This window comes from Pseudomonas sp. FFUP_PS_473, from assembly GCF_002858665.1.
Lineage (GTDB): Bacteria > Pseudomonadota > Gammaproteobacteria > Pseudomonadales > Pseudomonadaceae > Aquipseudomonas > Aquipseudomonas defluvii.
Genome location: NZ_PJQQ01000009.1, coordinates 114,880 through 158,542, shown reverse-complemented (window position 1 = coordinate 158,542; position 43,663 = coordinate 114,880). Strand labels below are relative to the sequence as shown.

The window sequence follows — 43,663 nt, the reverse complement described above, 5'->3', positions numbered from 1 at the left end:
CTGAACCGCCGTGTACGGAACCGTACGCACGGTGGTGTGAGAGGACGGCGGGTGTGAACTCGCCTCCTACTCGATTTATAGGGGACTCACGTACGCGGCGCCTGCATCCTTGGCATTTCAATGCCATGTTCATGCACCCGTCGGTACAACGTCGCCCGCGAGATTCCCAGCGCGCGCGCAGCATCACCCGGTTTCCAACGATGACGCACCAGCGCGTCAAGCAGCACTTGCCGCTGCGGGCTGACCCGCTGCTGCTCGGGTGCCGGGCACTGCGCACCGCGCACGTCCAGCGGCAGGTCCTCCACCTGCAAGGTGCCGGCACTGCATACGGCACAGGCATACCGCAACACCTGCCGCAGTTGACGCAGATTACCCGGCCAGCGGTAGCTCAACAGGCACTCCAGCGCCGCCGCCCCAAGCCCCACCTGCACACCACAGGCTTTCGCCTCTTCTTCCAGCACCTGATTGATCAATACCAACAAGTCACTACGCTCGCGCAACGGCGGCAGTTCAAAACGGGCGTTGGCCAACCGATAGTACAGGTCCTCTCGAAAACTGCCCGCAGCCACCATTGCAACCAGGTCGCGGTGCGTGGCGCAGATCACCTGAATATCCACCCGCTCACGCCGTGAAGCCCCAAGAGGGGCCACTTCACCCTCAGCCAGCACCCGCAGCAAACGCGTTTGCAGACCTAGCGGCATGTCACCGATCTCGTCGAGAAACAGCGTACCGCCATCAGCCTGCTGCAGCAGCCCACGCATCCCTTTGGTCGAGGCCCCCGTGAAGGCTCCGGCGACGTAGCCGAACAACTCACTCTCGATCAGGCTCTCGGGGATTGCCGCACAGTTGAGCGCCACAAAAGGCCCTTCCGCTCGCGCACTGCGCTGATGCAACTGGCGGGCAAAAACCTCCTTGCCCGAGCCTGTCTCACCCTGGACCAGCACCGCCAGGTTGCAGTCCTTGACCCGCGTCGCCAGGCGCAAGGCTTCCGTCACTCGCGGATCGACCGCAAGCTGTCCAATTCGGGTCGCCCGCCGCACTGGCTGGCGTCGTGGCGAACTGACCCGGGCGTGTACTTCGCCACCGGCGGCAGTCCAGTTCAAACGCTGGGCCGCCTCGTCGGTCGCGGCCCGCAGGGTCTCCAGGTCGAACAACTGGCCAATGTGCTCCGGCACCTGCCCGCACTGCTCAAGCACCACCCGCCGGGCCACACTGTTGAGCGCCTGCAAGCGCCCGTCGGCATCCCAGGCCAGGAGAAAATCTGGCTGGCTGTCGACGTAGCCAGGCGCACTGTGAGCGCGCAACACCCAATGCTGTTCGGCGTTGTGCATGAAAAAGGCGTTCTCGATCTCACGCGCACTCTGGACGACCATCTGCCGGATCAAGTGCTGGCTGCGACGGTCGTCCGGCGATTGCAGCGCCGAGACATCGAGCACGCCCAACAGGGCGCCCTGAGGGTCAAATACCGGGGCAGCCGAGCAGGTCAGGCCGATGAAGGCTGCTCGAAAGTGATCGCGCTTGTGCACAGTGACCGGTGCATGACTGGTCAGTACCCCAGCCACGCCACAGGTGCCCTCCTCGCCTTCCGACCAACAGGTACCCAGGTACAGGCCCGCCTTGCGGCAGTCGTTGCGAATCGTCGACTCGACGCGGTAGTCGATGGTGCGCCCCTGGGCATCGGTCAACAGCACACAGTAGTCGGCATCACGCACCCGACCGTGCAGGCGTGCCACAGCATCACTGGCGATGCGCAGGAACAGCTCGGCGCGCTCGCGGCATTCATTCAGCGAGCTTTGCGAGAGGATACGTGGCCCTTGCAGCGAGGCCGGGTCAAGACGGTGCTGCTCCATGGAGCGGCGCCAGGAGTCGAGGATAGGCGCCGGGACCGGCGCTTGAGGCAGACGATCGGCGTTCTTCAGCACACGGCTGACGCAATCGACGTGGGCCTTGGAGTTCGCGGCAAGCATGGGGCCTCCGGTTCTCGTGTTCTTGTCGTTATGCGGCCCATTAAGCGCCCATTGCCGGCCCTCGACAAGCACTGCCTGCGCCATGGCCTCTGTGAGACGCAGCGTCTCGTCGTCTCAGCAAACAGCCCCTGCGACTGACACCCAGCGTCTTGCCGCACCGTGCCACGCGCGCGCCCAACCTCACTACAAAACCGCTCTGGAACGGCCCTTTGCGCATCGCTCAAGGCACCTTGGCACCGCGCTTGCTCTAGCCCTGACAAACAAAACCAAAGGTGTGCCCATGAGCCATCCCGTTCTCACCGTAGGCATCATCGCCAACCCGGCTTCGGGTCGCGATCTGCGCCGACTGACCGCCAACGCTGGGCTCTATTCCAGCACCGACAAGGCCTCGGCCGTGCAACGCCTGTTGGCGGCCTTTGCCGCGACAGGGGTTGACCAGGTGCTGCTGCCGCCGGACATGACCGGCATCGCCGCTGCCGTACTCAAGGCGGGCCTCGGGCCACAGGCTGCCCAGCAGCGTTGGCCACAGCTGCGCATCCTCGACATGCCGCTGCGCCAGACCGTCGAGGATACCCGCCTGGCCGCCCGCCTGATGGTCGAGCAGGGCGCCACACTCATTGCAGTGCTGGGTGGCGACGGTACCCACAAGGCAGTGGCTGCCGAGGTAGGTGACATCCCACTGCTGACGCTCTCCACCGGCACCAACAATGCTTTTCCTGAACTGCGCGAAGCCACCAGCGCAGGCCTGGCCGGTGGCCTCTATGCCAGTGGCCGGGTGCCAGCACCGGTCAGCCTGCGGCGCAACAAACGCCTGCTGGTGCGCGAACCCAACCGAGGTATCTGTGAATGGGCGCTGGTGGACGTCGCGGTGTCGCCACAACGTTTTGTCGGTGCCCGCGCCATCAGCCGCACGGAAGACCTTGCGGAAGTCTTCGTGACCTTCGCCGAACCTCATGCCATCGGCCTCTCGGCACTGTGCGGGCTGTGGTGTCCGGTACCTCGAAATGCCCCCGAGGGCGCCTGGGTACGCCTGCACCCCCACGCCGACCAGGCCCTGCTGGCACCGCTGGCACCCGGCCTGCTGCTGGGCTGCGGAGTCACCGCCGCCGGCACCCTGACACCTGGCGTGGCCCATTCACTGAGCCTTGCCAGCGGCACCCTGGCCCTGGACGGTGAACGCGAAATCGAGTTCAGCGAGCAGGACCGCCCCACCATCACCCTCGACGGCCATGGCCCGTTGAGCATCGATGTCGAAGCGGTGCTCGCCTACGCCGCCCGCCATCGCCTGTTGGCCGTTGGCCGTGAACACCCGCAACACCCTGCGAATCAACCGTGCTGAGACAACCCTGGAGAACAACAAGATGTCCACTCACCTGTCCACCGAACAACTGCTGCATGCCTATCAGGTCATGCGCACCATCCGCGCCTTTGAAGAACGCCTGCACGTGGAGTTCGCCACCGGCGAGATTCCCGGTTTCGTCCACTTGTATGCCGGCGAGGAAGCATCCGCTGCCGGAGTGATGGCGCACCTGCGCGACAGCGACTGCATCGCCTCCAACCACCGTGGTCACGGCCACTGCATTGCCAAGGGCGTCGATGTGTACGGGATGATGGCCGAGATCTACGGCAAGAAAACCGGCGTCTGCGGCGGCAAGGGCGGCTCGATGCACATCGCCGACCTGGAGAAAGGCATGCTCGGAGCAAACGGTATCGTCGGTGCAGGTGCGCCGCTGGTAGCAGGCGCGGCACTGGCGGCCAAACTCAAGGGCACCGATGACGTTGCCGTGGTGTTCTTCGGCGATGGCGGCTCCAACGAAGGCGCAGTGTTCGAGGCCATGAACCTGGCGTCGATCATGAACCTGCCCTGCATCTTCGTCGCCGAGAACAACGGTTATGCCGAAGCCACTGCGTCGAACTGGTCGGTGGCCTGCGATCACATCGCCGACCGCGCTGCCGGTTTCGGCATGCCGGGGGTGACCATCGATGGCTACGACTTCTTTGCCGTACATGAAGCTGCCGGTGCCGCCATTGCCCGCGCCCGCGCCGGGCAAGGCCCCTCACTGGTAGAGGTCAAGCTGACCCGCTACTACGGCCACTTCGAAGGTGACGCCCAGACCTACCGGGCCCCGGACGAGGTGAAAAACCTGCGAGAAACCCGCGACTGCCTCATGCAATTCCGTGAACGCACCGTGCGCGCCGGCCTGCTCAGCACCGAGCAACTGGACCAGATCGATGGCCAGGTCGAGGACCTGATCGAAGACTCGGTACGCCGCGCCAAGTCCGACCCCAAACCCGAAGCCGCCGACCTGCTCAGCGACGTGTACGTGTCCTACCCCTGAGCCACCCCAACAACAAAAATACGTGGAGAATCATCATGGCGAGAAAGATCACTTACCAGCAGGCCATCAATGAAGCACTGGCCCAGGAAATGCGTCGCGACACCAGCGTTTTCATCATTGGCGAAGACGTCGCAGGCGGTGCCGGCGCACCCGGCGCCGAGGATGCCTGGGGTGGCGTACTGGGCGTAACCAAAGGCCTGTACCCGCAATTTCCGGGGCGCGTGCTGGACGCCCCGCTGTCGGAGATCGGCTATGTCGGCGCCGCTGTCGGGGCTGCCACCCAAGGCCTGCGCCCGGTGTGCGAGTTGATGTTCGTCGATTTTGCCGGCTGCTGCCTCGACCAGATCCTCAACCAGGCGGCCAAGTTCCGCTACATGTTCGGTGGCAAGGCGGTCACCCCGCTGGTCATGCGAACCATGGTGGGTGCGGGCCTGCGCGCAGCCGCCCAGCACTCGCAAATGCTCACCTCGCTGTGGACACATATCCCCGGCCTTAAAGTGGTCTGCCCATCGTCGCCCTATGACGCCAAGGGCCTGCTGATCCAGGCGATCCGCGACAACGATCCGGTGATCTTCTGTGAACACAAACTGCTCTACAGCATGCAGGGCGAGGTGCCGGAAGAGCTCTACACCATCCCGTTCGGTGAGGCCAACTACCTGCGTGACGGCGACGACATCACCCTGGTGACCTACGGGCGCATGGTTCATCTGGCCATGGATGCCGCCGCCAGCCTGGCCCGCCAGGGCATCGATTGCGAAGTACTCGACCTGCGCACCACCAGCCCGCTGGACGAAGACAGCATTCTGGAAAGCGTGGAAAAAACCGGTCGCCTGGTAGTGATCGACGAAGCCAACCCGCGCTGTTCCATGGCCACCGACATCAGCGCGCTGGTCGCGCAAAAAGCCTTCGCCGCATTGAAAGGACCGATTGAAATGGTCACCGCACCACATACACCGGTGCCATTCTCCGATGCCCTTGAGGACCTCTATATCCCGACAGCCGCGAAGATCGAAGCCGCGGTGCACAAGGTCATGGCCGGGAGGAAGGCGGCATGAGCCAGATCCACACCCTGACCATGCCCAAATGGGGCCTGTCGATGACCGAAGGCCGGGTCGATGCCTGGCTGGTGGAAGAAGGCGCGCAAATCAACAAGGGCGACGAAGTGCTGGATGTCGAGACCGACAAGATCTCCAGCAGCGTCGAAGCCCCGTTCAGCGGGGTGTTGCGCCGACAGATCGCCCGGCCCGACGAAACCTTGCCGGTCGGTGCCCTGCTCGCGGTGGTGGTCGAAGGCGAGGCCAGCGACGCAGACATCGATCAGGTTGTGCAGCGCTTCCAGGAGGCGTTCGTCCCCGGCGGCGATAGCGAACAGGACAGCGGCCCGGCACCGCAGAAAATCGATCTGGACGGGCGCACCCTGCGCTATTTCGAACTCGGCCAGGGTGGCACGCCCCTGGTGCTGGTGCATGGCTTTGGCGGCGACCTGAACAACTGGCTGTTCAATCACCCGAGCCTGGCCGCCGAACGCCGCGTCATTGCCCTCGACCTGCCCGGTCATGGCGAGTCCGGCAAGACCTTGCAACGGGGCGATCTGGATGAGTTGAGCCAAACCGTACTGGCCCTGCTCGACCATCTGGACATCGAACGGGTGCATCTGGCCGGGCACTCCATGGGCGGCGCGGTAGCACTGAACCTGGCACGCCTGGCGCCATCCCGGGTGCACTCGTTGAGCCTGCTGGCCAGCGCAGGCCTGGGCCGGGAAATCAATGCTGATTACCTGCAAGGCTTTGTCGAGGCCAGCAACCGCAACGCACTCAAACCGCAACTGGTGCAGTTGTTCTCCGACCCCGGGCTGGTCACCCGGCAAATGCTCGAAGACATGCTCAAGTTCAAGCGCCTTGAAGGCGTAGACAGCGCGCTGCGACAACTGGCCCAAATGATCTGCGAGAACGGCCAACAACGGCATGACCTGCGTGCGGTGGTCGAGCAGCAGCCGAGCCTGCTGCTCTGGGGCGCCGAAGACGCAATCATCCCGGCCACCCATGTGGACGGTCTACCGGCACAGATCAAGATTCTCCCCGGCCAGGGGCATATGCTGCAGATGGAAGCCGCCGAAGAGGTCAACCAGTGCCTGCTGGCATTCCTTCAGGCCGTCGAGCAATCAGGGAGATAACGTCATGAACGACCTTTCCAACACCGCTAGCATGCGTGCCGCCGTCTGGCATGGCCGCCACGATATCCGCGTCGAAGACGTACCACTGCCCGCCGACCCACCGCCGGGCTGGGTTCAGATCAAAGTGGACTGGTGCGGCATCTGCGGTTCCGACCTGCACGAATACGTGGCCGGCCCGGTATTCATTCCGGTCGAAGCCCCGCACCCACTGACCGGCATCCAGGGCCAATGCATCCTGGGCCACGAGTTCTGTGGCGAAATCCTCAAGCTCGGCGACGGCGTCGAAGGCTATGCAGTCGGCGACCCGGTCGCCGCCGATGCCTGCCAGCACTGTGGCACCTGCTACTACTGCACCCACGGCCTGTACAACATCTGCGAGCGCCTGGCCTTTACCGGGCTGATGAACAACGGTGCATTCGCCGAGCGCGTCAACGTACCGGCCAACCTGCTGTACAAACTACCGGCCGGTTTCCCTCGGGAGGCCGGCGCACTGATCGAGCCCCTGGCGGTGGGCATGCATGCGGTCAAGAAAGCCGGCAACCTGCTTGGCCAGACTGTCGTCGTGGTTGGCGCCGGCACCATCGGCCTGTGCACCATCATGTGTGCCAAAGCGGCAGGCGCAGCCAAGGTGATTGCCCTGGAAATGTCGTCCGCACGCAAGGCCAAGGCCCTGGAGGTGGGCGCCAGCGTGGTGCTCGATCCGAAGGAATGCGATGCCCTGGCCGAGATCCGTGCCCTGACCAACGGCTTGGGTGCCGATGTCAGCTTCGAGTGCATCGGCAACAAGCACACCGCCAAACTGGCCATCGACACCCTCCGCAAGGCAGGCAAGTGCGTACTGGTGGGGATCTTCGAAGAACCGAGCGAGTTCAATTTCTTTGAGCTGGTCTCGACCGAGAAACAGGTCCTCGGCGCCCTGGCGTACAACGGTGAGTTTGCTGACGTCATCGCGTTCATCGCCGACGGGCGGCTGGACATTACCCCGCTGGTGACAGGGCGCATCGACCTGGAACAGATCGTCGGGCGCGGCTTTGACGAGCTGGTGAACAATAAAGAGGAAAACGTGAAGATCATCGTCTCGCCATCAAAACGCTGAATCACGCCAGCAATGTCGGTGCCTGCGCGTCTGCAGGCACCGGCCTTGCCGGTGATGCATCCCCTCTACGCCAAACCCTTCGCACTCATGTAAACTGGCGCGCTTGACGCAGCCGTTGGCTGCCCCTGTAGATTTCCCAAAGGTAAACGCCATGCCCTGGCTGCAAGTACGTCTGGCTATCAGCCCGGAACAAGCCGAAACCTATGAAGACGCCCTGCTCGAAGTCGGCGCCGTCTCCGTCACCTTCATGGATGCCGAAGACCAGCCAATTTTCGAACCGGACCTCAACACCACCCCACTGTGGTCGCACACCCACCTGCTGGCCCTGTTCGAAGCCGATGCCGAGCCCGACGCGGTGTTTGCCCACCTGCGCCTGCTGACCGGCGCCGAGCTGCCGGAGCACCACGCCGAGGTGATCGAGGATCAGGACTGGGAACGTAGCTGGATGGACAACTTCCAGCCAATGCGCTTCGGCAAGCGCCTGTGGATCGTGCCAAGCTGGCATGCCGCACCAGAGCCCGAAGCGGTCAACCTGCTGCTCGACCCGGGCCTGGCCTTCGGCACCGGTACCCACCCGACCACCGCGCTGTGCCTGGAATGGCTGGACGGCCAGGACCTGCAAGGCCGTGAAGTCCTCGACTTCGGCTGCGGCTCGGGCATCCTCGCCATCGCCGCACTGTTGCTCGGTGCGCGCCAGGCCGTCGGTACCGATATCGACGTGCAGGCCCTCGAGGCCTCCCGCGACAACGCCGGGCGCAACGGCATCGCCGATGAACGCTTCCCGCTCTACCTGCCAGAGCAGATGCCCGCCATGCAGGCCGAGGTACTGGTCGCCAATATCCTCGCCGGCCCACTGGTTTCGCTGGCGCCGCAACTCTCCAGCCTGGTTCGCCCTGGTGGTTTGCTGGCACTGTCCGGCATTCTCGCCGAGCAAGGCGCAGAAGTCGCAGCCGCCTATGCCAATGACTTCGAGCTGGACCCAATCGTCGAACGCGATGGCTGGGTGCGTATCAGTGGTCGCCGTCGCTAAGAGCACCTAGAATGGACGCTTGCACAATTCGGATCGCCGCATGACCGACAGTTTCGTCACCCAGTGCCCCCATTGCCAGACCAGTTTCCGCGTCAGCCACACTCAACTGAGTGTGGCGCGCGGTGTGGTGCGCTGCGGCAACTGTCTGCAAGTGTTCAACGCTGCCCGCCAACTGCTTGAGCAGCAGGCTGCGAACAAGGCCGCCGAAACCGAGCAGCCACCTGCGCCGCTCAGCGCGCCGGCGGCAAATCCGCCAGCCCCGGCGATCAGCCAACGGGAATGGCGCGCGGCCGAACTGGACCTCGACCACCTTGACCTCGATGAAGAGCTGGCGCGCCTGGAACAGCGCGAAATCCAGCCCATCACCGAGCTCAAGGGGCCAGCACGACGTGATACCGGCCTCAGCGCCAGCCGCGACGGTGATGAACCGCCACTGGCCGACGACCTGTTCGGCAACCCGGCAGACGAGCCACCCGTAGCCGCGGAGGAAGCGTCTCATCCCCCCGTGATAGACAATGAGCCGGTAGACCACGAACCGGCTCAGGGGGAACGCACAGAACCCTCCCTGTCGCTCGACTCAAACGACTTCGATGACGAGCCACGCCGCGCGCATGGCGCCGACGACGATGAGCCCGACCTGCCGGGTGACCGTCTGTCGGCACACGACACCCTGCATGCTGATGATGAAGCACCAGCGGTCGAACAGGAACGTCAGGAACCCGCGTTGGGGGCAGTGTCCGGTCGACCCGCGCGCAAGGAGCCATTGCTTGACCTGGTAGACGACCCTTTGCAGCTCGATTGGCAAAAGCCACGCAGCTCGTGGGGCCGTCGCCTGCTCTGGAGCCTGTTGATCCTGCTGGCCGCCTCAGGCCTCGCCGCCCAGTACATTGCGTACCACTTCGATGAACTGGCTCGCCAGGATCAGTACCGCCCGTGGTTCCAGCAACTGTGCCCGCAATTGGGCTGCAACGTGCCGTCAAAAGTCGATATCGCTCGAATAAAGAGCAGCAACCTGGTGGTCCGCAGCCACCCGGATTTCACTGGCGCACTGATCGTCGACGCGATCATCTACAACCGTGCTCCCTTCTCCCAGCCGTTTCCCCTGCTGGAACTGCGCTTCGCCGACCTCAATGGCCAGTTGATTGCCAGTCGCCGCTTCAAGCCGGCCGAATACCTCAGTGGCGAATTGGCGGGCAAGGGGGAAATGCCCAGCCAGACGCCTATTCACATCGCACTGGACATCCTCGATCCGGGGCCAAAGGCCGTCAATTACAGCCTGAGTTTCCGCTCGCCCGAGTAATTCCGGGCTCCGGCGCCATATTCGTGGCGCCTGCCGAGCCCTCGTAACCGGTCGGAATAAGCTCATAGCTGTTCAGATTTTATCCAAATCGACCTTTATCCAGTCATCGAGAGCGGGTATCATGCGATCCCTTTTTCGAACTCCAATGATCCGGCCCCACAACAGGGAACTCCTATGTCGGCGGTACGCATCGGCCCCTACACACTGCAGAATGCCTTGATCCTCGCGCCGATGGCCGGGGTGACGGACCAGCCTTTTCGTCAGCTTTGCCGACGCATGGGCGCGGGGCTTGTTGTCTCGGAAATGGTCAGCAGCGACATGAGCCTGTGGAACAGCCGCAAGTCGCGTCTGCGCATGATCCACGAAGGTGATCCCGAGCCACGCTCGGTACAGATCGCCGGTGGTGATGCGCAGATGCTGGCGGCGGCGGCCCGGGCCAACGTGGAATTTGGCGCCCAGATCATTGATATCAATATGGGTTGCCCGGCAAAAAAAGTCTGCAACAAAGCCGCAGGCTCTGCTTTATTGAAAGATGAAGCCTTGGTCAGTGAAATCCTCCATGCGGTAGTTGCCGCGGTGGACGTACCTGTCACCCTGAAGATCCGCACGGGCTGGGACCGTGCAAACAAGAACGGCCTGACCGTGGCGAAAATCGCCGAGCAGGCCGGCATCCAGGCGCTGGCGGTCCATGGACGCACCCGCGCCGACCTGTATACCGGCGAAGCCGAATACGACACCATCGCGGCGATCAAGCAGGCGGTGTCGATACCGGTTTTTGCCAACGGCGATATCACCTCGCCAGAGAAGGCCCGTGTGGTGCTGAACGCCACTGGAGCCGACGGCCTGTTGATCGGCCGGGCAGCCCAAGGGCGGCCATGGATCTTTCGCGAGATCGAGCATTACCTGCGCACCGGTGAAACCTTGCCGGCACCGCAGTTGGATGAAGTGGAACGAATTCTGCTGGAGCACCTGGCCGCGCTGCACGCCTTCTATGGCGATGTGATGGGCGTACGCATTGCCCGCAAGCATGTCGGCTGGTATCTGGCAACGCTGCCGGGCGCCAAGGAGTTTCGCGCCCAGTTCAATCGTTTGGACGATACGCAAGCGCAGTGCGCCCACGTTCACGCCTTTTTCCGTGAACGTGAACAAAGCCTTGAGACAGAGGACGGACAAGGGGTGGCCGCATGACGATGATGACCGAGACTTTAGTGAGTGGAACAACGCCCGTGAGCGACAACGTCAACCTGAAACAGCACCTCAACACCCCGAGCGAAGAGGGCCAGACCCTTCGCGGGAGCGTGGAGAAGGCGCTGCACAACTACTTCGCGCACCTCGAGGGTGCTGCCGTCACGGACGTGTACAACCTAGTGCTCTCGGAAGTCGAAGCGCCGTTGCTCGAAAGCGTGATGAACTACGTCAAGGGCAACCAGACCAAAGCCAGTGAACTGCTCGGGCTCAACCGTGGCACGCTGCGCAAGAAACTCAAGCAGTACGACCTGCTCTAAGCATGAATCCAAACCAGAAAAGGCGGCTCCCATTCGATGAGGTCGCCTTTTTTGCTGAAACCACCGCGTTATGGAATCTGAAATGACCGACCAGACCACCCGCCTGCCGATCCGCCGCGCCTTGATCAGCGTTTCCGACAAGACCGGGATCCTTGAATTCGCCCGCGAACTGGAACAACTCGGTGTCGAGATCCTGTCCACCGGCGGCACCTTCAAGCTGCTCCGGGACAACGGCGTTGCTGCAGTCGAAGTCGCCGACTACACCGGCTTCGCTGAAATGATGGACGGCCGGGTCAAGACCCTGCACCCGAAAATCCACGGCGGTATCCTCGGTCGTCGCGGTACCGACGATGCGATCATGGAACAGCACGGGATCAAGCCGATCGATCTGGTCGCGGTCAACCTCTACCCCTTCGAAGCCACCATCACCAAGCCAGGCTGCGACCTGCCGACCGCTATCGAGAACATCGACATCGGCGGCCCGACCATGGTGCGTTCGGCGGCCAAGAACCACAAAGACGTCGCCATCGTGGTTAACGCCAGCGATTACGCCAGCGTCCTGGAAAACCTCAAGGCCGGCGGCCTGACCTACGCTCAGCGTTTCGACCTGATGCTCAAGGCCTTCGAGCACACCGCAGCCTACGACGGCATGATTGCCAACTACATGGGCACCATCAACCAGTCGGCGCAAACCCTGACCACCGAAGGCCGCAGCGAATTCCCGCGCACCTTCAACAGCCAGTTCGTCAAAGCCCAGGAAATGCGCTACGGCGAGAATCCGCACCAGAGCGCGGCGTTCTACGTTGAAGCCAAGCCAGCCGAAGCCAGCATCTCGACGGCCGTACAGCTGCAAGGCAAAGAGCTGTCGTACAACAACGTGGCCGACACCGACGCCGCGCTGGAGTGCGTGAAGAGCTTCGTCAAGCCGGCCTGCGTCATCGTCAAGCACGCCAACCCATGCGGCGTGGCTGTCAGCCCTGAGGGCGGCATTCGCCAGGCCTACGAGCTGGCCTACGCCACCGACACCGAGTCGGCCTTCGGCGGCATCATCGCCTTCAACCGCGAACTGGACGGCGAAACCGCCAAAGCCATCGTCGAGCGTCAGTTCGTCGAAGTGATCATCGCCCCAAGCGTCAGCGACGAAGCCCGCGCTGTGGTTGCAGCCAAAGCCAACGTGCGCCTGCTGACCTGCGGCGAATGGCCTGCCGAGCGTGCTGCCGCCTGGGACTACAAGCGCGTCAACGGCGGCCTGCTGGTGCAGAGCCGCGACAATGGCATGATCTCGGCCAACGACCTGAAAGTCGTGACCAAGCGCGCGCCGACCGAACAGGAAATCAACGACCTGATCTTCGCCTGGAAAGTCGCCAAGTTCGTCAAGTCCAACGCGATCGTCTACGCCAAGAACCGTCAGACCATCGGTGTTGGCGCAGGCCAGATGAGCCGCGTCAACTCCGCGCGCATTGCTGCGATCAAAGCTGAGCACGCCGGCCTGCAGGTGCAGGGCGCGGTCATGGCCTCGGACGCGTTCTTCCCGTTCCGTGACGGCATCGATAATGCAGCTAAAGTGGGTATCACTGCCGTGATCCAGCCAGGCGGCTCGATGCGCGATGCAGAAGTCATTGCTGCCGCTGACGAAGCCGGCATTGCAATGGTCTTCACCGGCATGCGCCACTTCCGCCACTAAGCGCTCAGGCGCCGGCGTTGTCAGCGATACAGGCCGCGTCAGTCCCCAGGACTGCAACGCGCCCATCGCCACAACGCTGGCTCCCGCAGTTTCCAGAATTAGCGTCATCGAGGTTTTGACATGAAGGTTTTGATTATTGGCAGCGGCGGTCGTGAACACGCCCTGGCCTGGAAAGTTGCCCAGGACCCACGCGTCGAGAAAGTCTTCGTCGCCCCAGGCAACGCCGGTACCGCTACCGAAGCCAAGTGCGAGAACGTCGCCATCGACGTCACCGCGCTGGAGCAGTTGGCTGACTTCGCCGAGAAGAACGTCACCCTGACCATCGTCGGCCCGGAAGGCCCGCTGGTCGCTGGCGTCGTCGATCTGTTCCGCAGCCGTGGTCTGGACTGCTTCGGCCCAACCAAGGGTGCCGCCCAACTGGAAGGCTCCAAGGCGTTCACCAAGGACTTCCTGGCACGCCACAAGATTCCGACCGCCGATTACCAGAACTTCACTGAAATCGAACCGGCACTGGCCTACCTGCGCGAAAAAGGCGCACCGATCGTGATCAAGGCCGACGGCCTGGCCGCGGGCAAAGGCGTGATCGTTGCCATGACCCTGGCAGAAGCCGAAGACGCCGTACGCGACATGCTCGCCGGCAACGCCTTCGGTGAAGCCGGTTCGCGCGTAGTGATCGAGGAATTCCTCGATGGCGAAGAAGCCAGCTTCATCGTCATGGTCGACGGCAATAATGTGCTGCCGATGGCCACCAGCCAGGACCACAAGCGCGTCGGCGACGGCGATACCGGCCCGAACACCGGCGGCATGGGTGCCTACTCGCCAGCACCGGTCGTAACCGCCGAGGTGCATCAGCGGGTCATGGATCAGGTGATCTGGCCGACCGTTCGCGGCATGGCCGAGGAAGGCAATGTCTACACGGGCTTCCTCTATGCCGGTCTGATGATCGACAAAGCGGGCAACCCGAAGGTCATCGAGTTCAACTGCCGTTTCGGCGACCCGGAGACCCAGCCCGTCATGCTGCGCCTGGAGTCGAGCCTGGTGCTGCTGATCGAAGCCGCATTCGCCAAGGCGCTGGACAAGGTCGAAGCACAGTGGAACCCGCAGCCAAGCCTGGGCGTGGTCTTGGCAGCTGGCGGCTACCCGGGCGACTACACCAAAGGTGCACCGATCCACGGCCTGGACGCTGCTGCCCAACTGACCGGCAAGGTGTTCCACGCGGGTACCGCACTCAAGGATGGCGCAATCGTCGCCACCGGCGGTCGTGTACTCTGTGCCACAGCACTGGGCGAAACCGTTGAAGCCGCACAGCAGCAAGCGTACCGCCTGGCCCGTGAAATCAGCTGGGAAGGCAGCTTCTACCGCAACGACATTGGCTACCGTGCCATTGCCCGTGAGCGCGGTGAACATCAGCAGTAAAACGAGACCACGGGTACGCCTGGCGTACCCGACCAGACGACAAGGCCCCGCGCGGGCCTTGCCTTCGTCTCGGCCCGCCGCGCATAGTGGTACCCCGGCATTCAGCTAAGGAAGGGATTTCGTCGTGCGTTGGCTCAGGATTGCCATTGGCCTCACCGTCAGCCTGCTGACCCTGTTCTGCCTGTTTCCGGCGTCTGCCGAACATAGCGGTGGCTGGGCCGTTTTGCTTGACGAGCAAGCCAACCTGCAACTGAGCGATGTACGCTCCGAACGCTACCGAAACCAGTTCAGCCCTATCCAGATCAGCCGACTCAACGCTGCCGCCCCCAATCACGCACTGTGGTTGCACTATCGGCTACCCCCGGGCGAGAACGAACAACTGTTGCGTGTCTTCGCTCCGGACTTGTCCAGCCTTGATCTGTATGTGCTGGATGGCAACGTGCTGCTAAAGCAGTCTCTCAACGGCCGCGTCGGTGACACCAGCGAACCCGTGCTGCGTAGCAGTGACCACTTGTTACGACTGCCCAACAGTGCAAAGCCACTGGATGTCTATCTACGGCTGGTTTCCGAACACCAGTTGCGCCCCGACATAACCCTGCAACCTGCTGCCGAAGCCGCCGCCGACCAGCGTGAAGCCGTAATGTTCGGCCTGCTGTTCGGTTGCATTGGCATGCTGATACTGCACAACCTCGCCCGTTTCGCCTATTCACGCTCAACCACTAGCCTGGCACTGGCCGCGTATCAGGGCCTGATGCTGTTCAGCGCACTGATTCTGCTGAACCTCGGCAGCCCCTGGATCAACCTCTGGCATTCTGCCCAAACCCCTGCGGCGTACCTGACAGCGCTGTTGGCAACGCTGTGCGGCCTGGTCTTTACCGCTCGTTTTTTCAATGGCTTCGATCAGCCTCGCCTGACTCGCCTGCTGCAGGCAGACCTGCTCCTGATCAGCCTCTGCGGCCTGGTGCTGCTGTTTGTCGATACCCTGCCGCTGAACCTGATGACCTACGCCCTGATGGCGTTAGGCAGCCTGAGCATGCTGTTGGTGGCCAGCTATCAATGCTACAAGGGGTATGCGCCAGCCAGGCTGCTCACCTTGGCCATGCTGGTGTTCAACATCGGCTGCCTGGTCGTGCTCCCGGCCTTGCTGGTGCTCACACGTACGCCGACCCAATGGTTACTGTTCATCCTGCTCGGGCTGACCGCGCTCAGTGGCTTGCTGCTGAACATGGCCGTCAGTGAGCGCTTGCGTACCATCAGAGAAGCGCGCTTCAGTGCCAGCCGCGCATTGGCCGCGAGCAATGCAGAGGTCAACGCCAAGGCCGAGTTTCTCGCCAGGATCAGCCATGAAATCCGCACGCCCATGAACGGTGTGCTGGGCATGACTGAACTGCTGCTGGGCACTCCGCTGTCGGTCAAGCAGCGTGACTACGTACAAACCATTCATAGCGCCGGCAACGAACTGCTTACCCTGATCAACGAAATCCTCGACATCTCCAAGCTGGAGTCCGGGCAGATCGAACTCGACGACGTGCAGTTCGACCTCAATGCCCTGATCGAAGATTGCCTGGGGATCTTCAGGGCCAAGGCCGAACAGCAGAATGTGGAGTTGATCAGCTTCACCCAGCCGCAAGTTCCCCGGGTTATCAGTGGCGACCCGACACGCCTGCGCCAGGCCCTGCTGGGCCTGCTGGAGAATGCACTGAAGACGGTCGATCAGGGCGAAATTCTACTGGTGATCGCCCTGGACCAACGGACTGACACCCCTCGCTTGCGCATCGCCGTGCAGGACAGCGGCCAGCCGATGGCCGACAGTGATCGCGATGCCTTGCTGCAAGCGGAGCTGAACAGCCGGCACTACCTGTCCGAAAGCAAGCTGGGCGGGCATCTGGGCCTGGTCATCGCCAAGCAGTTGATCACCTTGATGCACGGCGAGTTCGGCATCAAGACCAACCCCAATCAGGGCAACACCCTCTGGATAACCCTGCCGCTGGATCCGCAGCGCCTGGAGCAACCCGCCGCCGACCTGGACGGCCCGTTGCGTGACGCCCGTGTGCTGGTGGTGGATGACAACGACACCTGCCGAAAAGTACTGGTACAGCAGTGCAGTGCCTGGGGCATGAACGTCAGTGCCGTGCCATCAGGCAAGGAAGCGCTGGCCCTGCTGCGCACCAAGGCCCACCTGCGGGACTACTTCGATGCAGTACTGCTCGACCAAAACATGCCAGGCATGACCGGGATGCAACTTGCCGCCAAAATCAAGGAAGATCCAAGCCTGAACCATGACATTCTGTTGATCATGCTCACCGGCATCAGCAATGCGCCAAGCAAGATCATCGCGCGCAACGCCGGGGTCAAGCGGATCCTGGCCAAGCCTGTGGCCGGCTATACCCTCAAGACGACCCTGGCAGAGGAACTCAGCCAGCGGGCCAAGGGGCCACACCTGCCACACGCCACATCGTTCAGCCATCAGCCACTGAAGATGCCCAGCGACTTTCGCATCCTGGTTGCCGAAGACAACAGCATTTCGACCAAGGTCATTCGGGGCATGCTGGGCAAGCTCAACCTGGAGCCCGACACGGCCAGCAACGGTGAAGAGGCTTTGGCGGCAATGAAAGCTCAGCGCTACGACCTGGTCCTGATGGATTGCGAAATGCCCGTGCTGGACGGTTTTTCCGCCACCCAGCAGTTGCGCGCCTGGGAAGCCAACACCCAACGCAAACGCACGCCGGTGGTCGCCCTGACCGCGCATATCCTTGCCGAGCACAAGGAGCGTGCACGCCTGTCGGGCATGGACGGGCATATGGCCAAGCCCGTTGAGCTGTCACAACTGCGTGAACTGATCGAACAATGGGTGGCCCGCCGAGAACAAGAGGCCAGCCAGGCGACAGGCACTGATACACTTCGTTGAGTCCATCTGCCGCGAGCCCACGCCATGCTTCATGAGTTGTTCAGCGTTTACCTGAAAATGCTCGTGCTCTACAGCCCGTTCTTTGTTCTGTCCTGTTTCATCAGCCTGACCCGTGGCTACTCCAGCAAGGAGCGCAAGCACCTGGCCTGGAAAGTCGCCATTGGCGTGCTCGTCTCCAGCGTTCTGCTGTACCTGTTCGGACGGGTAATCTTCGGCATCTTCGGTATCACCGCCGATGCCTTTCGCATTGGTGCGGGCAGCGTGCTGTTCATTTCCGCACTGGGCATGGCACAGGGCAAGTCTGCGGTGCAGACCGACAGCGTGCAGCAGGACGTCACCATCGTGCCACTGACCATACCGCTGACGGTCGGCCCAGGTACCATCGGTGCGCTGCTGGTGATGGGGGTTGGTCAACCGCACTGGGACGACAAACTGCTGGCAATCGTCAGTATCGCTGCAGCCAGCCTCACGGTCGGCCTGGTGCTCTACCTATCCAACCGCATCGAACGCCTGCTCGGCGACCAGGGCCTGCAGATCGTCAGCCGGTTGATGGGGCTGTTCGTCTGCGCCCTGGCGGCGCAAATCATCTTTACCGGGATAAAGGGCTACCTGTTACCCGGCTGAGACTGACCGCGCACAAGCATGATGTACTGCCGAGATGCTTCCGCCATTTTGCGAGCGACAACAGCGCGTCGCTCCTGCCGGAACAGGCGGGTATTGAACCGCACCAACTCGACACGCGGTTGAAAAACCTCGACCAAGCTGGAACGCTGCAGAAAGAGAAACCCCTGCTGCTTTTGCGGCACCCGGATTTCCTGATGAAAGAGCACCAAGTCGACCTGCCCAGCTTTGCTCTGCATACAGGGCAGCAGTTGAAAGCGCACCTCATCACGGGAACGGGCACTGCTTTCGAACAAGGTAAGCGCCTTGTCATCATTGGCAAGCCGCTTCACTGCAAGATCGCAAGCCTGTGCATAGTGCTCGCGCCCATCCTGACCGATCATGGCCAGCGCCGCGTCCACCACTCGCTCACGGTCCGGGCCAGGCAGCGGGGTATCTGCAGGGGGCGTAGCGTCCCACCCGAGATACTTGAGCGTGTTCTTGTAATAGGCAAACCAGTCCTCGATCTGACCTTTGTTGAAAAGATCCCGAGTCACCCGCTGCGCATACAAGTTAGCCAGCAGGACGTCCTCCCGATCATCGCCCATAACGCCTGGCAGAAACGTTGCTACGCTTCCGTCCACCACGACGGCGTTATCCTCTCGCTTGTCCAGCATGTTCATACTCCCATCCTTGTGAAGTACCGTTAGACGTCTATCGACGTCATTGAGCTATCGCGTTCCGAACGCATCATCATGGCCAAGTCTTCCCGGATCGTTGCAAAGGTGCTCTCGTGAAGCTCAGCCGTGTAAAGCGACGTGTGGATGCTGCCCTTCAAGAGCCCCAAACACAGGTCTTGAAAGGTTTGAGAACTCTCCAGGAGCAAGTTGCCTCCAAGCAGAACAGGCCCAGGTTCGACAACCACAATGCCCAGCGCCAACTGGCTGCAACCCTTCGTTGATTGACTGCCTGAACGGATTAGCGACTGCTTGACGTGGTGTTGAGTCGGTAACTCGATAAAGCGCTGTAGCACGTCCCTGACGCGGCACCTTGATAAGGTCGAAACGAGCGCTACCAGCGCCTCCGTAAAGTCCTCGACAGGCTTGGATACACCGCAGTAGACATCCCTCTCGATGCGATAGCGCTGCGCTGATACAAGCCAGCCTAACGCTGATTGCGCCTCTCGATGTACCGCTAGCCAGCCTTCATAGTCGAGAAACATCGAGCACTCGCTGTCGGCCTTTAACCGGGCAAAAAGCTGCGTATCCAGCACATCACTGCGTTCTTGCTTCGACAACGCGTGGGACAGCAGCAACAACGTACTACCACAGAGAAACTCTTCGTACTCTATTTGCATGTCAGCGCTCCCTGCTAACAAGGAGGGGGGCAATACGTCCCCCCCTCCTTTGGCGGATATCAACGCTTGAGCTTGAGGCTCAACAGGGTTTTCCGGGCGTTGTCAGCTACCTCACCCTCGACCACGTCTTTGTTACGCTCATACAGCGAGCGGTGGAAAGTGAAAGCAGCAGAACCGGTATACGTCTCGGCATTACTGCCGCTCCAGCTGAAAAACAGCAAGCCGGTTTTCTTGTCTGGCGTTTGGTTTACCTGCACGGCACCAACGGTCATGATCACCTCACCGTTAGGCTGCTCCATGCAAGACGCCACACTCAGGCTGGTACCTTGCTTGCTCACCGCATTACGGGAAATCACACTGATAGCCTCGTCAGCCTTGTCCAGTGCCTTCAGGGCATTGCCTGCAACAACCGGCAAAACAGAAGCACTGGTACCGCCGGAGCCCAGAAGGCTCACAGCACCCGCCAGAGCGTGAACCATAAGACCATCCATGGTGAACTCGCGGTTGCTGGACTTCTCCTTGCTGTAGGTGTACTTGATCGAAACCCAGCCGCAGGCCTGCATGGTTTGAATGTAAACCTCAAACCACTTCTGCCCTTCCTCATTCGGGTGATGAGCGGCGGTGGCTGCCTGGCTTGCAAACAGATGGCAGTACTTGGCTGCTTCGCGGTTGCTCAGCGACATGCCTTTGACAAACGAAAGTACTTCTCCACTTGCTACTTCTGCAACATCGCTGGAGGTGTCCAAGATTGGGTTGTTCATGATTGATTCGTCCTTGATCGTTAGTGGTAACAGAGCCAGTGATGACTCTGCGCCCACACTAAGACAACGATCCAGGTCATTCAGGACAGAAACACTTCCCGGCTGATCCCGCTCAGCTAGCTGGCTTGTCGCCATACCAGCGTGGCGTGTACACCCATTGGCCGCCCTCAGGACGAGGGAACACGCAGGTGGTGGACGAGCCGACCAACACCATGGTGCGCATGTCCACCTGCTCAGGGGTCAGCTCCCCGAGGGTGATGACGCGCAATGTTTGCCCCGGCCTACCGATATCACGGCCAAGGACTACAGGCGTCTGCGCCGTACGGTGCTGACGTACGATTTCCAGGGCACGCCCCAGTTGCCAAGGCCGCGAACGCGAAATCGGGTTATAGAAAGCCAGCGCCAGGTCTGCCTGAGCCGCCAGGTCGAGGCGTTTCTCGATAATCGACCACGGTTTGAGGTTGTCCGACAGCGACAGTACACAGAAGTCATGGCCCAATGGCGCACCCGCTTGAGCGGCGGAGGCCAGCGAGGCTGAAACCCCCGGCAGGATCTCCAGGTCAACCGCATGCCAGGCCGGGTCGTCTGACTCATGAAGGGCTTCCAGTACCGCTGAGGCCATGGCGAACACGCCGGGATCCCCCGACGATACCACCACCACCGAACGGCCCTGGACCGCCAACTCGAACGCGTGACGCGCGCGCTGCATCTCTTCGCGGTTATCGGTGCAATGCAGCACCTGATCGTCGCGGAACGGGCCAGCCATACGCACGTAGGTCTCGTACCCCAGCACATCGTTGGCGCGGGCCAACTCGGCCTTGACCGCCGGCACCATGAACTGCGCAGCACCTGGCCCCAGGCCAATCACCGCCAGTCGACCACGGGCACGGCCGATTGACTGAACGTCGATAGGCTGACTGGCCACGGCAATCGCAATGCCGTCACCCATCGCCTGAGGCAGCAGCAGTTGAGGCAGGGCCTGTGCCGCCAGTGCCACAACACTGTCAGCAGCCGGGGCGAAACGCAAGGCAACGCCCAACTCAGCCGCGGCATCACGCAGCGCCGGGCTGCTCATCTCGCTGTCTGCCGCCAACAGGCAGGCCAGCGCGGGCTCGGCAATCTTCGCCGCCTGCAGGGCAGCGCGCACGGCCTGAGCCGGTTCAGGCACTGTTGCGCTGATTGCCACCAATACGCAGCGCGGATGGATCAACAGCTCATGGGGCGAAGGCTCACGGGCTTCACAGCTGACATGGATCGAACGCTGCGCCTGTTCATCGTGCGGCAGTTGGGCTTGAGCCAACCAAGGCGCAGCCCCTTCAATACGCACCGGCTCACCAGCCAGCAGGTCGGAGACAAAGCGCTTACCCAGCTCAAGATCAGCCAAGGCATAACCACTGGGCGGGTTGAGCAGGCAGGTGCCAAAGCGCAATTCTCCACTGGTGGTGATCGCCGCCGCGACGCCCAGGCCGGCGGCAATTTCACGGGCCATTACGTTGACGCCACCCAGCCCCCCCAGCAACGGCACCACGGCGCTACCATCTTCGGCCACGGCCAGCACCGGAGGCTCAGCGCCCTTCTCCAGCAACAGGTCGGCCAAGGTACGGATGACAATACCAGCGGCGCACAGGGCGATAATCGGCGTGTCCTGCTGATACAGCTGGCGCAGGGTCTGGCCGAACGCCTGATAACTCAGGTCGGCACCCTCGACCCGGCCCGCGAGGCCATGGATAAGGGCGTCGGGATACACCTGCTGGATTTTCCGGGCAGTGGCCAGGCTGCCCTTGCCGAGAATCACGATGGCCGGAGCCTTGCGCGCCATCACCCTTGCCACCTCTCACCCGGCACGATAATCAGCGAGAAATAAGGTGACGATTGCGGGTCGACCTCATCCAGCGCGACGATCTTCTGATTGGCCATGGTCGCCCGCTCGACATACAACGCACGCTCGGCCAGCCCCAGTTCGCTCAGCACCTGACGGACCTTGGGGAAGTTGCGCCCCAGCTTCATGATCACTGCCGCATCGGCATCGGCCAGGCGGCGCTTGAGTTCTTCGTGTGGCAACACGCCCGAGAGAACCGACAGGCTCTGGTTGCGATACACCAGCGGCGCGCCCAACACAGAAGCACCGCCCAGCATCGAGCAGACACCCGGCACCACCTGTGCGTCGTAACGCTCGGCAAGGCGGTCGTGCAGGTACATGTATGAGCCGTAGAAGAACGGATCGCCTTCGCAGATCACCGCCACATCGCGACCGGCATCCAGGTGCGCCGCCACGTCAAGGCTGGCCTGATCGTAGAAATCGCTGATGACCTGCTCATAGGACAATGGCGCTGGCAGTGCTTCGGTGGTCACCGGATAGACCAGTGGCAACAGGGTCTGGGCATCCTGCAAATGCGCTTCGATAATGCCGAATGCGTTGCCACGCTTACCCTTGGCAACAAAGTACGCCACCACCGGCGCCTCGCGCAGCAGGCGCAAGGCCTTGACGGTGATCAGCTCCGGATCACCCGGGCCGACGCCCAGGCCAAGCAATCGTCCACGAGCCTGCATCACTCCACCTCCGTGGCCAGGGCGTTGACCGCCGCTGCGGCCATGGCGCTGCCGCCACGGCGGCCTTCGACGATCACAAACGGCACGCCACGGCTATCAGCGGCGAGCATGGCCTTGGACTCGGCAGCACCGACAAAGCCCACCGGGAACCCCAGGATCAGCGCGGGCTTGGGCGCCCCGGCATCAATCATTTCCAACAGGTAGAACAAGGCGGTGGGGGCATTGCCAATCACCACCACACTGCCTTCCAGGAAAGGGCGCCACAGCTCCAGCGCCACCGCCGAGCGGGTGTTGCCCAGCTCGCGGGCCAGGTCCGGCACGCTGTCGTCCTTGAGGGTGCAGATCACCTCGTTGTTAGCCGGCAGGCGCGCACGGGTAATGCCTTCGGCAACCATCCGCGCATCACAGAGAATCGGCGCACCCGCCGCCAGCGCATCGCGCCCGGCCTTGCCCGCACCCGGGGAGAAACGCAGGGCATCAACCACCTCGACCATGCCGCACGCGTGAATCACCCGCACCGCGAGCTTTTCCAGGTCAGCCGGAATCCGCTCAAGACGGGCTTCCTGGCGAATGATGGCGAAGGAGTTGCGATAAATCTCCTGGCCGTCGCGGATGTAATCAATCATCGATGTTGCTCCATAAGCGGGTGTCCAGATAAACGCCCGCTTCTTCTATTGTCAGATTGCGCCCGCTGAGGACGCCCAGGCCCGGCTGCGCCGGGTCGTGAAAATACAGGTCGTAATGACCGGGGCCCACGGCCAGCAGCGTGGCTGGCGCGGCATGGGCCATGGCACAGGAGCGCTGGCAGCCGCTGAGGTGAACAGCACCAAGCGCTCCCGATCGGGACAGCAGCGGGGCCAGCCGCTGGGCATCGCCCTTGGTGTCGGACAGCGCCTTGGCGCAGCCCGTCGAACCGGTGCACGCGACCAGTCGGGCCAAGGGTTCACGCACGTCACACAGCAACCCCAATGCGCTCAAACCGGCCAAGGCCGCCGAGGCCTGCTCCACGGCGACGTTCGGCAACAGCACACCCTGCCACGGCGTCATGCGCAAGCTACCGTCACCCCACTCGCGCGCAAGCCGCGCAACACCACGCAATTGCTCGACACTCAACCGCCCCAATGGGGCCACTGCACAGACGGCCGCATGATCAGGCTGAAGCTGTGGGTAGACTCCCAGCGGCTGGGCAAGGTCACCCACGCCCCTGCGCCACTGGCGAACGGCAACATCGCGCCGTAGCGTCAGGGGCAAACGGGCAACGAACGCCTCCACGTCCATTGTCGCCAACAACTGGCGCATACGCGCCTGCTCAGGCGAAGCCAGATCAAGAAAGGTGTTCAGTACCGCCAGCACCAGCGCATGCCCTTGTGCCAACGGCACCGCGCCCAATGCGCCGTCCTCACTCGGGCACCCTGCCAGCCCGAATGCCAGCCAGGGCTGACCTTCCAGGCTCAGTGCCGATAGCCACAGGTCATGAGGGTGACGGAGCATGGCCATCGCTTCACCGCCATCCAGCTGCACGGCGAACTTGGGTGAGAGTTGCTGAAAACGTGGGCTGCTTTGCAACGAATCGAGAATCTGCCGGGCCAATGGCCGGGTATCGAACAGCATGGCGCGGTCCAGGCCCGCCGTTGGGCTGAGCATCAGGTTGCGCACATCATCACCGGCCATCTGGGTCGGCCCCAGGCCCGCCGCGAGCAAACAGGCAATCAACGCGTCGCGCTCGGTGCCGATGCCGCGAATCTGCAGGTTGCTGCGGTTGGTCAGCTCGATCACTCCGATGGCAAAACGCTCGGCCGCCTCGGCCACCGCATCAGCCTGGCCGGCACTGATTTCGCCGCCATTGAGCTTGATCCGGGAAATACCGCCATCCAGCGCCTGGACGATGCGCCACAACCCCGGACAGGCCGAGGGGCGTAACGCAGGGGACGGCTGTAGCTCGTTCAAAAGATCACCCGATAATCGTCAAAAGGCGCTGGTCGTTGGAAGGCGCGGTATTATGCCTGCTTTGTCCGGCAGCAGGATAAGCCTGCTGGTCGGATTGGCAGTGTAGAGGATGCGGCATGGCCCCCTGGCTCACCCTGGTAGGAATCGGCGAAGACGGCTTCAACGGCCTCGGCAAGCAAGCCCGCAGGGCGCTGCTCGGCGCTGCGCGGGTGTTTGGCAGCCCACGGCAGTTGGCCTTGCTGCCACGCTGCATCGGCGCTGAACGCGAGCCCTGGCCTAGCCCGTTTTCCTTGACGCCGTTGTTGGCGCTGCGCGGTGAAGCGGTGTGTGTATTGGCCAGTGGCGACCCCATGCTGTATGGCGTGGGCGCTAGCCTGGCACGTCAGGTCACGGCCAGTGAAATGACCGTGCTACCGGCACCGTCTTCCTGTTCGCTGGCGGCGGCCCGGCTCGGCTGGCCGCTGCAAGACGTTGTCACCCTCTCGGTCGTCGCTCGCCCGGTCGCCGCGGTGGCCGCTCACCTCTATACCGGTCAGCGCCTGCTGGTGCTGAGCAACGACGCCAGCAGCCCTGCAGCGCTGGCCGAACTGCTGCGTGCCCGAGGCTTTGGCGCCAGCCGCATGGTGGTGCTGGAGCACTTGGGTGGCCCGCTGGAGCGCCAACACGAAGGGCATGCCAATACCTGGTCCAACCCGGACGTGGCAGCACTGAATGTCGTTGCCATCGACTGCCAGGCCGACCCCGACGCGCCGCGCCTGTCGCCCTTGGCCGGCCTGCCGGATTCCGCCTTTCGTCATGATGGCCAGATCACCAAGCGCGATGTACGCGCCATCACCCTCGCCCGGCTCGCCCCGCAACCTGGCGAACTGCTCTGGGACGTTGGCGCCGGCAGCGGCTCCATCGGCATCGAATGGATGCGCGCGCATCCCAGTTGCCGGGCTCTGGCCATTGAGGCCGACGAAGGCCGCCAACAGCTGATTGAACACAACCGCGATGCACTCGGCGTACCCGGCCTGCAACTGATCCGCGGGCGCGCACCGCACGCGCTGGCAGGCCTGGAGCAGCCCGATGCAATCTTCATCGGCGGCGGTGTCACCCGTGAGGGTGTGCTGCAGCACTGCTGGAATCAGTTGCGCCCCGGGGGCCGCCTGGTCGCCAACGCCGTGACCCTGCAAAGTGAGGCCACCCTGGCCGACTGGCGTGAGCGCCACGGCGGCGAACTGACCCGTATTCACATCGCCCAGGCGCAGCCGCTGGGTGAGTTCGACACGTGGCGCCAGGCGCTCCCCATTACCCTGCTCGATCTGGTCAAACCCCTCGATGCGTGACGAAACGGCCGAACAACCCGCGCCACTGCGCAGTGGCCTGACCACCGGTAGCTGCGCCACAGCCACCAGCCTGGCGGCGGCTCGCCTGTTGCTGACGGGGCAAGCCAGTGATGCGGTGCAGATCACCCTGCCCAAGGGCAAGGTCGTGCAGATGCGCCTGGAGTTCTGCCGTTTGCTCGACGATGGCGCCGAAGCGGGAACCCTCAAGGATGCCGGTGACGACCCGGATGTCACCCACGGTGCGCTGCTCTACAGCCGCGTTCGCCTGCAAGCACAGCCGGGCGTACGGTTTGTCGCGGGCAGCGGCGTCGGCACCGTGACCCGCCCCGGGCTGGTGCTGGCGGTGGGCGAGCCAGCCATCAATCCTGTGCCTCGGAAGATGATGACTGAACACCTGCAACGGCTGGCAGAGGAAGCCGCCTACGCCGGAGGGTTTGAAGTGACTGTGAATGTCCGCGATGGCGAAAACCTCGCCTTGAAAACCATGAACCCACGCCTGGGGATTCTCGGCGGGCTGTCGATTCTCGGTACCAGCGGCATCGTCCGACCGTTTTCCTGCGCAGCCTACATCGCCTCGATTCATCAAGGCATCGATGTCGCCAGAACCAACGGTTACCTGCACATCGCAGCCTGCACCGGCAATGCCAGTGAAGACACCATGCGCCAGTACTACAACTTGCCGGAAATCGCCCTGATCGAAATGGGCGACTTCGTCGGTGCGGTGCTCAAGCACCTGCGCAAGGTGCCTGTGGACAAGCTGAGTATCTGCGGGGGGTTCGGCAAGATCAGCAAGCTGGCCGCCGGGCACATGGACCTGCACAGCCGCCACTCCAGTATCGACCTGCCACAGTTGGCCGGGTGGGCCGCTGCCATTGGTGCCGACGCCGAGCTACAGGCGGCCATCATCCAGGCCAACACCAGCCAGCAGGCGCTAGCGCTGGCTCACGCGGCGGGCGTAGCCTTGGGCGATGCCGTCTGCGCTCATGCCCGGGCCTTCGCGCAAACCATCGTCCCACCCCAGGTGCAGGTGGAAGTCTTCGCCATCGACCGCCAAGGCGGCATTGTCGGCCAGGCGGGTGTGCAATGAGCCCACGTATCCTGCTGCTCGGAGGCGTCACCGAAGCCTTGGCCATAGCGCGTCAACTGGGCCCCGAGCACGTCTACAGCCTGGCGGGGGTTGGGCGCGTGCCACAGGATCTGCCCTGCCAGGTGCGCGTTGGCGGGTACGGCGGCGCACAAGGTCTGGCGGCGTACCTACAGGCAGAAGGCATCCGCCTGCTGATCGACGCCACACACCCGTACGCCGCACAAATCAGCCACAACGCGGTTCTCGCGGCCAAGCAGGTGGGCATTCCGTGCTGGGCACTGCGTCGCACGGCCTGGCAAGCACAACCTGGAGATGACTGGCGTGAAGTGGCCGACTGGGGCGAACTGATGCAGGCGCTGGCCCCCTTCCAGCGCCCGCTGTTCACCCTGGGCCGCGAGCCGTTGCAGCACCTGGACGAGATACCGTCCCAGCAATTCTGGACCCTGCGCGCACTGGAGAGCTGCCTTGGCAACGAGCGCTGCGAAATCATCGGTGCACGCGGGCCGTTCTGCATCGACGACGAACGTGCCTTGTTTGAGCGTCGGCAGATCGACGTGCTGATCAGCAAGAACAGTGGCAGCAGCGCCACCGAGCCCAAACTGGACGTGGCGCGCGAGCGCGGGGTGCCGGTGTTGATTCTCAAGCGCCCGGCATTGCCGGAGGCAGACCGCCTGTTCTGGTCGACACAGGCATTGCTGGAGGCGCTGCGTTAAACGCCCGGTCAGTCCGGCAGGCTCAGCCTGCGGCACTTCATCGCACCCGGGCTTTTGTACTTATACTGGCACTTCTGGCTAAATGGCCAACACTCACGATTCCTGACCGGATCTTTCCATGCCACGACAACGGCTTGCCTATGCCTGGATCGCCTGCATCGCCGTATTGGTGAACATGCTGGCGATGCCGTTGTCTGCGGCAGCCCCCAAGGGGCAAGCCGAGCAACTGCTCTGGGGGGCGTTCTGCTCTGGCAGCGGTACGCAGTTGGTAGCGATTTCGCTGGGCCAGACCGAGCCCGGGCCGGCGAATGACGATCATTCCGTGATGCAGCACTGCTGGTGCTGCTCCGGATCGGCACCCGTGCTGGCGCTACCGGCACAAGCACCGCGACTGCTGTTGCCCGAACAGGCGTTTGGCATACCGCAACCCCTGTTCAGCACGCTTCAGCCAACACCGCGGCAATTGTGGCCCGCCCTCAATCCTCGTGCTCCACCTCTGGTTTGATTCTCTACGCTATCCGTTGCGAAACCGAATCGACTGGAGAACTACCATGCTATTGAAAGCCTTTGCCCTGGCCGCCCTGTTGCTGCCGGTGACGTTTGCCAACGCCCATGAATACACTAAGGGCGATCTGCACATCGCGCACCCATGGTCGCAAGAACTACCGCCCAACGCGCCCAATGTGGCGGCCTATTTCGTTGTTCACAACAAGGGCAACAACGCCGACCGCCTACTCAGCGTCGCCTCCCCCATCAGCGACAATGCCGAGCTGCACGAGCACCTGATGAAGGACGGCCTGATGAAGATGCAGCAGGTGCCTAGCGTCGTCGTTCCCGCCGGCAGCGACCTGGTCTTCGCCCCTGGCGCCTATCACGTCATGCTCATGCAACCCAAGGACCGCAGCCTGCTGCGCGACGGCAAGCGCTTTCCACTCACACTGCATTTTGAGAAAGCCGGCGATATCACGGTTGAGGTCGCGGTACAGAAGCAGCCGCCCGAAGAGGCTGCCCACAGCCATTGATCGCTGACGCGTCCCCGCGATGAGCACCTTGCGCCAACGCCAGATCCGGCCCGCATCACCTCGCGGCAGCTGGCTGAGCCTGTTCGCCATGTTGATGATCTTCATCGGCCCACTGATTTCTCAGTCGATGCCGATGGATCATCGTGCCTCCATGCCTGCGGGCATGGAGATGGCCTGTCACGAGGGTGCTCAGGCGACCAGCGCACACAAGGCCTCACCGTCACTGCACGTCCTGTGGGAGAAGTGCGGCTACTGCAGCCTGTTCTTCCACTGCCCGGCCCTGCCCCAGACGCACAGCCTGCTGGACAGCACCGTCACACCGGCCAGCACAGGGCTGATCGTCCAGCCTCGCCAAGGCCATGCCCGCCAAGCGATCTTCCCCGGCGCTCGAACCCGCGCTCCGCCTACCTCGTTTTCAGTCTGAACCCACTTGTTATCGAACTCGGCCCGGGCGTCTGCCCGAAGGTCGACGTCTGCCTTTGACTGAAAAACGTTGGAATGATTATGTCTGGCTGCACCGCTATGTTTCGTCTGTCCCTGCGCGGCACTATCGCCGTGGCCTGTGGCTCCCTGCTCAGCCCGTTCATCCTGGCCGCCGAGCAAGGCCATGAGAACCACACTCAAGACCCAGCCGAACTGAGCCCCACGGTCATCACCGCTGTGGCGCCCAGTTCACCGCTGACCGTGGTCACCAACCCCAAGGACCCTCGCCAGCCCGTACCCGCCAGCGACGGTGCCGACTACCTGAAGACCATCCCCGGGTTCTCCGCCATTCGCGCAGGCGGCACCAACGGCGACCCGGTGCTGCGCGGCATGTTCGGCTCACGCCTGAACATCCTCACCAACGGCGGCGTAATGCTCGGCGCCTGCCCAAACCGTATGGATGCGCCGACGTCCTACATCGCACCGGAAACCTACGATCGCCTGACCGTGATCAAAGGCCCGCAGACCGTCCTCTGGGGGCCGGGCGCATCAGCAGGAACCATCCTTTTCGAGCGCGAGCCCGAGCAATTCGGCGAGCTTGGCAGCCGGGTCAACGCCAGCGTGCTGGCTGGCTCCAACGGCCGCTTCGACAAGGTGCTGGACGCGGCGGCAGGCGGCCAGTTGGGCTATGTACGTGTCATCGGCAACCAATCGCACTCGGATGACTACGAGGATGGTAACGGCGATACGGTGCCGTCCCGCTGGGACAAGTGGAACGGCGACGTCGCCCTCGGCTGGACGCCAGACGCCGATACCCTGCTGGAGCTGACCGCCGGCAAGGGCGATGGTGAAGCGCGGTATGCCGGGCGAGGCATGGACGGGTCGCAGTTCAAACGCGAAAGCCTGGGCCTGCGTTTCGAGAAATCCAACCTTGGCGACGTGCTCGACAAGGTCGAAGCGCAGGTCTACTACAACTACGCCGATCACGTGATGGATAACTACAGCCTACGCACACCGCCCACCAGCGGCATGATGGCCGGGCCGATGGTCAGCAACGTCGACCGCCGCACCATGGGCGCGCGGATCAAGGCGACCTGGCGCTGGGCCGACGTGAAGCTGATCAGCGGTATCGATGCGCAGACCAACGAACACCGCCAACGTGGCGGCATGGGCATCGATGCACACAAAGACAAACCGTGGACCAAAGATGCCGACTTCCACAACTACGGCGTGTTTGGTGAACTGACCTGGGAAACCACCCAGCAGGATCGGCTGATCACCGGCGCACGCCTGGACCGCGCCTCGGCCAAAGACTATCGCAAGACCACCTCAGGCATGATGCCGCGGCCCAACCCCACCTACGGTGACACCCGTGCCGACACCCTGCCCAGCGGTTTTGTACGCTATGAGCACGACCTCGCGGCCATCCCGGCTACCACCTACATCGGCCTCGGGCATGCCCAGCGCTTCCCGGACTACTGGGAACTGTTCTCGCCCAAATCCGGCCCTGACGGCTCGGTGAATGCCTTCGACGCGATCAAGCCAGAGAAAACCACCCAGCTCGACTTCGGTATCCAGTACCAGACCGACGTGGTCGAGGCCTGGGCCTCCGGTTATGTTGGCCAAGTGCGCGACTACATCCTGTTCGACTACACCCAGAACAGCTCCCAGGCCCAGAACATCGATGCACGGATCATGGGCGGTGAGCTCGGTGCCGCCTACAAGCTGACCTCCAACTGGAAGGCCGATGCCACCCTGGCCTACGCCTGGGGCAAGAACAGCAGCGATGGCGCGGCCCTGCCACAAATGCCTCCGTTGGAAAGCCGCCTGGGCCTGACCTACAGTCGCGATGACTGGAGTGCCGGCGCGCTGTGGCGCGTGGTAGCGGCGCAGAACCGCATTGATGAAAACAAAGGCAACGTGGTCGGCAAGGACTATGAAAAGAGTGGGGGCTTCGGCGTGTTCTCGCTCAACGGCGCTTACCGCGTGAACAAGAACCTCAAGCTCAGCACGGGCGTCGACAACCTGTTCGACAAAGCCTACGCCGAACACCTGAACCTGGCGGGTAACGCCGGCTTCGGTTATCCGGCCAATGACCCACAAGCGATCAACGAGCCGGGCCGTACGTTCTGGACCAAAGTCGACCTGAGTTTCTGATGCAGCCGGGCGCGGCTGAAAAGCCGCGCCCACACCGCTGGAGCGTGCAATGAAAAAAATACAACCGTCTTTCTACAACCTGGCCTGGCGCTGGCACTTCTACGCCGGGTTGTTCGTGGCTCCGATTATGATCCTGCTGGCCATCACCGGGATCATCTACCTGTTCAAGCCACAGCTTGATCCGCTGATGTACCGTGACCTGATGGTGGTCGAGGCGGGCCATCACCGGCAAAGCGCCGACGCCCTGAAACAACACGTACAACACGCCTACCCCCAGGGACATATCGGGCAATACCTGCCAGCCACGGCGCCCGATCGCAGTGCGCAATTCGTGGTGCATGAGGGCGGGCGAGAACTGAATGTATTCATCGACCCCTACACCGGCACTGTACTCGGCGCGCAGGATGCCAAGCGCAACCTGCAAGCGGTGGCCCGTGCGCTACACGGCGAGCTGATGATCGGCACGGTCGGTGACCGCGTGGTTGAATTGGCCGCAGGCTGGGGCATCGTCCTGGTGGTGTCCGGGCTGTACCTGTGGTGGCCACGCGGCAAAGCTTCGGCTGGCGTGCTGTGGCCGCGCCTGGGCGCACGCGGGCGTCTGTTCTGGCGCGACCTGCATGCCGTCAGCGGTTTCTGGGGCTCAGCCTTACTGTTGCTGATGTTACTCAGTGGCATGACCTGGACCGGCTTCTGGGGCAAACAATACGCCGACCTGTGGAACCGCTTTCCGGCGGCCATGTGGAACGAAGTACCGCAGTCCGACCAGCAGGCCCGCACCCTCAACAACGCCAACCGGCAGACCGTGCCTTGGGCCGTGGAAAACACGCCAATGCCACAATCCGGCGCGCACGCTGAACATGCCGGTCACGTGGCCGCAAACTCTGCGCCCGCGTTGCCACAGGTAAGCCTGCAACAGGTCGAAGACATTGCCACTGCGCGCCAGGTTGAACCGGGCTACAGCATCACCCTGCCGAGCACGGCCGAAGGTGTTTTCACCATTGCCGTGTTCGCCGACGACCCGCGTAACGACGCCACCCTGCATGTCGACCAGTACACCGGCAAGGTGCTGGTGGATGTGCGCTGGCAGGATTACAACAGCGTTGCCCGAGCCACTGAGCTGGGGGTGATGTTGCACGAGGGCAAATTGTTTGGCCTGGTCAACCAGCTCATCGTATTGCTGATCTGCCTGATGATCCTGCTGGGCTCGGTCAGCGGGCTGGTGATCTGGTGGAAACGCCGACCTCAGGGCGGGCTGGGCGTACCGCCCCTGCGACATGACCTGCCACGCTGGAAGTCGGCCACCGTGATCATGCTCGGCCTGGGCATTGCCTTCCCGCTGGTGGGTGCCTCGATGCTGGTGGTATGGCTGCTGGACCGAGGGCTGGGCCGTCGCGTCCTGGCACCGGCAACCTGACCTCGCCCTGCCCGACTCAATACCAGCCATGAGCCATTCCTGTGCAATCGCCCCCGTAACGAGCGTACCGGGGCGTCATCACAGTGCATTCCATTTGCCCCTGAACCTGTAAACACGCAGCCCACCAGCCTGTACACAAGTCGGCACAGCGCTTGCTAACGCTCTCTCCTGAAGTCGCCATCTGCCAAACAGAACAATCGAATTCAATGGAGAGTGCACTATGAAGCGTCGCAGTCTGATCAAGGCCTTTACCCTGAGCGCATCCATCGCCGCGATGGGCTTGAGCTGGAGTATCCAGGCCGCCGAGACCATCAAGGTCGGCATCCTGCATTCGCTGTCGGGAACCATGGCGATTTCCGAGACATCGCTCAAGGACATGGCGCTGATGACCATCGAACAGATCAACGCCAAGGGTGGGGTCAATGGCAAGTTGCTGGAACCTGTCGTGGTCGACCCGGCCTCGAATTGGCCGCTGTTCGCCGAGAAGAGCCGCCAACTGCTGACCCAGGACAAGGTCGCCGTGGTATTCGGCTGCTGGACATCGGTATCGCGCAAGTCCGTGCTGCCGGTGTTCGAAGAGCTCAACGGCCTGCTGTTCTACCCCGTGCAATATGAAGGCGAGGAAATGTCGCCGAATGTCTTCTACACCGGTGCAGCGCCGAACCAGCAGGCCATTCCGGCGGTGGAGTACCTGATGAGCGAAGAAGGCGGCGCGGCCAAGCGCTACTTCCTGCTTGGCACCGATTACGTCTACCCACGCACCACCAACAAGATTCTGCGCGCCTTCCTGCACAGCAAGGGCGTGGCCGACAAGGACATCGAAGAGGTCTACACGCCGTTCGGGCACAGCGATTACCAGACCATCGTCGCCAACATCAAGAAGTTCTCCGCAGGCGGCAAGACCGCAGTGATCTCCACTGTCAATGGCGACTCCAACGTGCCGTTCTACAAGGAACTGGCCAACCAGGGCCTGAAAGCGACCGACGTACCGGTGGTGGCTTTCTCGGTGGGCGAAGAAGAACTGCGCGGCATCGACACCAAGCCGCTGGTCGGGCACCTGGCCGCCTGGAACTACTTCGAGTCAGTGGAAAACCCGGTGAACAGCCAGTTCGTCGCCGACTGGAAGGCCTATGCCAAAGCGAAGAACCTGCCAGGTGCCGACAAGGCCGTGACCAATGACCCGATGGAAGCCACCTACGTTGGCATTCACATGTGGGCACAGGCCGTGGAAAAGGCCAAGTCCACCGACGTCGACAAGGTTCGCGAAGCCTTGGCCGGCCAGAGCTTCAAGGCACCATCGGGCTTCACCCTGACCATGGACAAGAGCAACCACCACCTGCACAAGCCGGTCATGATCGGCGAGATCCAGGACGACGGTCAGTTCAACGTGGTCTGGCAGACCGAGCAACCGCTGCGCGCGCAACCCTGGAGCCCCTTTATCCCTGGCAACGACAAGCGCCCGGACTATGCAGTGAAGGGCAACTGAGTAGTCCCTCCCTGCAGGTACTGGCACAGCCGGTGCCTGCAGGCCCTCCTCAAGAGACATCACTATGCTCACTGCCGTGTACCGTTTGATCATCGGCCTCGCCTTGCTGCTGCCTCTGGCCGCAGAGGCCGGCGACGCCGACTACTTCGTCGCTGCCAACGCCACCGAACAGGCCCGCCTGCTGCAGGCTTGGGCGGCACAACCCGACCCGGCCCGGCTGGCACTGCTCACATCACTGCAGCAAGGCCGCATCAGCCCGGACGATAGCCGCAAGTTGCGCCTGAACAACCGTCTGCGCGGTCTGCTGGATAACGCACTGGCCAGCCATCAACTGCTGGTCGAGGATCCCCGCGTACGGCTCAGTGCCGCGCAACAGTTGCAGAAAAGCGCGCAGCCGGCCCAGGTTGCCTTTCTCGACCGCCGTTTCGCCAGCGAAGCAGACAGCGCCGTGCACGCGGCCCTCGGCCTGGCCTTGGCCAACCTGCAACTGGCCGCCAGCGACCCGGCGGTGCGTCTGGCCGCTGTACGCCTGCTCGGCGAAACCGGCGACCCGATGGCCCGCACCCGCCTGGAGAGCCTGCTTGACCCAGCGGTGGAAACCCATGAAGCCGTGCGCACCGCCGCTGAAACCAGCCTGGCCCAAGTCAAGCGCAAGCTGTTGATCGGTGAACTGCTCGGCCAGGCATTCAGTGGGCTGTCACTCGGCTCGATCCTGTTGCTGGCGGCGCTGGGCCTGGCGATTACCTTCGGCCTGTTGGGCGTGATCAACATGGCCCACGGCGAGATGCTGATGCTTGGCGCCTACTCGACCTATGTCGTGCAGGTACTCGTGCAACGCCTGATGCCCGAGGCACTACCGTTCTATCCGTTGCTGGCGCTACCGGTGGCGTTCTGCGTCAGTGCCGGGGTCGGCATGCTGCTGGAGCGCACGGTGATTCGTCACTTGTATGGTCGCCCGCTGGAAACCCTGCTCGCGACCTGGGGCATCAGCCTGATGCTGATTCAGGCAGTCCGCCTGCTGTTCGGCGCGCAGAACGTCGAGGTCGCCAACCCGGCCTGGCTGTCTGGCGGGCTGCAGGTATTGCCTAACCTGGTGCTGCCGTACAGCCGCCTGGTGATCATCGGCTTCGCCCTGTTCGTGGTACTGCTGACCTGGTTGCTGCTCAACCGCACACGCCTTGGCCTGAACGTGCGGGCGGTGACACAGAACCGCAACATGGCCGCCTGCTGCGGCGTACCCACCGGGCGTGTGGACATGCTCGCCTTCGGCCTTGGTTCGGGCATCGCCGGCCTCGGCGGCGTAGCCCTGAGCCAGATCGGCAACGTCGGCCCGGACCTCGGCCAGAGCTACATCATCGACTCGTTCCTGGTGGTGGTGCTTGGCGGCGTCGGGCAATTGGCCGGCAGCCTCTGGGCGGCCTTCGGCCTGGGCGTGGCCAACAAACTGCTGGAGCCGCAGATCGGTGCGGTACTCGGCAAGATCCTGATCCTTGCGCTGATCATTCTGTTCATCCAGAAACGCCCGCAAGGCCTCTTTGCACTCAAGGGACGGGTAATCGACTGATGAACCAGCCACTCTTGATCCGCGCCACACAGAAAGCCGGGCTGCGCCTCTCGCTGGCCGTCGGCGCTGCGGTACTGCTAACCCTGCTGGCACTGCCGCTACTGTCACTGCTGCCCGACGGCCACAGCCTGCAGGTATCGGCCTACACCCTGACCCTGGTCGGCAAAATCCTCTGCTATGCCATCGTTGCCCTGGCGCTGGACCTGGTCTGGGGCTATGCCGGCCTGCTCTCCCTCGGTCACGGGCTGTTTTTTGCCCTGGGCGGTTACGCCATGGGCATGTACCTGATGCGCGAAGCAGCCGGTGACAGCCTGCCGGCCTTCATGACCTTCCTGTCCTGGAGCGAACTGCCCTGGTACTGGGCCGGCACCCAGCACTTCGCCTGGGCGCTGTGCCTGGTGGTATTGGCACCCGGGCTGCTGGCGCTGGTGTTCGGCTTCTTCGCTTTTCGTTCGCGCATCAAGGGCGTGTACTTCTCGATCATGACCCAAGCCCTGACGTTCGCCGGGATGCTGCTGTTTTTCCGCAACGAGACCGGCTTTGGCGGCAACAACGGCTTCACCAGTTTCCGCAGCATTCTGGGCTTCGACATCACCGCCCAGGGCACCCGCGCCGTGCTGTTTCTGCTGACCGTCGCGCTATTGCTGGCCAGCCTCTACATCGGCTGGCGGCTGGCGCGCAGCAAGTTCGGCCGGGTTCTGACCGCCCTGCGCGATGCTGAAAACCGCTTGATGTTCTGCGGTTACGACCCCCGTGGTTTCAAACTCTTCGTCTGGGTGCTCAGCGCCGTGCTGTGCGGCCTGGCCGGCGCCCTGTACGTGCCACAGGTGGGCATCATCAATCCCAGTGAAATGTCACCGACCAACTCCATCGAAGCGGCGGTGTGGGTCGCCCTTGGCGGGCGCGGCACCTTGATCGGGCCGCTGCTCGGTGCCGGTCTGGTCAACGGCATGAAGAGCTGGTTCACCGTGGCGTTTCCGGAGTTCTGGCTGTTCTTCCTCGGGGCACTGTTCATTCTGGTCACCCTGTACCTGCCCAAGGGCGTGGTCGGCCTGCTGAAGAAAAGAGGCGAACAATGAGAACGACACCACTGCCGGTGGTTCATCCGGAATTCATGCTCGAGCCCATCCTGGACGCCGGCAGCGGGCGCGATGCCATTGGCCTCGGCCAACGTCGCGGCGAAGGGCTGGAGGTGCGCCACGGCACGGTACTGACACTGGAAGATATCAGCGTCAGCTTCGATGGCTTCAAGGCCCTCAACAGCCTCAACCTGTACATCGGTGTCGGCGAGTTGCGCTGCATCATTGGCCCCAACGGGGCGGGCAAGACCACCTTGATGGACGTGATTACCGGCAAGACCCGCCCCAACACCGGCAACGCCTGGTTCGGCGATACCCTGGACCTGACCCGCATGAGCGAGGTGAAAATCGCTCAAGCCGGCATCGGGCGCAAGTTCCAGAAACCAACGGTGTTCGAGGCGTTGAGCGTGTTCGAGAACCTTGAGCTGGCGCAGAAGAACGACAAATCGGTGTGGGCCTGCCTTGGCGCGCACCTGCGTGCTGAGCAGCGCGACCGGATCGACGAGGTGCTCAAGACCATCCGCCTCGACGGCTCAGCCCTGCGCCCTGCGGGCCTGCTTTCCCACGGCCAGAAACAGTTTCTGGAGATCGGCATGCTGCTGATGCAGGACCCGCAACTGCTGCTGCTCGACGAGCCCGTGGCGGGCATGACCGACGCGGAAACCGAGTTCACCGCCGAGCTGTTCAAGGGCCTGGCGGGCAAGCACTCGCTGATGGTGGTCGAACACGACATGGGCTTCGTCGGTGCCATTGCTGACCACGTCACGGTACTGCACCAGGGCAGCGTGCTGGCCGAAGGCTCACTGGAACAGGTACAGGCCGATGACCGGGTCATCGAGGTGTATCTGGGCCGCTAGGAGATTGCCATGCTGAAAGTCGATTCGCTTCATCAATACTACGGCGGTAGCCACATCCTGCGCGGCCTGTCATTCGAGGCCAAGGTCGGTGAGGTGACCTGCCTGCTGGGCCGCAACGGTGTCGGCAAGACCACCCTGCTGCGCTGCCTGATGGGCCTGCTGCCGGTTCGCGAAGGCACGGTGCAGTGGGAGCATAACCCCATCACTGCACTCAAGCCGCATCAACGGGTAGAGGCTGGCATTGCCTACGTGCCTCAGGGGCGCGAGATCTTCCCACGCCTGAGCGTGGAGGAAAACCTGTTGATGGGGCTCTCTCGCTTCAGTGCCAAAGAGGCCAAAAGCGTACCGGCGTTCATCTATGAGCTGTTCCCGGTACTGCTACAGATGAAACACCGTCGTGGCGGCGACCTATCCGGTGGCCAACAACAGCAATTGGCGATTGGCCGGGCGCTGGCCAGCCGCCCTCGCCTGTTGATCCTCGATGAGCCCACCGAAGGTATCCAGCCCTCGGTGATCAAGGAAATCGGTGCGGTGATCCGCACCCTGGCAGCGCGTGGCGACATGGCGATCCTGCTGGTGGAGCAGTTCTATGACTTCGCCGCCGAACTCGCCGATCAGTACCTGGTGATGTCTCGGGGCGAGATCGTCCAGCAGGGTCGCGGCAAAAACATGGAGGCCGAGGGTGTACGCGGGCTGGTAACCATTTAACCTGAACAACTGCCTTACGCCTTGAGAACCTGCCATGACCTACCTGATCCGCGATGCCGTTCACGCCGACCTGCCGGGCATCCGTGATATCTACAACGACGCCGTGCTGAACACCACGGCGATCTGGAACGAACAACCGGTCGACCTGGACAACCGCCGGGCCTGGTACGAGGCGCGCCAAACGCAGCAGTACCCGATCCTGGTGGCCGTCGACGCAGCCGGTGAGGTGCTAGGCTACTCATCATTCGGTGACTGGCGTCCTTTCGAAGGGTTTCGCCACACGGTCGAGCATTCGGTCTACATCCGCGCCGATCAACGTGGCAAAGGCCTCGGCCCGGCCTTGATGCAGGCCTTGATCGGACGTGCACGGGCCTGCGGCAAACATGTGATGGTGGCGGCTATCGAAAGCGGCAACCAGGCGTCGATTCACCTGCATGAACGCCTGGGTTTCACCCTGAACGGAAACATGCCTCAGGTGGGCGTGAAGTTTGGCCGCTGGCTGGACCTGACCTTCATGCAATTGATCCTCAACCCGGGTGCACAGCCCATGGAGTGACCGCTGATGAACGCTGCCCAATTACACCGCGTGACCCACGAAAGTTTTGCGCATTACCGCGACGGCCTGGTGGCGCTGTTGCTTGACGCGGTTCGTCAGGGCGCATCGGTTGGTTTTCTCGCGGATATCGACGCCCAGCAGGCCAACAACTACTTCGACGAGGTCAAGGCACGCCTGACCACGGGTGAGTTGCTGCTGTGGGTCGTGAGCAAGGACAAGGATGTGCTGGGCAGTGTTCAACTCGGTTTGTGCCAGAAGCCCAATGGCCTTAACCGTGCCGAAGTGCAGAAGTTGTTGGTACATGGCAATGCTCGCCGACGCGGGCTGGGCCAGCAGTTGATGCAGGCGCTGGAGCACACGGCGCGCAAGGAACGGCGCGGTCTGCTGTACCTGGACACCGAGGCGGGCTCGGAGGCAGAGGCGTTTTACCGGTCCCAGGGCTACATCCGTGCCGGTGAAATCCCGGACTATGCCTGTGGGCCGGACGGCACCTACCGACCGACAGCGTTGTATTACAAATTACTGTAACCGGCAGCCTGCGTCGTCGAAGCGCCGACACAGCTGGCGCGACGCCCGGGCCACAAGCTCAGACCTTTAAAAAGCGTCCCAGGCGCTGCCTGAGCATGCTGTTTTCGCTGCGTAACTGCTGCACTTCCTCCAGCAGCTCCAGCGCCAGCGCTACGCCCTCCCACTCCAGGCCAAGGTCGCGCTGCAATTTCGCTGCGCGCCTGGCCAGGACCGACGCCTGTTCGTCGAACAGCCATTCCTCCGGCGTTCGCCCTGACGGTTCAACAATGCCGTGTTCGACTATTTCGATCACATAGGCCGCCGGTAGATCGGCTTCCTGACAAAAGGTCTGCATGTCCAGTTGAACGATCAGGGTGCTCATAATCAGCTACTCCATTGTGCTCTCGGATTGAACCCGGCCTTCTCCGACAGTTTGGTCCACAGTTCGCGGGTGGCGGCATCGGACTGGCTTGGCATCACCACCTTCAACTGCGCATAGAGGTCGCCACGCTCGCCCTGCTTGTTGGCCAGGCCCATGCCCTTGACCCGCAGGCGCTGACCGCTCTGGCTGTCCGGACGAATGGTCAGGTTGATCTTGCCGGTCAGGGTCGGTACGGCCACCTTGGTACCCAGCGCCGCCTCCCACGGTGCCAGCGGCACGGTAATGATCAGGTCATGGCCTTCGACATCGAACAGCGGGTGCGGTGCCATGCGGATGGTCAGGTACAGGTCGCCACTTGCGCCACCACCAATACCCGGCGCCCCCTGGCCCTTGAGGCGGATGCGCTCACCGTCGGTGACACCGGCGGGAATTTTCACGTTCAGCGTCTTGGTGGTGTCACCGGTGCGCTGACCATGGCCGTTGTACTGCGGCACCTTGAAGCTGATCTGCTTCGACTCGCTGGCCAGGGACTCTTCAAGGAAAATCGCCAGTTCCATTTCCACGTCTTGCCCTCGCCGACCAGCGCTGCGTTGCTGCTGACCACGGCCAAACGGGCTGCCGTTGCCACGCCCGCCAGCACCGAAGATAGAGCTGAAAAACTCGGAGAAGTCGCCACCGGCAAAACCGCCACCGGCCCCGGCACCACCACGGCTTTCCCAGCCCGGCGGCCCCTGGAACGGTCGACCATGCTGACCGTACTTGCGCAACTCATCGTACTCGGCGCGTTTTTCCGGGCTGCTGAGCGCCTCATAGGCCTCGTTGGCCTCCTTGAATTTTTCCTCGGCGTCACGCTCCTTGCTGACGTCAGGGTGATATTTGCGCGCAAGCTTGCGGTAGGCGGTCTTGATCGCCTTGTCATCCGCTGTCGGCTCTACGCCCAAAATCTTGTAATAGTCTTTGAAGTCCATCTAAGGAATCACCATCAGTTATCGAATGCATCACTGCTTATAGAGATTGGGGTCAAGCATAGCCTTTCAAGACGCACTGCGGTTTGCTCCCGGACAGATATTCGGTCTTGATTCTGCCGGTGGCTGGCATAAACTGCGCGGCCGTTTTTCCCCCGGAACCGCATTCCATGAATCACGCATCCCCGGCCCGTGCCTGCGGCATCGACTTCGGCACCTCCAACTCCACCGTCGGCTGGCATCGCCCTGGCGTGGAGTCGCTGATCGCCCTGGAGGACGGCAAGATCACCCTGCCGTCGGTCGTTTTCTTCAACCTTGAAGAACGCCGCCCGGCCTATGGTCGGCTGGCCCTGCACGAGTACCTGGAAGGCTATGAAGGCCGCCTGATGCGTTCGCTGAAGAGCCTGCTGGGCTCCAAGCTGATCAAGCACGACACCAGCGTACTCGGCACTGCCCTGCCGTTCAAAGACCTGCTGGGGATGTTCATTGGCGAGCTGAAGAAGCGTGCAGAGGCCAACGCCGGCCGAGCCTTCGACGAAGTGGTACTGGGCCGCCCGGTGCATTTCGTCGATGACGACCCGGTGGCCGACCAGGAAGCCGAAGACACCCTGGCCGAAGTGGCCCGCAAGATCGGCTTCAAGGAAGTCTCATTCCAGTACGAGCCCATCGCGGCAGCATTCGACTACGAGTCGAGCATCAGCGGTGAAGAGCTGGTGCTGATCGTCGACATCGGCGGTGGTACCTCGGACTTCTCCCTGGTGCGCCTGGCACCGGAGCGGCACATGCTCGATGACCGGCACAGCGACATTCTCGCCACCGGCGGTGTCCATATTGGCGGTACCGACTTTGACAAGCAACTGAGCCTGCAAGGCGTCATGCCGCTGTTCGGTTATGGCAGCCGCATGAAGAGCCAGGCGCTGATGCCTACCAGCTATCACCTGAACCTGGCCACCTGGCACACGATCAACTCGGTGTACTCGCAAAAGTCCCAATTGGCCCTGGGCAGCATGCGCTACGACATCGAAGACACCGGTGGCATCGACCGCCTGTTCAAGCTGATCGAACAGCGCGCCGGACACTGGCTGGCCATGGAAGTGGAAGAAACCAAGATTGAACTGACCCACGCCGACAACCGCCGCGTTGACCTTGGCCGAATCGAGTCGGGGCTGGACGTGAACCTCACTCGCGCCCTGTTCGAAGCCTCTATCGAAAACCTGCTGGAGCGCGTGCGTGGCAGTGTCGATGAGCTGCTGGGCAAGGCCGGTGTCAGTGTCGAACAGGTCGATACGGTGTTCTTCACCGGCGGTTCCAGCGGCATCCCGGCGCTGCGCCAAAGCGTGGCAGCGATGCTGCCCAATGCTCGCCATGTCGAAGGCAACATCTTCGGCAGTATCGGCAGCGGCCTGGCGATCGAGGCACGCAAGCGCTACGGCTAACAGCCGCCACACGCACATCAATGCCCAAGGACGGGATCTTCACAAGGAACGGAAATGATGAACATGCGCGTACTGACCCTTGTCTTCACGCTAGCTCTGACCGGCTGCAAGGACACACTCCTGACCCTGCATTTTCAAACGCCGGTACACAGCCACGACCTCTACAAAGCGGTCAATGACACCTATCTCAATTCGCTCTATACCGCGATCAATGCCCGTGGCATTGATCCTGAACAGGTCGAACTGGAGCTGGACGAAAACGACAACAGGGTCATTCATCTGAAGGTGAGCGACTCGCTGGGCGCCGAACAACGTGCGACCCTGCAAGCGTTGTTCGAGGAAATTCCAAAGGCACGCGCAGCCACCTCCTGGGAGGTCGACATGGTGCTGGAGCCGGATGCCAAGGAAGCTGCTGGCTTGAGTACGCAGGAGCGGCAACGGCTGAACCACTTCACGCAACCGATCAGCCTGACGCTGAAACTCGATCCGCAACTGAAAATGTACGCCAGCGCCTCAGCGGCGGAACGTCGACAAGCCCGCCTGAACGGCACTGAAGTGGAAACCGAAATGGACTGCCATTTCTCTGCGGATGTCTCGGGCCCCGCGCCGTTCAAATTGCTGGGGATCACCCAACTGCCCGGCAGCCCACCGGAACGTGCACTGCTGCGCTACTCACGGAACACGGGCTACCCGCCTGCAGAAATTCCCGCACATTTCCTGTTCAAGGACGCCTCCTTGCGGCAAAAAATCGAGCGCGGCGAAGTCAGGCCCTGGCAGGAAACCGTCATACTGGACGCAAACCCAGCGGCCGGTTTCACCTTGTCACTGGAGTACGCCAGGCTCGGCAGGCATCGGCTATGGCTGGACCAGCGCCCAGATTGGCGGATGTACAGGCTGAGCGAAGACTGCGAAAACATCATCGCCTTCATCGGTCGCCCCTTCTCGCTGTTTGCCGGTAAGGGGATCGACCGGCTTGAGCGAGTCACCACCCCGTAGGCGCGGGCAACATGCCTGCCATGAAGACGATCAGACCAGTTCGGCCCGGCGCAGCTCACTCTTCAGGTACGCGTAGTAAATCGGCCCAGCCACCACACCGGGCAGGCCGAACGCGGCCTCGAACACCAGCATAGCCAGCAGCAGTTCCCACGACTTGGCACTGATCTGCCCGCCGACGATCCGGGCGTTGAGGAAGTACTCGACCTTGTGAATGACGATCAGGTAACCCAGCGCGGCCATCGCCACCCAGATCGACAGCGACAGCCCCACGATGGTGATCAGGGTGTTGGATATCAAGTTGCCAATGACCGGCAACAGCCCCAACAGGAAGGTCAGCACGATCAAGGTCT

General features: G+C 62.6%; 41 protein-coding genes (1 of these 41 cut by a window edge). 30 read left to right on the top strand and 11 right to left on the bottom strand.

From position 1 onward, the window contains the following. Nucleotides 1-86: 86 nt before the first annotated feature. Complete coding sequence (locus tag CYD26_RS08745; protein WP_102052380.1) at nucleotides 87-1,967, bottom strand: sigma-54-dependent Fis family transcriptional regulator; 1,881 nt, start codon at nucleotides 1,965-1,967, stop codon at nucleotides 87-89. Nucleotides 1,968-2,247: 280 nt separating this feature from the next. Here CYD26_RS08745 and CYD26_RS08740 point away from each other — a divergent pair, with 280 nt between their 5' ends. The 13 genes from CYD26_RS08740 to CYD26_RS08675 all read left to right on the top strand — a co-directional run bounded on the left by CYD26_RS08740 (nucleotide 2,248) and on the right by CYD26_RS08675 (nucleotide 18,042). Beyond that, nucleotides 2,248-3,306 (top strand): ATP-NAD kinase family protein, encoded by a 1,059-nt coding sequence (locus tag CYD26_RS08740; RefSeq protein WP_065757948.1) that lies wholly within the window; start codon nucleotides 2,248-2,250, stop codon nucleotides 3,304-3,306. A gap of 22 nt (nucleotides 3,307-3,328) precedes the next feature. Further along, on the top strand, nucleotides 3,329-4,306 hold the full coding sequence (locus CYD26_RS08735) for a thiamine pyrophosphate-dependent dehydrogenase E1 component subunit alpha (RefSeq protein ID WP_065757977.1): 978 nt from the start codon (nucleotides 3,329-3,331) through the stop codon (nucleotides 4,304-4,306). Nucleotides 4,307-4,341: 35 nt separating this feature from the next. Beyond that, entirely contained in the window at nucleotides 4,342-5,361 is a 1,020-nt protein-coding gene (locus CYD26_RS08730) for an alpha-ketoacid dehydrogenase subunit beta (protein ID WP_065757947.1), read from the top strand. Next, nucleotides 5,358-6,479, top strand: a complete 1,122-nt coding sequence (locus tag CYD26_RS08725; RefSeq protein ID WP_102052379.1) for an acetoin dehydrogenase dihydrolipoyllysine-residue acetyltransferase subunit — start codon at nucleotides 5,358-5,360, stop codon at nucleotides 6,477-6,479. The genes CYD26_RS08730 and CYD26_RS08725 overlap by 4 nt, the downstream gene beginning before the upstream one ends. Nucleotides 6,480-6,510: 31 nt before the next feature. After that, nucleotides 6,511-7,575, top strand: a complete 1,065-nt coding sequence (locus CYD26_RS08720; protein ID WP_245704297.1) for a 2,3-butanediol dehydrogenase — start codon at nucleotides 6,511-6,513, stop codon at nucleotides 7,573-7,575. 151 nt (nucleotides 7,576-7,726) lie between these two features. Further along, nucleotides 7,727-8,605, top strand: a complete 879-nt coding sequence (prmA, locus tag CYD26_RS08715) for a 50S ribosomal protein L11 methyltransferase (RefSeq protein WP_099773437.1) — start codon at nucleotides 7,727-7,729, stop codon at nucleotides 8,603-8,605. Between the two features lie 40 nt (nucleotides 8,606-8,645). Further along, entirely contained in the window at nucleotides 8,646-9,905 is a 1,260-nt protein-coding gene (locus CYD26_RS08710; protein WP_099773436.1) for a DUF3426 domain-containing protein, read from the top strand. 174 nt (nucleotides 9,906-10,079) lie between these two features. Then, on the top strand, nucleotides 10,080-11,093 hold the full coding sequence (dusB, locus tag CYD26_RS08700; protein WP_065757942.1) for a tRNA dihydrouridine synthase DusB: 1,014 nt from the start codon (nucleotides 10,080-10,082) through the stop codon (nucleotides 11,091-11,093). Continuing rightward, nucleotides 11,090-11,410, top strand: coding sequence for a DNA-binding transcriptional regulator Fis (gene fis, locus CYD26_RS08695; protein WP_003186237.1), 321 nt, complete (start codon nucleotides 11,090-11,092; stop codon nucleotides 11,408-11,410). The genes dusB and fis overlap by 4 nt, the downstream gene beginning before the upstream one ends. An 82-nt stretch (nucleotides 11,411-11,492) precedes the next feature. After that, nucleotides 11,493-13,094, top strand: coding sequence for a bifunctional phosphoribosylaminoimidazolecarboxamide formyltransferase/IMP cyclohydrolase (gene purH / locus CYD26_RS08690; protein ID WP_065757941.1), 1,602 nt, complete (start codon nucleotides 11,493-11,495; stop codon nucleotides 13,092-13,094). Nucleotides 13,095-13,214: 120 nt separating this feature from the next. After that, nucleotides 13,215-14,510, top strand: coding sequence for a phosphoribosylamine--glycine ligase (gene purD / locus CYD26_RS08685; protein WP_065757940.1), 1,296 nt, complete (start codon nucleotides 13,215-13,217; stop codon nucleotides 14,508-14,510). Nucleotides 14,511-14,634: 124 nt separating this feature from the next. Then, nucleotides 14,635-17,418, top strand: a complete 2,784-nt coding sequence (locus CYD26_RS08680) for a hybrid sensor histidine kinase/response regulator (RefSeq protein ID WP_102052378.1) — start codon at nucleotides 14,635-14,637, stop codon at nucleotides 17,416-17,418. 24 nt (nucleotides 17,419-17,442) lie between these two features. Further along, nucleotides 17,443-18,042, top strand: a complete 600-nt coding sequence (locus CYD26_RS08675) for a MarC family protein (RefSeq protein WP_099773433.1) — start codon at nucleotides 17,443-17,445, stop codon at nucleotides 18,040-18,042. Here the strand turns inward: CYD26_RS08675 and CYD26_RS08670 are convergent. The 7 genes from CYD26_RS08670 to cobG all read right to left on the bottom strand — a co-directional run bounded on the left by CYD26_RS08670 (nucleotide 18,024) and on the right by cobG (nucleotide 24,633). Further along, nucleotides 18,024-18,701, bottom strand: a complete 678-nt coding sequence (locus CYD26_RS08670; RefSeq protein WP_099773432.1) for a hypothetical protein — start codon at nucleotides 18,699-18,701, stop codon at nucleotides 18,024-18,026. The genes CYD26_RS08675 and CYD26_RS08670 overlap by 19 nt on opposite strands. Nucleotides 18,702-18,724: 23 nt before the next feature. Beyond that, complete coding sequence (locus CYD26_RS08665) at nucleotides 18,725-19,375, bottom strand: hypothetical protein (protein ID WP_102052377.1); 651 nt, start codon at nucleotides 19,373-19,375, stop codon at nucleotides 18,725-18,727. 59 nt (nucleotides 19,376-19,434) lie between these two features. After that, nucleotides 19,435-20,136, bottom strand: a complete 702-nt coding sequence (locus CYD26_RS08660; RefSeq protein ID WP_099773430.1) for a hypothetical protein — start codon at nucleotides 20,134-20,136, stop codon at nucleotides 19,435-19,437. 112 nt (nucleotides 20,137-20,248) lie between these two features. Next, nucleotides 20,249-21,955 (bottom strand): precorrin-3B C(17)-methyltransferase, encoded by a 1,707-nt coding sequence (gene cobJ, locus CYD26_RS08655; protein WP_102052376.1) that lies wholly within the window; start codon nucleotides 21,953-21,955, stop codon nucleotides 20,249-20,251. Next, nucleotides 21,955-22,686, bottom strand: a complete 732-nt coding sequence (locus tag CYD26_RS08650; protein WP_065757934.1) for a precorrin-2 C(20)-methyltransferase — start codon at nucleotides 22,684-22,686, stop codon at nucleotides 21,955-21,957. The genes cobJ and CYD26_RS08650 overlap by 1 nt, the downstream gene beginning before the upstream one ends. Then, the gene (locus CYD26_RS08645) at nucleotides 22,686-23,312 is read right to left on the bottom strand and encodes a precorrin-8X methylmutase (RefSeq protein WP_065757933.1); all 627 of its coding nucleotides are present in this window, start codon (nucleotides 23,310-23,312) and stop codon (nucleotides 22,686-22,688) included. The genes CYD26_RS08650 and CYD26_RS08645 overlap by 1 nt, the downstream gene beginning before the upstream one ends. Then, nucleotides 23,305-24,633 (bottom strand): precorrin-3B synthase, encoded by a 1,329-nt coding sequence (cobG, locus tag CYD26_RS08640; protein ID WP_099773428.1) that lies wholly within the window; start codon nucleotides 24,631-24,633, stop codon nucleotides 23,305-23,307. Before cobG ends, CYD26_RS08645 begins: the two co-directional genes overlap by 8 nt. Nucleotides 24,634-24,749: 116 nt before the next feature. Here cobG and CYD26_RS08635 point away from each other — a divergent pair, with 116 nt between their 5' ends. The 15 genes from CYD26_RS08635 (at nucleotide 24,750) to CYD26_RS08565 (ending at nucleotide 39,555) form a co-directional block, all read left to right on the top strand. Then, entirely contained in the window at nucleotides 24,750-25,961 is a 1,212-nt protein-coding gene (locus tag CYD26_RS08635; RefSeq protein WP_065757931.1) for a bifunctional cobalt-precorrin-7 (C(5))-methyltransferase/cobalt-precorrin-6B (C(15))-methyltransferase, read from the top strand. Next, the gene (locus tag CYD26_RS08630; RefSeq protein WP_065757930.1) at nucleotides 25,954-27,048 is read left to right on the top strand and encodes a cobalt-precorrin-5B (C(1))-methyltransferase; all 1,095 of its coding nucleotides are present in this window, start codon (nucleotides 25,954-25,956) and stop codon (nucleotides 27,046-27,048) included. The genes CYD26_RS08635 and CYD26_RS08630 overlap by 8 nt, the downstream gene beginning before the upstream one ends. After that, complete coding sequence (locus CYD26_RS08625) at nucleotides 27,045-27,761, top strand: cobalt-precorrin-6A reductase (RefSeq protein WP_102052375.1); 717 nt, start codon at nucleotides 27,045-27,047, stop codon at nucleotides 27,759-27,761. Before CYD26_RS08630 ends, CYD26_RS08625 begins: the two co-directional genes overlap by 4 nt. A gap of 118 nt (nucleotides 27,762-27,879) precedes the next feature. Further along, nucleotides 27,880-28,266 (top strand): DUF2946 domain-containing protein, encoded by a 387-nt coding sequence (locus CYD26_RS08620; protein WP_065757928.1) that lies wholly within the window; start codon nucleotides 27,880-27,882, stop codon nucleotides 28,264-28,266. A 46-nt stretch (nucleotides 28,267-28,312) separates the two neighbouring features. Next, the gene (locus CYD26_RS08615; RefSeq protein ID WP_065757927.1) at nucleotides 28,313-28,783 is read left to right on the top strand and encodes a copper chaperone PCu(A)C; all 471 of its coding nucleotides are present in this window, start codon (nucleotides 28,313-28,315) and stop codon (nucleotides 28,781-28,783) included. Between the two features lie 19 nt (nucleotides 28,784-28,802). After that, nucleotides 28,803-29,207, top strand: a complete 405-nt coding sequence (locus CYD26_RS08610) for a DUF2946 domain-containing protein (RefSeq protein WP_065757926.1) — start codon at nucleotides 28,803-28,805, stop codon at nucleotides 29,205-29,207. An 80-nt stretch (nucleotides 29,208-29,287) separates the two neighbouring features. Further along, complete coding sequence (locus CYD26_RS08605; RefSeq protein WP_065757925.1) at nucleotides 29,288-31,363, top strand: TonB-dependent copper receptor; 2,076 nt, start codon at nucleotides 29,288-29,290, stop codon at nucleotides 31,361-31,363. Between the two features lie 49 nt (nucleotides 31,364-31,412). Next, complete coding sequence (locus tag CYD26_RS08600) at nucleotides 31,413-32,777, top strand: PepSY domain-containing protein (RefSeq protein WP_102052374.1); 1,365 nt, start codon at nucleotides 31,413-31,415, stop codon at nucleotides 32,775-32,777. A gap of 220 nt (nucleotides 32,778-32,997) precedes the next feature. Beyond that, nucleotides 32,998-34,263, top strand: a complete 1,266-nt coding sequence (gene urtA / locus CYD26_RS08595) for an urea ABC transporter substrate-binding protein (RefSeq protein WP_065757923.1) — start codon at nucleotides 32,998-33,000, stop codon at nucleotides 34,261-34,263. 64 nt (nucleotides 34,264-34,327) lie between these two features. Next, nucleotides 34,328-35,827, top strand: a complete 1,500-nt coding sequence (gene urtB / locus CYD26_RS08590; RefSeq protein WP_102052373.1) for an urea ABC transporter permease subunit UrtB — start codon at nucleotides 34,328-34,330, stop codon at nucleotides 35,825-35,827. After that, nucleotides 35,827-36,906, top strand: coding sequence for an urea ABC transporter permease subunit UrtC (gene urtC / locus CYD26_RS08585; RefSeq protein WP_065757921.1), 1,080 nt, complete (start codon nucleotides 35,827-35,829; stop codon nucleotides 36,904-36,906). Before urtB ends, urtC begins: the two co-directional genes overlap by 1 nt. Continuing rightward, nucleotides 36,903-37,763, top strand: a complete 861-nt coding sequence (gene urtD / locus CYD26_RS08580) for an urea ABC transporter ATP-binding protein UrtD (RefSeq protein WP_102052372.1) — start codon at nucleotides 36,903-36,905, stop codon at nucleotides 37,761-37,763. Before urtC ends, urtD begins: the two co-directional genes overlap by 4 nt. Before the next feature lie 9 nt (nucleotides 37,764-37,772). Continuing rightward, nucleotides 37,773-38,471 (top strand): urea ABC transporter ATP-binding subunit UrtE, encoded by a 699-nt coding sequence (gene urtE, locus CYD26_RS08575; RefSeq protein WP_065757919.1) that lies wholly within the window; start codon nucleotides 37,773-37,775, stop codon nucleotides 38,469-38,471. Between the two features lie 34 nt (nucleotides 38,472-38,505). Beyond that, complete coding sequence (locus CYD26_RS08570) at nucleotides 38,506-39,027, top strand: GNAT family N-acetyltransferase (protein WP_099773423.1); 522 nt, start codon at nucleotides 38,506-38,508, stop codon at nucleotides 39,025-39,027. Nucleotides 39,028-39,033: 6 nt separating this feature from the next. After that, complete coding sequence (locus tag CYD26_RS08565; protein WP_065757917.1) at nucleotides 39,034-39,555, top strand: N-acetyltransferase; 522 nt, start codon at nucleotides 39,034-39,036, stop codon at nucleotides 39,553-39,555. A gap of 58 nt (nucleotides 39,556-39,613) precedes the next feature. Here the strand turns inward: CYD26_RS08565 and CYD26_RS08560 are convergent, their stop codons facing one another. Beyond that, the gene (locus tag CYD26_RS08560) at nucleotides 39,614-39,919 is read right to left on the bottom strand and encodes a chaperone modulator CbpM (protein ID WP_065757916.1); all 306 of its coding nucleotides are present in this window, start codon (nucleotides 39,917-39,919) and stop codon (nucleotides 39,614-39,616) included. After that, complete coding sequence (gene cbpA / locus CYD26_RS08555; RefSeq protein ID WP_065757915.1) at nucleotides 39,919-40,884, bottom strand: curved DNA-binding protein; 966 nt, start codon at nucleotides 40,882-40,884, stop codon at nucleotides 39,919-39,921. Before cbpA ends, CYD26_RS08560 begins: the two co-directional genes overlap by 1 nt. 167 nt (nucleotides 40,885-41,051) lie before the next feature. On the opposite strand from cbpA, the gene CYD26_RS08550 reads away from it, so the two are divergent. Beyond that, nucleotides 41,052-42,317, top strand: coding sequence for an Hsp70 family protein (locus tag CYD26_RS08550; protein WP_065757914.1), 1,266 nt, complete (start codon nucleotides 41,052-41,054; stop codon nucleotides 42,315-42,317). Nucleotides 42,318-42,371: 54 nt separating this feature from the next. Then, nucleotides 42,372-43,313 carry a hypothetical protein gene (locus CYD26_RS08545; protein ID WP_065757913.1) on the top strand — a complete coding sequence of 314 codons (942 nt, stop codon included), beginning with the start codon at nucleotides 42,372-42,374 and terminating at the stop codon, nucleotides 43,311-43,313. Nucleotides 43,314-43,343: 30 nt separating this feature from the next. Here CYD26_RS08545 and CYD26_RS08540 read toward each other — a convergent pair whose 3' ends face one another. Beyond that, nucleotides 43,344-43,663: the end of an AI-2E family transporter gene (locus CYD26_RS08540; RefSeq protein WP_065757912.1), read on the bottom strand. It continues 688 nt past the right edge of the window; the window shows 320 of its 1,008 coding nt (coding positions 689-1,008); the start codon falls outside the window, past its right edge; it ends in the stop codon at nucleotides 43,344-43,346.

Coding starts and splice junctions, on each gene's coding strand:
- CYD26_RS08745 (WP_102052380.1), bottom strand. CDS start 1,967: ATGCTTGCCGCGAACTCCAAGGCCCACGTCGATTGCGTCAGCCGTGTG.
- CYD26_RS08740 (WP_065757948.1), top strand. CDS start 2,248: ATGAGCCATCCCGTTCTCACCGTAGGCATCATCGCCAACCCGGCTTCG.
- CYD26_RS08735 (WP_065757977.1), top strand. CDS start 3,329: ATGTCCACTCACCTGTCCACCGAACAACTGCTGCATGCCTATCAGGTC.
- CYD26_RS08730 (WP_065757947.1), top strand. CDS start 4,342: ATGGCGAGAAAGATCACTTACCAGCAGGCCATCAATGAAGCACTGGCC.
- CYD26_RS08725 (WP_102052379.1), top strand. CDS start 5,358: ATGAGCCAGATCCACACCCTGACCATGCCCAAATGGGGCCTGTCGATG.
- CYD26_RS08720 (WP_245704297.1), top strand. CDS start 6,511: ATGCGTGCCGCCGTCTGGCATGGCCGCCACGATATCCGCGTCGAAGAC.
- prmA (WP_099773437.1), top strand. CDS start 7,727: ATGCCCTGGCTGCAAGTACGTCTGGCTATCAGCCCGGAACAAGCCGAA.
- CYD26_RS08710 (WP_099773436.1), top strand. CDS start 8,646: ATGACCGACAGTTTCGTCACCCAGTGCCCCCATTGCCAGACCAGTTTC.
- dusB (WP_065757942.1), top strand. CDS start 10,080: ATGTCGGCGGTACGCATCGGCCCCTACACACTGCAGAATGCCTTGATC.
- fis (WP_003186237.1), top strand. CDS start 11,090: ATGACGATGATGACCGAGACTTTAGTGAGTGGAACAACGCCCGTGAGC.
- purH (WP_065757941.1), top strand. CDS start 11,493: ATGACCGACCAGACCACCCGCCTGCCGATCCGCCGCGCCTTGATCAGC.
- purD (WP_065757940.1), top strand. CDS start 13,215: ATGAAGGTTTTGATTATTGGCAGCGGCGGTCGTGAACACGCCCTGGCC.
- CYD26_RS08675 (WP_099773433.1), top strand. CDS start 17,443: ATGCTTCATGAGTTGTTCAGCGTTTACCTGAAAATGCTCGTGCTCTAC.
- CYD26_RS08670 (WP_099773432.1), bottom strand. CDS start 18,701: ATGAACATGCTGGACAAGCGAGAGGATAACGCCGTCGTGGTGGACGGA.
- CYD26_RS08665 (WP_102052377.1), bottom strand. CDS start 19,375: ATGCAAATAGAGTACGAAGAGTTTCTCTGTGGTAGTACGTTGTTGCTG.
- CYD26_RS08660 (WP_099773430.1), bottom strand. CDS start 20,136: ATGAACAACCCAATCTTGGACACCTCCAGCGATGTTGCAGAAGTAGCA.
- cobJ (WP_102052376.1), bottom strand. CDS start 21,955: ATGGCGCGCAAGGCTCCGGCCATCGTGATTCTCGGCAAGGGCAGCCTG.
- CYD26_RS08650 (WP_065757934.1), bottom strand. CDS start 22,686: ATGCAGGCTCGTGGACGATTGCTTGGCCTGGGCGTCGGCCCGGGTGAT.
- CYD26_RS08645 (WP_065757933.1), bottom strand. CDS start 23,312: ATGATTGATTACATCCGCGACGGCCAGGAGATTTATCGCAACTCCTTC.
- CYD26_RS08635 (WP_065757931.1), top strand. CDS start 24,750: ATGGCCCCCTGGCTCACCCTGGTAGGAATCGGCGAAGACGGCTTCAAC.
- CYD26_RS08630 (WP_065757930.1), top strand. CDS start 25,954: ATGCGTGACGAAACGGCCGAACAACCCGCGCCACTGCGCAGTGGCCTG.
- CYD26_RS08625 (WP_102052375.1), top strand. CDS start 27,045: ATGAGCCCACGTATCCTGCTGCTCGGAGGCGTCACCGAAGCCTTGGCC.
- CYD26_RS08620 (WP_065757928.1), top strand. CDS start 27,880: ATGCCACGACAACGGCTTGCCTATGCCTGGATCGCCTGCATCGCCGTA.
- CYD26_RS08615 (WP_065757927.1), top strand. CDS start 28,313: ATGCTATTGAAAGCCTTTGCCCTGGCCGCCCTGTTGCTGCCGGTGACG.
- CYD26_RS08610 (WP_065757926.1), top strand. CDS start 28,803: ATGAGCACCTTGCGCCAACGCCAGATCCGGCCCGCATCACCTCGCGGC.
- CYD26_RS08605 (WP_065757925.1), top strand. CDS start 29,288: ATGTCTGGCTGCACCGCTATGTTTCGTCTGTCCCTGCGCGGCACTATC.
- CYD26_RS08600 (WP_102052374.1), top strand. CDS start 31,413: ATGAAAAAAATACAACCGTCTTTCTACAACCTGGCCTGGCGCTGGCAC.
- urtA (WP_065757923.1), top strand. CDS start 32,998: ATGAAGCGTCGCAGTCTGATCAAGGCCTTTACCCTGAGCGCATCCATC.
- urtB (WP_102052373.1), top strand. CDS start 34,328: ATGCTCACTGCCGTGTACCGTTTGATCATCGGCCTCGCCTTGCTGCTG.
- urtC (WP_065757921.1), top strand. CDS start 35,827: ATGAACCAGCCACTCTTGATCCGCGCCACACAGAAAGCCGGGCTGCGC.
- urtD (WP_102052372.1), top strand. CDS start 36,903: ATGAGAACGACACCACTGCCGGTGGTTCATCCGGAATTCATGCTCGAG.
- urtE (WP_065757919.1), top strand. CDS start 37,773: ATGCTGAAAGTCGATTCGCTTCATCAATACTACGGCGGTAGCCACATC.
- CYD26_RS08570 (WP_099773423.1), top strand. CDS start 38,506: ATGACCTACCTGATCCGCGATGCCGTTCACGCCGACCTGCCGGGCATC.
- CYD26_RS08565 (WP_065757917.1), top strand. CDS start 39,034: ATGAACGCTGCCCAATTACACCGCGTGACCCACGAAAGTTTTGCGCAT.
- cbpA (WP_065757915.1), bottom strand. CDS start 40,884: ATGGACTTCAAAGACTATTACAAGATTTTGGGCGTAGAGCCGACAGCG.
- CYD26_RS08550 (WP_065757914.1), top strand. CDS start 41,052: ATGAATCACGCATCCCCGGCCCGTGCCTGCGGCATCGACTTCGGCACC.
- CYD26_RS08545 (WP_065757913.1), top strand. CDS start 42,372: ATGATGAACATGCGCGTACTGACCCTTGTCTTCACGCTAGCTCTGACC.